Origin of the sequence: Rhodothalassium salexigens DSM 2132 (genome assembly GCF_004341375.1) — a bacterium.
GTDB classification, from domain to species: Bacteria; Pseudomonadota; Alphaproteobacteria; order Sphingomonadales; family Rhodothalassiaceae; genus Rhodothalassium; species Rhodothalassium salexigens.
In genome coordinates this window covers 112,585-170,255 of the sequence record NZ_SLXO01000009.1, presented here as the reverse complement: position 1 = coordinate 170,255, position 57,671 = coordinate 112,585, and the positions used below count along the sequence as shown (strand labels likewise).

Sequence of the window (57,671 nt, the reverse complement as noted above, 5' to 3'; positions counted from 1 at the left end):
CATGGCGGCGCCGGGTCGGCACCGTGCCGTTCGACGCCCGGCACCGCTACATGGCCAGCCGTCATCGGTCGGACGATGGCGCCGCCGACCGGGTCTATGTGAAAGGGGCACCGGAACAGGTGTTGGCCATGAGCCGCTGGCAACATGACGAAGCCGGCAATCCGGTGGCGCTCGATCCGGACTATTGGCAAGACCGGGCGCAGACGCTGGCCCGGCAGGGCCAGCGGGTGCTGGCCATCGCCTCGGCGGCGGCGCCCGAGGCCGAGCACGGCTTGAACGGCGATCATGTGGACGGCGCATTGGTGTTGTTGGGTCTGGTCGGTCTGATCGACCCGCCGCGGGCCGAGGCGGTGACGGCGGTCGCTCAGTGTCGCTCGGCCGGCATCCGGGTCAAGATGATCACCGGCGACCATGCCGGCACCGCCGCCGCCATCGCCCGGCAATTGGGGCTTGAGAACCCCGCCGAGGTGATCCGGGGCGCCGACATCGATGCCATGGACGACGCCACGCTGGGGGCCCGGGTCGCCGCCGTCGATGTGTTCGCGCGCACCAGCCCCGAACACAAGCTGCGCCTGGTCCAGGCGTTGCAGGCAGCCGGTGAGGTCGTGGCCATGACCGGCGACGGCGTTAACGACGCGCCGGCGCTCAAGCGCGCCGATATCGGCATCGCCATGGGCCGCAAGGGCACCGAGGCGGCCAAGGAAGCCGCCGAAATGGTGCTGGCGGACGACAACTTCGCCACCATCGCCGCGGCGGTGAAGGCCGGGCGCACGGTCTACGACAATCTCAAGAAATCGATCGTGTTTCTGTTGCCGGTCAATGGCGGCGAGTCGCTGAGCCTGATCGCTGCGATCCTGCTGGGCCTGACCCTGCCGATCACGCCGGTGCAGATCCTGTGGGTGAACATGGTCTCGTCGGTGGTGCTGGCGATGACCCTGGCGTTCGAGCCGGCCGAGCGTGACATCATGGCCCGGCCGCCGCGCGGCGCGCGCGAGCCGATCCTGTCGCGCTTCGTGCTCTGGCGGGTCAGCTTCGTATCGGTGCTGTTCTCGTTGGGCATCTTCGCCAAGTTCGCCCTGGCCGAGGCCCAGGGGGCGAGCCTGGAGGAGGCCCGCACCGTCGCCGTCAACACCCTGGTGGTGATGGAGATATTCTATCTGTTTTCGGTACGCTATCTGACCAGCCCGTCGATCACCCTGCGCGGCGTGCTCGGCACCGGGCCGGTGTTGATCGCCATCACCGCTGTCACCGCGTTGCAGTTCCTGTTCACCTATGCGCCGTTCATGGAGGCGTTCTTCGACACCCGGCCGCTGAGCATCGGTGAAGGCTTTCAGGTGGTCGCCGTTGGAGTGGTGCTGCTGCTGACCCTGGAGGCCGAGAAGCGCGTCGTTCGAGCTGTCGAGCGTCGGCATTGATCCCGCCGGGCGCCTGCGCCGCCGGCCGCAGCGGGCGCTGCGCTGGCGCGGCTGTGGACCAACGCGCCCGACCCGGACCGCGCGGCCGACGCTTATGTCTTTGATGTCCAGGGCGCCCACGGCCGGGCGCGGCGCCGCCGGTGAGCCGCGTCCGTGGTCCCAGTGCTTTCGGGGTGACACGGCGCTGCCCGACGCGCTCGGACATCTCTGAGGGCAAACCGATGCCCCGGCAGCGGCGATCAGGGGATCGCGGCCCAGACCGCGTCCAGCAAGGCTTGCGTGGCCAGGGTTGGGGCGGCCGCGCGGGCGCGGTCGTCGGCGCTGCCGGTGCGCGCCAGATCGGCGAAGCGGTCGACCATCAGCACCTGCTGCGGCGTGTCGGACGCCACCTCTATGAAGCGGGCGTCGGCGTGGCTGGCCATGCCATGGCGGTGCACATAGCCGGCCTTGAGCCCGGTATTCTTGAACGGGAAGCTGTTGGCCCAATCGAGCACGAAGTCGTCCATGATGACGATGCCCGTGGTGCCGATCAGATGCAGGTCCATGGCCAGGGTGTCGGCGGTGTAGCCCACGTCGAAGGTGGTGCTGGTGCCATCGGCGAAACCGATCAGCCCGGTGGCGCGCACCACGCCGCCGGTGTCCGGGTCGCGCTCGGCCAGCGCCTGGACGGTCTGCGGTGCGCCTTGGGGGGCCAGATACTCGACCGCCGCGCGCAGGGAATACCAAGCCATGTCGCCCACCGCGCCGGTCGGTTCCTGGTCCGGGTTGAGGCGGATATTGGTCTTGTCGGAAAACGGAAAATAGAACGCGGTGTGCAGCGAGCGCGGCGTGGCGATGGTGGTGGCCAGGGCGGCGCGCAGGGCGTGGGTGCGCGGATGGTGGGTGAAGTGGGTGGCGTCCATGAACAAGACGCCGGCGGCGTGCGCCGCGTCGATCATGCGCCGGGCGCTGGCCTCGTTCAGAAACGGCTTGTCGACCAGCACATGGCGCCCGGCGGCGATGGCGGCGAGCGCGATCTCTTCCTTGGCGACGGTCGGCACCGCCACATAGACGGCGGCCACATCGTCGCGCGCCAGCAGCGCCTGGTGGCCCTCGACCGCGGCTGCGTTGCCGCCATGGTGGTCGGCGAAGGCGCGGGCGCGGGCGCCGTCGCGGCTCGACACCGCAGCCAGATGGGCGCCCTGGGCCTGGCTGAGCGCCTCGGCGATGACCCCGGCGATGAAGCCGGTGCCGACGATGCCGAATCCCAGGCTGGTCATGACTTGGTCTCCTTGATGGCGGGCGGATGGGCCGGCACGGCGTGCCGATCCCATGCCTTGGCATATGGTCCGGTGCGGCGCCGATGAAAGGGGCGCGGCGCTCAGCCGCCGCGCGGGGCTCCTGCCCGGTGGGCGGCCGGCACGTCGACCAGCCGGCCGGTCTTGACGTCGTAGATATAGCCGTGGATCGGGATCGCCGGGTTGACCAGCGGGTGGGCGCGGATACGCGCCACATCGTCGACCACGCTTTGCGCCTGGTCGGCGATGGTGTGCCAACGCAGATAGCGCCCCTCGGCCGAGCCGCCGGTCTCGGCAGTATTGCGAAAGCCGGCGTCGGTCAGCTCGGCGGTGTCCAGGCTGCCGGCGAGCAGGTCGGCCATCTGCTGGTCGGTGAAATACTCCATGCCGCAGTCGGTATGGTGGATGACGAACCATTCGCGGGTGCCGAGCAGCTTGTGCGAGATGACCAGCGAGCGGATGGCGTCGTCGGTGGCGCGACCGCCGGCGTTGCGCACCACATGGGCGTCGCCCTCGGCAAGGCCGGCGAAGCGCGCCGGATCGAGCCGGGCGTCCATGCAGGTGAGGATCAGAAAGCCGCGGCCGGGCGGCAGCGGCAGGTCGCCCTTGGCGCCGAAATCGGCGGCATAGGCGGCATTGGCGGCGAGCACGGCGTCGGTGGTGGCGCTCATCGGCGCTACTCCTTTGGCTAGTGGGCACCCGGCGCATATCGGATTGCCGCCCGGTCGTCGCCAACGGGTTTTTCTAAGCCGCCGTTAAGCCAGGCTAAGCTCGGACAGGAGCTTCGGGATCCGCTTCTTGACCTTGAAGAAGCCCGCGGTGGCATGGGGCCAGATCGCCGCATCATAGGGGCGACGGATGCGATAAAGCGCTAGTCCGGCGGTGTCGAGCGTCGGTTGCGCGGTGTCGAGCGCCTCGCGCGCCGGCCCCTGGGGGAGCTCGGCGGTGACGATCCGCGTCACGCCCAGGCGCTGCGCCCACGCAGCCAGTGCGTCGCCCCATTGGACGCCGGCGGGCAAGGTCTCTGCCGTCACGTTCCAATGGGCGGCGGCGCGCGCGGCGGCATCGGCCACCGCGTCGCCGGTGAAGCCGACCACCGCTGCCGATACGGCGAGCGGCGAGCGGTGCTCGGCCGCGCTCAGCGTTGCGACGCCCGCGACGGTGGCGCCATCGAGCCCCAGACTTTCGGCGTGGCCGTCCTCTTCGGTGAGCAACAGGCCCACCGGCGCACCGTCCGAGGGCAGCGGCGCGGGGGCGGCCGGCATGGCGGCCGGCGGCGGGGCCGGCTCGTCGAGCGCCGGGGCGTCGCTGGCCAGGCTGTCGGGGGTGGGCTGAAAGCGGCCGTTGGTGAACCGGGCAATGTTATCGGCGCGCGCCAGATAGGTCTTGCCGCGGGTGTGCAGGCCGGCGACCCAGCGCCAACTGAGCGTGTTCGACGCCGGGTCGCCGTCGAGCAGATGGCGATAGAACCAGTCGGCGCCGAGCGACCATGGCAGCCCCAAGGTGAACAGCCAGATCGACGCCGTCCACATGCGCGCGTGATTGTGCAGATAGCCGGTCGCCGCCAATTCGGTCGCCCAGGCGTCGAAGCAGGCGATCCCGGTGCGGCCCTCGACCGCCGCGCGATAACGTGCGTCCAAGGCGCTGTCGGCGTCGAGCCGGGCCAGATCCGCGCGCACGCGCCGGCGATAGTCGCTCCACACAGACGGGCGCTGTTCCAGCCAGCCTTTGAAATAGCCGCGCCAGACCACCTCCTGGACGAACTTTTCCGCCGCATTGACGCTATGCCGGGACAGGGCGGCGGCGATCGCCTCGGGCTCCAGAACCAGGCGATGGCGCAGATAGGGGCTCAGGTGCGAGACGCTGTCGTCGGCATCGGGACCGTAATCGGTGTTGCGGTCGGCCGCATAGATCCGCCCGGCCCGGGGCGCGAAGGCGTCGAGCCGGGCCAGGCCAGCGGCGCGGGTCGCCGCTGGCGTCTGGGGTGAATCGGCGTGCGCTGGCGCGACCGCTTCGACGCGGGAGGCTTCAATCATGATGGCGGCGGTTCCTTGGCGGCGGTGCGAGCCTGCCGGGCGCTGCGCCGGCAGCGTTCCGAGCAATAGCGCACGCGCTCCCAATCCCGGGCCCACTTCTTGCGCCAGGTGAAGGGGCGGTTGCATTCGGCGCATTGTTTTTGGGGCAGGTCGGCCTTTTTGCGCATGACGGGGTTTCGATGTGACCACATGGTATCCGGTTCGTGCCAACCGGGGCCCCGGATCTGCCCCAGTTGCACTCGCTGGCGCGATGCGACAATGTGGCCGACCGGCAGGCGAGGGAGGCCGACAGCGCTGCAGCACAGGGCGGCGGCGGACGTTGACGGCCCACCGCAGCGACACGACGAACCGTTGACCTCTTGCGCCGGTTCCCCCAAACGAGGCGCCGTGTGCGCACCGGGTTCATTTATCTGTATTGTATAAAGGGCGCCGATATCTATGTCTGGGCGTGGCGATGGAATCGTCCGCCTATCATAACCGTCACGGGAGACTTGCTATGGAAATGATCAAATTCGGCCAGGACGACATCGAGAACGCCATGGCGGATATGGGCGACGCGCAGATCGACGACCTGGCTTTTGGCGCCATTCAACTGGACGAGACCGGCACGATCCTGGCCTATAACGCGGCCGAGGGCGAACTAACCGGCCGCAGTCCCCAAGACGTGATCGGCAAGAACTTCTTCAAGGACATTGCGCCGTGCACCGACACCGAGGAATTCGGCGGCCGGTTCCGCGAGGGGGTGGCCAATGGCGACCTGAACGCGATGTTCGAATATGTCTTCGACTATCAGATGCAGCCGACCAAGGTGAAGGTGCACATGAAGCGCGCTATCACCGGCGACAGCTACTGGATCTTCGTCAAGCGTGTCTGATCCTCTCGACGCCCCAGCACCCTCGGTCCCGGCGCGCGTCGCGTGGTGGCGCCGGCGCGATTTGCTGGTCCGGGTGGTCGCTGACTGTGTGGCGGATGCCGCCGCGCGCACGGTGCTGCCGGCCTTCTGGTCCGACGACACGCCGCTGACCGATGCGGCGGGGTCGGGTGACGGACCTGGGCTCGACTCGCTCGGCCTCGTCAATGCGGCCAGCGACCTGACCCGGCGCCTGCACCTGGACGAGAGTGGCCAGGAGGAACGCTTGCTGCGCCAGCGCACGTTGGGACACTGGGTCGACGTGGCGTCCGCCGCGCTCGACCATTACGACCGGACGGTCACCTTCTACACCTCGGGCAGCACGGGAGCGCCGCGCCCCGTCGACCATCGGCTCGCCGACTTGTTGGGAGAGGTGGCGGCGTTCCAGCCGCATTTGGGCGCGCCGGCCCGCCTGGTCACTGCGGTGCCGGGCCATCATATCTATGGGTTCTTGTGGACCGTGCTGCTGCCGGCCTGCGCCGAAGTGCCCGTTTGGGACGCGCGACGGGTCCCGGCGGCGGGCCTGCCGCGGCGTTTGGAGCCTGGCGACCTGGTGGTGGCGACGCCGTTCATCTGGCAACAACTGGCCGAAGCCGGACAGCCATTGCCCAGGGGCGTCGTCGGGCTAACGTCGACGGCCCCTTGTCCGCCGGCACTGGCCGAGCGCCTGGACGGGTTGGGGCTTGAGCGGCTGATCCAACTGTACGGGGCCACGGAGACCGCCGGGCTGGCTTGGCGGGACGCCCCCGACGCAGCGTTCCGGTTGATGGCGCGGTGGGTCCGGTCGGGTGACGGTGTGACGCCCGCCGACCGGTCCGATTGTCCGCCGGTGGCTTTGCCCGACCGCGTCCGGTGGCACGACGATGCCCGCTTCACCATCGAGGGGCGCCGGGACACCGTGGTCCAGGTGGCCGGGGTCAATGTGGCGCTCGACCATGTGTGCGACCTGCTTGAGGAGCATGCGGGCGTCGCACAGGCGGCGGTTCGCCCGCTCGGGCCCGGCCGCGAAGGGCTGAAGGCGTTCGTGGTCGCGGCTGCCGGCTGGCAGGGCGACGCCGACCGGCTGGTTGCCGCGTTGCACGATCACTTGGCCCGGCACCTGCCGGCACCCGCCCGGCCGCGCACGATCCGCATTGGCGCGGCCCTGCCGCGCACCGCCATGGGCAAGGCGGCCGACTGGGACGCGCCGGCATCCTGACCGGCCCGTCCGGCCTTTGCATCCGTTCTCGGCGGCCGGCGTCTGCTTCCGAGCGGGGCCGCATCCCGCCGTCGTGAGCGCGCTTGGCGCCCGCCCGGGCCGACTTGCCCGATGTTTCGGGTTGCTAAAATGCGGTTGAACGGGCAACGCTTTGTTTAAGTCGGGCGGGCAGCTTAGGGCGGCGTCACCGGTGGCGCCTCAAGGGTGATTTGGTACAGGTGGTGGACGATACGATCGAACGACAGCCCACCAAGTCGGAAGTGGCCGACCTGCTGGGCCAATATCTGACCTCCTCGGCGCTGTCGGTGGATGCACGGCGACGGTTGGAGGATCTTGCCTGGTGGTTCGTGGACGCGCCGGAAGACACCGTGCGCGAGATCATGGCGCGGCATCTGAGCCAAGCCGACAAGCTGACCGACAGGACCATCGACCGGGTGATCAAGGACCCGGCCGAAGCGGTCGCCGGCCCGTTCATCGAAGCCACCACCTTGCTGTCGGAAGAACGCTGGTTGGCGTTGATCGAGGATCTGGAGGCGCACGCCCTGGCCGCCGTGGCGCGGCGTCCCGATATCAGCGAACAGATGGCGCTGGCGGTGGTGGCCAAGGGCGATGAACGGGTGGTGGCGTCGCTGCTTGCCAATGCCAACGCGCCGGTGACCGACCGCATCCATGCCGAGGTGTCGGCCCGGTTCGGCACCTCGGGCCTGGCCTTGTCCGATCCGGCGCCGGCGGGCGAAGGGGCGGCAGCTTCCCACCCGGCGCCCGATCGGGCGGCCGTCGACGGTGCGGCCCGAGACGCCGACGACCAGACCGAGCTGTCCGCCTTGGCGGAGCCGCCGGAGGCCGGACCGGACAAGGTCGCCGACGACCGAGCCAGCGTCCCACCCGCCGCCCAAACACCCTCGACCCAAACGCCTTCCGGCGGCCAGAGCCTCGACGAAAAAGAGAAGCGCTATAACACGGTCTCGGAAGGGCAGTTGGTCGATCGCTTGATCCGCAGCGGTCGCGAGGGCCTGGCGGACAATATCAAGCGGCTGGGTGCCGGCGGCCGGCTCTCCGACGAATTCGTCCTGGCGGCGGCCGAGCGGCGCGATCTGACCATTTGTGCCCTGGCGCTGGCCTATCGCGCGCATCTGTCGCCGGGAAAGGTGCGCACGTCGCTGAAAACCGGCGACCTCAAGGTCTATCGGACCCTGTTCGAGCGAGCTAAGGTGCGCAAGGAGTTGTGGGCTCCGATCGCCAGCGCGCTCACCGCCGCGCCATCCCCGTCCGCCGGATAGCGCGGCCGGTCGACCCGAAACAGAACAGGCGGACGGGGAGAGATCTCATGCGTCCGTCCCGCTTCGCCATCATGGTCCGTTTCACCCCTCGGTCGCGCATCGTCCGCGCCCTATGTTGCGGTCACGCGCCGACGGTCACCCGAGCGCGCCGCTCGGGGTGGCGACGGTGGCGGCGGCCGTCGGTGCTGGGGCTGCTCGGGTCGCTTTATGCCGCCCTGGGGCTGGGCCTGCCGGCCCATGCGCAGGCGACCGAGCCGGCGCCGGTCGAGCCGGGCGAAGAGGCGGTGGCGCGCATGGCGACGCTCGGCGTCACCCGCCCCGACCCGGCGCCCGACCGGCTCGACGGCGAGGGCGCGGGGCCCTATGACCGGCTGGTGATCCGCGGTGCCACGCTGGTCGACGGCACCGGCGCGCCGCCGGTGGGGCCGGTGGATATCGTCGTCGAGGGCGACCGCATCGCCGCCGTCCGGTCGGTGGGCGCGCCGCAGGTGCCCATCGACCCCGCGCGCCGCCCGGCCGCCGGCGACCGGGATATCGACGCCAGCGGCATGACCGTGCTGCCCGGCTTCGTCGACACCCACACCCATATCGGCAACATGCTCCAGGGGCTGGTGGGCCGCATCCCGCCGCCCGAATACATCTTCAAGCTGTGGCTGGCCCACGGCGTGACCACCGCGCGCGAGGTCGGCGCCGGCATGGGGCTCGGCTGGACCATCGCGCACCGCCAGCGCAGCGCCGCGCTCGCCATCACCGCGCCGCGGCTGGTGGTCCATGTGGCGTTTCCCAACCAGTTCGAGCGCCCCGAGGACGCGCGCGCCTGGGTCCGGGCGGTGCACGCCCGCGGCGCCGACGGGCTCAAATTCTTCGGGGCGCCGCCCGAGATCATCTGCGCGGCCATCGACGAAGCGCGCGCGCTCGGCCTCGGCACGGCGTTCCACCACGCCCAGATGAGCGTCACCCGCATGACCGTGCTGGACAGCGCGCGCTGCGGCCTCGACAGCATGGAACATTGGTACGGCCTGCCCGAGGCGCTGTTCACCGACCGCACGGTGCAGGACTACCCTTATGACTATAACTACAACGACGAACAGGACCGCTTCGGCGCGGCCGGCCGGCTGTGGGCGCAGGCGGCCGGGCCCGGCTCGGCCCGGTGGCGCGCGGTGATCGAGGAATTGCGCCGCCTCGACTTTACCCTGTCGCCCACCTTCACCATCTATGAGGCCAATCGCGACGTGATGCGCGCGCGCACCGCCGAGTGGCACGACACCTACACCCTGCCAAGCCTGCGCCGCTTCTTCGAACCCAACCGCGTCCTCCACGGCTCCTATCATTTCGATTGGACGACCGCCGACGAGATCGCCTGGAAGCGCACTTTCCGCCGCTGGATGCGCTTCGTGAACGACTATAAGAACGCCGGCGGCCGGGTCACGGCGGGCTCCGATTCGGGCTTTATCTACAAGCTGTTCGGCTTCGGCTTCGTGCGCGAGTTGGAGCTGCTGCAAGAGGCCGGCTTTCACCCCCTGGAGGTGATCCGCGCGGCGACCTTGCATGGCGCCGAATTGATCGGGCGCGCCGCCGATCTGGGCAGTGTGGAGGTTGGCAAAAAGGCCGATCTGGTGATCGTGCCGGGCAACCCGGTGGCCAATTTCAAGCTGCTTTACGGCACCGGGCACCGGCGGTTGAACGACCGGACCGGGCAGGTGGAGCGGGTCGGCGGCGTGCGCTGGACGATCCGCGACGGCGTGGTCTGGGACGCCGTCGCCTTGCGCGCCGATGTGGCGGCCATGGTCGCTGCGGCGCGCCGGACGCAAAAAGAGGAGACAGGTCGATGAGATGGTCTGCGCCCTTCAAGGGCTTGGCGCTCGTCCTCGCGGTCATGGGGGCGGCGGCCTGCGACGGCGCGGCCGACGGTGCGGCGGCGACCGGCGAGGACCGGGCCGAGACCGTGGCCGCAGACCCCAAGGCGGCGCGTTATGTGGCCTTGTGCGCGCAGGGCGGGCCGAGCAAGGCGGCGTGTCGGTGTCGCTGGCGGCTGCTCGAAGACCGCTTGAGCGCCGCCGAGCGCGACCTGCTGTTGATCCTGCGCGAACGCAGCCAGGCGCTCGACCGTACGCTCGACGAACTCGATGACGAGCCGGCGCGACCGGGGCAGGCGCTTGGTGACCTGTTCGGCGGTCTGGTGGACAATCTGGGCGACCTGGAGGGGCTGGCCGACAGTTTCGGCATGTCCGTGCCCGAATTGATGGTCCGCACCCACGATGTGGCGCGCACCGAAGCACGCGTCGCGCGCGTTTGCGCCGAACGTATTCGCAGCCTTTAGGCGGCACACCGTCCGCAGTTGCGCGGCCGTCTCCGCGACCGCCGGGCTTGGTTGATCCATTGAGCCCGGCAGTTGTTTTAGGCTTGATGAAAAGAGGGTCGCGGCGCCATTGTCGCGACAGAAACCCATGCCCGCCCCGCCCCCCGTCCGCATGAGTAGCCCGATGCCCGATACCGTCCGCCTGTCTCTCGACGCGGCCCATGCCCTGGTTGTCGACGCCCTGACCGCCAACGGGACGGGCGCCGCCCAAGCCGCCGCCACCGCCGCTGCGCTGGTCGCCGCCGAAGCCGACGGCCAGGCCGGTCACGGCCTGAGCCGGGTGCCGAGCTACGCCGCCCAGGCGCGCACCGGCAAGGTGGACGGCCACGCCGTGCCGTGCGTCGACCAGCCGGCCGCCGCCCTGGTGCGCATCGACGCCGGCGGCGGCTTCGCCTATCCCGCCGTCGACGTGGCGATCGACTGTTTGGTGGACATGGTGCCGAGCTTCGGTCTGGGCGCCGCCGCGATCCACCGGTCGCACCATTTCGGCCAGGCCGGGCGCCATGTGGAGCGGCTGGCCGAGGCGGGCTTGGTGGCGCTGGCGCTGTCCAATACACCCCAGGCGATGGCGTTCCACGGCGGGCGTCTGCCGCGGCTGGGCACCAACCCGATCGCCTTTGCCTGTCCGGCCACCGACGGCGCGCCGCTGGTCATCGACATGGCGCTGTCGGTCGCCGGGCGGGGCAAGGTCAATGCCGCCGCGCAAGCGGGGCGACCGATCCCCGAGGGCTGGGCGCTCGACGCCCAAGGGCGGCCGACCACCGACGCCACGGCGGCGCTGGCCGGCTCCATGCTGCCGGTGGGCGGGGCCAAGGGCGCGGCGCTGGCGCTGATGGTCGAGGTGCTGGCGGCGGCGTTGACCGGCGCGCGCTTCGGCTTCGAGGCGTCGTCCCTATTCGAGGCCGAAGGCGCGCCGCCCGGGCTTGGTCACCTGATCCTGGCGTTCGACGCGCCGGCGGTTTCGGGCGACGCGTTCGCCGAGCGCATGGCCGTGCTGGCCGCGACCGTGGCGGCGGAGGACGATGTGCGCCTGCCCGGCACCCGGCGCTTGGCGGCCCGCGCGGCGGCGGCGCGCGACGGACTGCGTCTGCCCGCCGCGCTGCACGCCGAGATCCGGGCACTGGCCCATGGCGGGCGGCCCCAGTCGAGTGCTGCGTCGAGGCTTGGCTAGCGCGAAAGCTCGCACTGGGGGGAGGGCCTTGGATCGGCTGGGGTCCGGGCGCCCGGCTGGGGCGTTTGGCGGGGCGGGGGCGTGTCGCGGCCGGGGTCTCTTGCCAGGCAGGGGGCGGCGCGCCTATCTACTCACTGGACATGCTGTCACGCCAAGTCACGGGAGAGCGGGATGGACGCGCGCATCTATCGCCCTGCGAAGACCGCCATGCAGTCGGGTCGGGCCAAGACCAAGCACTGGGTTCTGGAGTATGAGCGCCAGGATCGCACGCGGCGCGATCCGTTGATGGGTTGGGCCCAATCAGCCGATACGCGCCGGCAGATCCGGCTTGAATTCGACACCAAGGAAGACGCACTCGACTACGCCAAGCGCCATAAGATCGCTGCCCGGGTCTTGCCCGATCACCAGCGGCGCAAGGTGCTCAAAAGCTACGCCGACAATTTCCGCTGAGGCCCGCGCCGTCCCGACCGCCGGCTGCCCGCTGTCGGACAGCAGGTTTGTCGCCCCCGGGTCCGCACAATGTCTTTTCATTGTCGCAGGCTTGGGCTAACGGTCGGGCTCAGGGCGCCCGTAGCTCAACTGGATAGAGCACGTGCCTTCTAAGCATGGGGTTGCAGGTTCAAGTCCTGCCGGGCGCGCCATTCTCTTCTTTCGCCATTTTGGGCGGTGAGCCGTCATGGCGGCCGCCGCCGTCGCAAGGCCCCTGCCTTGCGGGGGCGCCCCTGAGCTTGCGCGGTCGCTCCGGTCTTAAGCCGTCGCCGATGTTGGGCGGCGGCCGGGGAAAAACATTGCGCCCTGTTGGACTGGACACCTACACATAATGTCATCGTGCCCGGTGGGTCTGATCTTTCAGGTCTGCGGGCTGTCGTCCTGTGTCTCGGGGAGTCTTGATGAAAAATATCTTCGGTTTACTCGTTTTTCTTGCTGGAACGACGGCCATTGTGCCGCTCGACGCGCGCGGCGACGACACGCTCGACAGCTTCGAATACCGCAATATCGGCCCGGCGCGCGGCGGCCGGGTGACCGCGGTCGCCGGCACCGTGGCCGCACCCGGCACCTTCTATCTGGGCGCCTCGGGCGGCGGCGTGTGGAAGACCACCGACTATGGCCAGAGCTGGGCGCCGGTGTCGGACGGCTATTTCGCTTCGCCGTCGATCGGCGACATCGCGGTGGCCGAGCGCGACCCCAATATCGTCTATGTGGGCACCGGCTCGGACGGGTTGCGCAGCAATGTGATCGCCGGCAAGGGCGTCTATAAGTCCATCGACGGCGGCCAGAGCTGGACCGCCATCGGGCTTGAGAAAACCGGCCATATCGGCGCGGTGGAGATCGACCCGCGCAACCACAACACGGTCTGGGTGGCGGCGATCGGCAACGCCTTCGGTGCCAGCGAGGAGCGCGGCGTCTACAAGACCACCGACGGCGGGCGCAGTTGGAACAAGGTGCTCTACCGCTCCGACAGCGTCGGCTTCACCGATGTGGAGCTGTTGCCATCGAACCCCGACATCGTGTTCGCCAGCGCCTGGGAAGCCCGGCGCACGCCGTGGACGATCCGCTCGGGCGGGTCGGCGGACAAGGGCGGCATCTGGAAGTCGGTCGACGGCGGCGCCACCTGGACCAAGATCACCAAGGGCCTGCCGCAAGACCTGATCGGCAAGGTCGACTTGGCGCTCAGCCCCGCCGACAGCCGCATCGTCTATGCCCTGGTCGAGGCGCCGGGCGAGCAGGGCGGGCTCTACAAGTCGGTCGACCAGGGCGAAAGCTTCACCCAGGTGTCGAGCCACAAGGGGCTGCGCAACCGGCCCTTCTACTACACCAATGTGGACGTGGACCCGACCGACCCCGACACCGTCTATGTGATGGCGACGCGCTATTGGAAGTCCACCGACGGCGGCGAGACCTGGGCGCGGCTGACCCCGCCGCACGCCGACAGCCACGACATGTGGATCGACCCGTCGAACCCGGACCTGTTCATCCAGGCCAATGACGGCGGCGCCAACATCACCTTCAACGGCGGCAAGACCTGGTCGACCCAGTTCAACCAGCCCACCGTCGAGGTCTATCAGGTGGAAGTGGACGACCAGTATCCCTATTGGCTCTATGGCGGCCAGCAGGACAATGGCACGACCATCTCGGTGCCGTCGATGGCGCCGTGGCCGGTGCAGAACAAGGCCGCCTACATCCAGCACAGCGGCGGCTGCGAGACCGGCCCGGCGGTGCCCAAGCCGGGCGACCCCGACACCGTCTATGTGAACTGCAAGGGCCGCTTCGGCGTCTATGACAAGCGCACCGGCCAGGAAAAGAGCTACTGGGTCGGCGCGGCTTATATGTACGGCCACAATCCCGCCGACCTGCGCCACCGGTTCCAGCGCGTGGCGCCGATCCATGTGTCGCCGCACGATCCGGGCGTGGTCTATCACGCCTCGCAATATGTGCACCGGACCACCGACGAGGGCCGCAGCTGGGAGACCATCTCGCCCGACCTGACCGCGTTCGAGGCCGACAAGCAGGTGATCTCGGGCGAGCCGATCACCCGCGACATCACCGGCGAGGAGAATTACTCGACCATCTATTCGCTGCGCGAGTCGCCGGTGCGCGCCGGGGTGATCTGGGTCGGCGCCAATGACGGCCCGGTGCAGGTGACCCGCGACGGCGGCGAGACCTGGGCCGACGTCACGCCCGGCAAAGTGCCCGGCGGCGGCCGGGTCGACAGCGTCGAGCCGTCGCCGCACGATCCGGCCAAGGCCTATGTGACCGTGCTGCGCTACCAGCTTGACGACTGGAAGCCCTATGTCCTGCGCACCGAGAACTATGGCCGCTCTTGGACCCTGCTCACCGACGGTCGCAACGGCATCCCCGCCGACTACCCCGTGCGCGTGGTGCGCGAAGACCCGCTCAAGCCGGGGCTGCTCTATGCCGGCACCGAATACGGCCTGTTCGTCTCCCATGACGATGGCGACAGCTGGGCGCCGTTCCAGCAGAACCTGCCGGTAACCCCGGTCACCGACATCAAGCGCCATCGCGGCGACCTGGTGGTCTCGACCATGGGCCGGGGCTTCTGGATCCTCGACAATGTGGCGACGCTGGCACAGCGCGCGTTCGAGGGCCGCGACGACGCCGCGCTGTTGTTCCAGCCCAAGACCACCTATCGCTATCGGTCGAGCTATGGCGACGCCTCGGGCGTGCCCGACTATCCGCGCGCCGCTGCGGTGATCGACTATTATCTGCCCGAAGACCTGGCCGGCACGCCGGTGCGGCTCAGCGTGCACGACGCGGCGGGCCGGGTGGTCGCCGCCTATGAAGGTGCTGGCGCGGCGGACGCCGAGGCGCCCGGACCGCAAGGCGAGCGCGACATGGCCACCGAGGCGGTCACCTATCTGGGCACCGAGCGGCTGACCTCCGAGGCGGGCATGAACCGCTTCCGCTGGGACCTCGCCCATGCCGGCGCCTGGGATGGGGAGCCCGAGCGCCGGTATCGCGGTGGCCCGCTGGTGGCGCCGGGCACCTACACGCTGCGCCTGAGCGTCGGTGATGCCACGCTCCACCAGCCGCTGGAGGTCAAGGCCGATCCGCGGGTGCTGGCGCGCGGTACCACGCTCGACCAGATGACGGCGCAGGAGGATCTGCTGCTGCGCATTCGCGACCTGTTGAGCGACGCGCGCCGCTTAGCCCACGACCTGGGCGAAGAGCGCGATGCGCTTGAGACCGCGCGCGCCGCTGGCGACTTGGACGATGCGGGTGCGGCCCGGCTCGCCACGGTGACCGCAGCCCTCGACGCGCTGGTCACCAACGACGAGAATTTCTACCAGCAGCCCATGCTGATCGACCAAACCGGCTATCTCTACTACATGCTGGCCGGGGCCGATCAGGCGCCGGGCGATCAGGCGCCGGCGCGCTATGACGAGCTGGCCGGGCAATTGGCCGACATCCGCGCGGCGGTTGCCGCCGACTGATCCGGCGCGCCTGCGCCGGTTCGCGATCCCCCCGCTCGGCCGACCGCCGGGCGGGGGTTTTCGTTTGGCGCTGGGCGGCAGCGGGCGCCAGCGACCGATTTCAGCGGCCGACTTAGGCGACCGAGGGGAGCGCGCGCCGGGAGTGGGGGACTTGATCGGCGGACGAGTTGACAGGGCGGGCGGCAGCCCGGCGCGCGGCCCAGGCTGCAGCGGGGATCAGGGGCGCGGGCTCAGGCGTCGTCGTCCATGGGCTCGGGATGGGCAGGCGGCACCGCCACCTCGACGCGGCCGTCGACCACGCGCACGGGGTAGGTTTCAAGCCGCTTTTGGGTCAGCCGGCTGCGCACCGCGCCGGTGGTCAGGTCGAAGCGGGCGTCGTGCACCGGGCAGGCGAGCGTCGGCCGGCCGAACGGGCGCTGGCTCAGGCGTCCGCCCGCCAGCGGCCGGCCGGCATGGGGGCAGCGATTGGCGACCGCGAAATGGCGCCGTCCGACCCGGCAGATCAGCACCGCGCGTCCGTGCACCCACACCGCCCGGCTTTCCCGGTCGCCGAGCGCGTCGGCGTCGAGCACGACGACAAAATCATTGGCCGACGCTTGGGGCGGCTCAGGGTCGGGGGCTGGCGAGGGGGATCTGGTCATGGCGCTGTGGGGAGGGGCTTGGCCCCTGGACCCGCGGTCTTGAGCGGAGCACGGCTCAGGCCGTCTGGCGCGGATCGGAGGCGATGGAGGCGCGGACGGGATTCGAACCCGTGTACAAGGATTTGCAGTCCTCTGCGTAACCACTCCGCCACCGCGCCAACAGAGCGCAATGCTTAGGTTTTTTGATCCGCGCCGTCAAGCGCGTTACGGTCATTTTTGGGGCGCGTTACTGATTGGCCGGCGGGCAGGGGTCAATCCTCGCTGTGTTCCGATTCTGCCAATGATTGCCGCAGCACGTCAGGGCCAGCGCGGCCACAGCGCGCCGGTGCGCGCGGCATAGGCGTCGTAGGCGCCGGCGAATTGGCGGCGCAGCATGGCCTCTTCCCTCGGTACCCGGACCGCCCACAAGAGCCCGAACGCCGGGATCGCCAGCGCGCCGGCGATGGCGTTGGGGATCAAGAGCGCCTGGGCCAGACAGGACAGGGCAATGGCCGTGTACATGGGATGGCGGACCCGCGCGTAGACGCCGTCGCTGACCAGGCCGTGATCCTCGCGGACCTCCAGGCTCGGGCTCCAGTTACGGCCCAGATCGGCGTGGGCGCGCCAGAACAGCCACAAAAACGGGATTTGCAGCGCCGCACCGATGCCGCTCGCCCACACCGGCAGCGGATAATCGGCAAAACCGCCGAGCCCGGTGGCCAGATGGCCGAGCGGCAGGATCATCATGGTCGCGAACATGGCCCCCAACACCACATGCTCGCCCAGATCCTTGTGGGCCTGGACGATCCGATTGCCGCGCACCCGCCGCGCATAGGGCCTGCGGATCGCGCACATGGCGACGAACCCGACCAACCACACCAGGCCCGGCCAGCCGATGGTCTGCCACCGCCAGACCACCGCCACCACCAACCCGGCGCTGAGCAGCGCCATGGTCACCGCCTGCAAGGAGGTCATGCTCGATTTTTCCGCCGGTTTCGTTGTCGCTGGTTTCGTTGTCATGGGGGGAGCACTCGCTTGGGGTGGGGCTTCACGCCTGCGGCTCATCTTGATGCGCATGATACGCAGTCGCAAGTAAGGCGCAAGCAGGTCGCAAGGCCGGGGCGGGCAGGGCGGCGACCGTCGCCTCTGCTCGCCCCGGCTTTGAGTGGCGGGTCAGAACCGGCCTTCGAGTTCCAGGCCGACGATGCGCGGGGCTTCGATCGGGGCGTAGAACAGGCCGTCATTGCCGAACGCCAGGTTACGCAGCGCCAGGCCGCTGGCGCGCCGGCGGTTGGTCAGGTTCTCGGCGAACAGGCGCACGCTGCCCCACGCCCGCTCCAGACCCAGTTGGGCGCCGAGCGTCACCACCGCGGGCTGTTCGCCTTCGCCGCGCGCTTCGAGCGGCATGTCGCCGGTGAACACCGCCTCGACGCGGGCGAACACGCCCACCGGCCATTGGTAGCGCGCCGCCAACAGACCGTCATAGGCGGGCACGAACTTGACCGCCTGGCCGCGCAGATTGGTCTCGGGGTCCACCTGCAGGTCGCGATACTCGGCGTCCACATAGCCCAGATGGCCGTTGATGGTCAGCGCCTCGGTGGGCGCCCAATGGCCTTCGATCTCGAAGCCCTGGCTGCGGATCGACGCCGACGAGCCGATATAGTCGCTGGAGATCGGCCGGCCCTGGTCGTCGGTGGCGACCTGCAATTCCTGCCAATTGTCCGAGGTGATGTAGAACAAGGCGCCCGAGAAGCGCAGCGTCCGGTCGGGTGAGCGCCACTTGGCGCCGACCTCGCGGCTCCACAGGCTCTCGGCACCGTAGCGCAGCGCATTGGGGTCGGTGAAACCGTCCTGGACCGCGGCCAGGTTGAAGCCGCCGGGGATATAGCCCTTGGCGCCCGAGGCATACACCGACCAGGCGTCGCCGATGGCATAGCTGATCGAGCCCTTGGGCAGCACCGCGTCGAAGGTCTCGCTCAGCACCGCTTCGGGATAGACGATGACGGTGCCGCCGCCCATGTCCAATTCGCCCGGCGTCTGCACCGTGCCGCGCTTGGCCCGGTCGTAGCGGATGCCGGCGCCGATGGTCAGGTCGGGCAGGAAGCCGGGCCGGTAGCGCCCGGACGCGAACACCGCATAGTCGCGCCCGTCGCCCTTCTGGGTCGGCGCGGCCACATAATCGTCGAGCCCGCCGGGGCCGAGCAGGGTGGCCAGATAGCGGTCCTCATACTCGTCATAAAGCGACACGCCGACGATATAGTCGCCGCGGTCGTGCTCGGGCGAGGTGAAGCGGATTTCGGCGTTCCAATAGCGCTCGTTCTTGGCCTCCGAGCCGGCGACGAAGGCGGCTGCGGTGCTGTCGAAATCGAGCCCGCGATTGTCGGTCTCCAGGTGACGATACGACACCGCCGTGTCGATCTGGCCATAGTCGAGCGCGTAGGTGGCGTTGAGCCCGGCGACGATCTCGCGTTCGGTGCTGCGCTTGGGCGCGTCGTGCAGCATGGTGAAGCGGGACATGTGCTGGCCGCCGTTGAGGCTGTCGGCGTAAAGGGCGTTATAGCGGTCGATGTCGAGTGCCACATATTCCTGGCTGAACAGCCCCGGCGCCTTCAGGTCGATCAGATAGCCGGTGGCGTCCACGGTCAGCCGGTCGGTGGGGGTAAAGCGCACGCGGCCTTGCACGAACGCTTCGCGCAGCAGCCCCTCGCGGCCGATCGACGACGCCTTGTTGCGCATATAGGCGTCCTCGCGGCCGACCTTGAACGACAGCGAGCCGCTCAGTACGTCCTCGACCATCGGCCCGGCGATGAAGCCGTCGCCTTCGATGCCGAAGCCGGCGCTGTAGGCCGTGCCGGTCAGCCGCAGCGTGCCGGTGGTCTCGTCGCCGGGCGCGCGGGTGCGCACGATGACCAGCCCGGACTCGCTGTTGGCGCCATAGAGCGTGCCCTGCGGGCCGCGCAGCACCTCGATGCTGTCGACCTGGTTCAGCACCGCGTTGTTCAACTCGCGAAACGGGATGCCGTCGATATAAACGGCCGCGCGGTTGACCACGAACGGGTTCGATTCGACACCGCGGATCGAGATGAAGATGCTGCTCATCTGACCGGTTTCGTTGAACTTGACGTTCGGCACCAGGTCGTCGAGCCGGCGAAAATCGCGCAGCCGCGCGTCCTGGATCGTCAGCGCGTCGAGCACCGTGACACCCATGGGCGCGTCGTGGACGCTGGTGTCGCGCTTGGTGCCGGTGACGACGATGTTCTCAATCGGGCCGCTGTCGGGCCCGGGCTTTGTGTCCGCCTGTATGCCGGTTTCTGGGCCGGCGGGCGGCGCCGCCTGGGCGGCGTCGGCGGCCAGGGTTGGGGCCAGGGTCAGGGCCGGGCAGAGCAATAGGGCGGGGCCGGTGCGGCGCAAGAAATCAAGCATCATGATCGAACGGCTTACCTGTCATGGGGTGGCCGCCGCCGGGTGGCGGACAGCGGCACCGTTTAATTGCAATCGAGTTTCAATTGCGCCTTGATAGGCCCCGCGATCCGTGTCAACCACTCCAAAACAGGTGTTAATTGAGGTTTCCACTCCGAAACCGGTGCAAATTGCCGGGGCCCCTAGCGGCGGATCGCCCCGGTTGCCCCGGTCGGCCCGGTCGGGTGGCCAGGGGCGGTCGACGGGGCATCCGGTCCGGCGCGCGGGCGCCCTGGCGTGGTCGGTTGCCGGGCAAGGGGGCGTAGATGAACGATGAGCGCGGTGCGGGCGCCAAGGCGGCGGCCGGCGGGGACGCAGGCGGTGGCGGGCGGTGCGAGGGCGCGGCCGGCTCGGGCGATGGCGCCGCTTTGGCGCGGGCGCTTGGCCGGTATGGCGCGGGCACGCGCTTGGTGGCTGCCCCCGATGGGGCGGTGTTGATGGTCGAAAGTCGTTTTGGCGCCTTCGACGGTTTCGTCGACGCCAGCGGCTTGACCAAGCTGGCGCTCAATGTGGGCCGCCCGGCGCGCTATGCCCATTGCGACGGCGACACCCGGCTGTGTCTGCCCTGGGCTGTGGGCGCGCTGGCGGTCAACCCGGCGGGCCAGTCGGGCTGGGCCACCACCTCGCCGGTGACCATGATCGGCCTGGCGGTGGACCTGGCGCGCTTTCGCTGGCCCGACGACCGGCCGGCGCTCGGCCCCGACGATCTGGCGGCGGCCGCCGCACGGCTGACCCAGGACCCGGCGGTGGCGTCGGTGATCACCGCGATGATGCGCACCGCCGACGACCATGGTGCGTCGGGAGCGTTTTTCGACCATGGGCTGGCGTTGGTGCTGGGGCGCCTGGCCGCTCTCGACCCGCCGTCGGGCGGGTGCGCCTGCGGCCGGGTCGGGCGGTTGCGCGGCCAGCGTCTGGCCCGGGTGCTCGACCTGATCGAGGCGCGCCTCGGCGACGGTGTGGCCGTGGCCGAGATGGCGGCAATGGCGCGCATGGACGCCAGCGCGTTCACCAAGGCGTTCGCCCAGGCCACCGGGCGCACGCCGTTCGCCTATCTCACCGACCGGCGCATGGCGCGCGCGCAGGACTTGTTATTGGCCGGCGAGCCGGTGACCGCCACGGCGGCGGCGGTGGGTTATGCCAACCCGGCCAAGTTCGCCGCCGCGTTTCGCCGCCGCTACGGCTGCCCGCCGAGCCATTGGCGCCACGCCCGGCGCGGATAAGCCGGTGTGCGGTGCACGCCCCGCCGCGCCCGGTCAGCGGTTCAGGTGGAAGGCGACGCTCGACACATAGGTGCGCCGGTGCCAGCGGCTGCCCTCGGGGGCTGCGGGATAGGGGGCGGCGCGGTGCACCTGGTCCAGCGCCGCCTTGTCGAGCGTGCGCCGGCCGGACGCCCCGGCCAACTCCGCTGCCAGCACCCTACCGGCGCGGTCGAGGGTGAAGCGCACCGCCACCGTGCCCTCCTGGCCGCGCAGCCGGGCAGCGGCGGGGTAGCGCTTGGCGGCGCTGAACCGGGCCAGCACCCGCGCGTCATGGTCGGCGGCCAGGGTTTGGGCGCCGGCCCGGTCGGTCTCGCCCTCGGTGTCGGGTTGGTCGCTGACGCGCTCGGTGCCGCTCAGCCCGGCATTGCCCCGCACCGACGCCGCGCTGGCCAGCGTCCGGCGCTCGGTCTGGGCGCGCTCGACCGGCTCGTCCGGGGCCTCGGTCTCCTGCCGCTCCGGGGGCGTCTCGGGCGTCGCTTCGGCCGGCTCGGTCTCAGGGGCGGGGTCGGTCTGGGGATCGGGCACCGGCTTGGCCGCCGGCAACGGGCCGTCGGCGGCCGGCAGCGGTTCGGGCCTTGCCTCGGCGGTCCGGCGCGACTCGGTGGGGGTGGGCGTGGGTTGGCTGGCCTTGACCGGCGCGGCGCTCGGCTCGACGGTCGCCGGGCCGCCCGCCGTCGCCCCGGCCGAGCCCAGCGCGATATGCAGATGCGCCGGGGCGACGGTTTTGGGGGGCGGCGCCCATTGCGCGGTGAAGGCGGCGGCCGCAGCCGCGTGGACCAGCGCCGAGGCGCCCAACAGCAGCGGAAAACCGCGCCAGCGGGTCATGGCTGTGCTCCTTGTTGTGCGGACTGTCCGGGCGCTGCTGCCTGGCCAAGGGGCCGGGCCGCCACGTCGACCGACCGGGCGCCGGCCTGGCGCGCCATCTCCAGCGCGTCGATCAGGTCCTGGGCCGAGCTGTCGGCGGCTGCGGCGACCACCAGCACCGCGTCCGGCCGGGCGTCGAGCGCTTGCACCACCGCGCGCCGGGCGGCTTGGGCCGTGGCGTGGGCGGCGCCGTCCACCTGCCAACCCCGGCCGCCATGGGGGGCGGTCAGAACCACCGTCTCGCGGGCTTCGTGGGCTTGGGCGCCGGCGGCTTCGGGCGTGTCCACCTTCAGCGCATAGGACACCGCATTGGCGGTCAGCAGCAAAAACACCACCAGCATGAACACCACGTCGACGAGCGGCATCAGCGCGTTGCCGCCGGTCTCGTCGGCTTCGGCGTCGCTCAGCCCGGCCAGCGGGCCGGGCGCGCGTGAGCCGGTGGCTCCGGGGCCGATCATGGCCGGCCTCCCGGGGCTGCCACCGGCCGGTCGGCCGGCTGGTCGACGCGCAATTCGCGGGCTTCGAGGGCGATCGAGACGCGGGTCAGCAGCGCAGCAGCAGCGGCCCCTTGGGCCCCGGCCCAGGACCGGACCCAGGCGCTGACCAGCAGGCACGGCACCGCGATCGACAGGCCGATGCCGGTGGTGATCAGCGCCTGCCACAGGCCGCCGGCGACCACCGCCGGTTCGACCGGGCCGTCGAGCGCTTCGAGCGCGCGGAACGCCTCCATCATGCCGACCACGGTGCCCAGAAGCCCCAGCATCGGCGCCAGCGCGGCCAGCGTCACCAGGCCGCTGCGCCGCCGGGTGAGCCGGGCCAGGTCTTCGCCCAGCGCCACGCTGGTCGCCTCGTCGCGCAGCGCCTTGGGCGCGGCGGCCATGTGCGCCAGCGTGTGGGCGGACCGGGCGAAGAACGGCCGCTCGGCGGTCAGCGCGTCGAGCGCCCGGCCCGGCGCGCCGTCGTCGAGGGCTCGGTCGATGCGCTGGCGGGTGGCGGCGTCAAGCCGGCCGGTGCGCGCCATGGCGATCAGCCGGTCGGCGATCAACGCCGCGGCGACCACCGAACACAGGGCGAGCGGCAGGGTGCTCCAGAACATCGGGGACGCGAGCAGGGATGCCATGACGAACCTCCTCAAAGCGCGTCGAGGAACGCCGCCAGCGCCTCGACCTCCTGGCGGCTGAGATCGAGTGGGCGCAGGCGGTCGCTGGTGGCGGGAAACAGCGGGTCTTGGGCCTGGTCGGCGCGCGGCGAGGGGTGCGCGCCGCCGGCGTTGTAGAGATTGACGACGCCGACCAGAGTCGGGAACAGGCCGTTGTGCATGTAAGGCGCGGTGTCGCCCACATGGCGCAGGCTTGGCGTGCGGAAGGCGCCCATGTCCGCCGGTCGCCCGGTGACGCCATAGCGGCCATGGTCTTCGTAGGCGCGGCCGTAATAGTGCAGGCCCAGATTGTGGAAGCGGTCGTCGGTCAGCCGCGCGCCCATGTGGCAGTTGGCGCAGCGCGCCTTGGTGCGGAACAGGTGCAGCCCGAAGATCTGCTGGTCGTCGAGCCGGTCGTGTTCGCCGGCCATGAACCGGTCGAAGGCGGTCGGCCGGTGGAGGCTGCGCTGATAGGCGGCGAGCGCTGCGGTCACCCGCTCGAAGCGCACCGGTTGGCGCGCCCCGGCGTCCGTCGGGGCCTCGGCCTCGAAGGCGGTGGCGAAGCGGGCGCGCCAGGCCGGCCGTGCGGCCAGCCGGGCGACTAAGCGGTCGGGCTCGGCGGCCATTTCGACCGGATTGGTGATCGGCCCGGCGGCTTGGGCTTCCAGGCTGGCGGCCGAGCCGTCCCACATGAAATGCGGCTGGCCGGCCTTGTCGAGCACGGTCGGCGTGTTGCGCCGCCCGCGCTGGCGGTCGTGGCCGAAGGCGGTGCGCACCCGGTCGGTGAACGCCAGTTCCGGGTTGTGGCACGACGCGCAACTGATCTGGCCCGACCGGCTGAGGGCCGGTTCGTGGAACAACGCCTCGCCCAGCGCCACCAGGGCGGCGCTGTCGGCTTCGTCGCCGCCGCGTTCGGGGCGAGGCAGGGCGGCCAGTTCGTCATAGGCCACATCGGCGTCGATCTGGGCCGCGGGCCAGGTCTCCGGCGCGCCTTCATAAGCGTCGCGCAAGGCCGCCCCCGGCGCGCAGACCTGGCGTCCGCAGCCCAGAGCGCGCGCACTGGAGTCGGTACCGGCATCGGGAGCGATGGACGCGGAGGCGTCTGGGGCGGGGCGTGGCTCCCCACACGCTGCGACCGCGAAAACCAAAGCCAAGACAAGACGATACAAAACCACGCAGGTCACCTTTCAAGCCCAGTCGATCTGCCGGCACCCTAAGCAACTAGGAGTGAATTGCAAGTGACTTCGGGCATCGCGGATTTAGTAGCGCATCGAGCCCGGCCCGTCTTTCACCAGGGTCTGGCCGGTTGTGCGCTAAAGGGGGAACGCTGTTCGGGGCGGCTTTCGGGTACGTGGTGGCTCAGGGCGGTTGCCCGCTCACAGTTGCCACCCGGCCTGAAAATGCAGCGCCTGCCTGACCGGCTTTGGCTTACTGCGCCTTCAGGGTGAGCCGACGCAAGGCGGTGCGGCAAGCCAGGGGCGCCGGCGGTTGAGGTGCGGGCCGGCTTGGGGAACGCGCCCAAGGACCGGCGGCGATTGAATCGCTTTGTTGTGCTTGGCTTACGACGGACGAAGAGGCGAAAGGCCCCTTGCATCGACACGGGCGATCGGCCCCGAGGGGAGAGGGTGCCGTCTGCGCTTGCGATCCGACCGCATCACCAACGGAAAAGAGGGGCCTTCTTGCCCGGTTTGCCCGATTTTGACCCCGGTGGTCGGCGCTCGCCCCTGCAACTGGCTTTATCATTGCCTGCTTAGCGAGCAACAGCCCCAAACCCTTCTTGCCTCCTTCTGTTGTAAGTGCAAGTGACTCGCACTAACAAGTGCTGTGCTGTGGTAAACAAGGGGGTTTCGATGACCGTGGTTTCTTCTGTTTCTCTTTTGGTGGCGTTGGCGGCCGCGGGGGTGCCGCAACAGCCGGCGAACGCCCAGTCGGGCAGCGCTTCAGCGGCCGAGGCCCAGCAGGGCGGCGAGCAATCGGAGGCTGGGCGGCCGGCGGACGACCAGTCGCCCCAGGCTTCGCAGGCGACCGACGGGGGGGCGGCGGTGGATCTGGGCACGGTGGACGTGGTCGACCACCTGGCGCCGCTGCCGGCCTATGGCAATCCCGACCCGCTGGACAGCGGCGCGGCGGTGATCGGCAAGGACGCCATCGAAGCGTTCGACCCCGGCCTCGGCGACGCCAACCAGCTTTTGCGCTTCCTGCCCAATGTGCGCTTCAACCGCAACGACCGGTCGGCCGATCCGGACAACATCCAGGACTTGCGGCCGTCCGAGATTTCGATTTCGGGCGGTCAGATTTACAACAACAATTTCCGCCTCGACGGGATCGGCGTGAACAATGTGTTCGACATTACGAACACGACTCCCGGCCAAACCGACCAGACCATCGGGGCACGTGGACAGACCGTGTTTCTCAGTCCTGGTCTGCTCGACAGCCTGGAGGTGCGCGACAGCAACGTTTCGGCCCGCTATGGAGAATTTACTGGCGGGGTGGTCGACGCGGGATTGCGCGATCCGTCGGGCGAGTGGGGCGCCAGTGCCACGGCCGAATTCCAGAACGAGACCCTGGTCGACTATCTGATCAACGACGACGTAGACCGCGAGAGCGCTGCCTTGCCGCCGATTTTTACCCGCTGGCGGGTCGAGGGAACGCTGGATATTCCGGTTTCTGAGCGGTTTTCGGTTTTGACGGCGTTTTCCACCAACCGCGCACGGGTCCGATACTACTATGATGAGGACTATTTCGGCGGTGCCGCCGAGACCAACCAGTCGCGTTCGGACCAGTTTTTGGTCAAAGGGCGCTATGAGATCAGTTCCGACATGATCTTGCGGGGCACGGTGATCTATAGCCCCTATGAGCAAGAGAGTACTCGCAACGATATGGCGTTCAGTCGCATCACCACCCAGGGTGGCGGGATCACGTCTAAACTTGAACTGGCGGCGCGAAGCGGTCGCACCGATTGGCGGGTCCAGGCGTCTTATGTGGGTGCCGACATGGGGCGTGAGGCGCCGCTTAACTCGTTTTTATGGGATGCCCGCGCGCCGAGCATCGATTTCTGCGGTAGCGACACCTGTCTGCAAGGCGGCTTCGGCGATATCGACCAGACTCAGCGCGACTGGAACCTGCAGGCGGATATGAGCCGTCCCGCTTTCGGCGGCACCTTCAGCGCGGGCGTCGAGACGCTCTACACTTCGGCGTTCAAGGCGCGCAGGGAGGATTCGTTCAGTTTTCGCGGCGGTGCTTACAATCCTAACACCGTTTGTTTGGACGCGGACGACCCGGCGTGCATCGACGGCGAGATCGGCTTGGATACATACACCATCAATCCGGCTTTCGAGGCGGATGTGGAGGTGTTTCGTCAGGTCGCTTGGGTCGAGCAGCGTCAGGCGTTCGGGCCGGTCGAGGTGCGCGCGGGTTTGCGCTACTCCTATGAGGATTTTCTGGACAACCACAACATTGCACCGCGTTTGAGCGCCGTTTGGTCGATCACCGACGAGGTCAGCCTGACCACCGGTCTCAACCGCTATTATGAAGGCAATTTTATCGGCTATGCGGTGCGTGCTGAGCACCCCGATAGTGGCTTGTTCGGGCGTAGCCCGCGCGTCGACGGCGACAGCCTCGCGTTCAGCCCAGACGATTGGGAATTGACCTTCCCGATCGGCTTTTTAGGGTTCCGCCAAACCGAGGATCTGCGAACCCCCTACAGCGACGAGGTGACCGGCGCCTTCAACTTTCCGTTGCTCGGCGGGGTGGGGCGGCTCAAGGCGGTCAGGCGTTGGTATCAGGACCAGATTACCGGTACCCCCCGAGAGTTCGTCGAGGACACCAATCTCGATGGCTCCACCTTCCTGCGTCAGACGGTTTATGCCACCAATGCCGGGGAGACGCGTTTTCTGGGCCTGTCGGCGGAATGGGCAGGATCGTGGCGCAATCACACCCTGACCATGAACGCCAATTGGTCCCAAACCCGAAACAACGCTGCGGAATTAGGCACGCCGTTCGAGGAGTTGGACCCCGAGGCGTTGCAGCAGACATTGGTCTATTTCGAGGGCGATATCGTCTCTGTGCCGGTACTGAAACAGCGTTTCGGTCGCCAGAACTATGCTGACCCGGTGACCGCGAACATCGGCCTGCAATCCCACTGGTTCGCCGAGCGGTTGGAAAGTGCCTTGTGGCTGTCTTATGTGGGCTCGCAGCAAATTCTCGAACAGACATACGACCGGATCGAGGTGGATGGCACGCGCTATCGCATTTTCGAGGTGGCCCGGCGCGATGCGTCGGTACGGGTCGACCTGAACCTCACCTACACGCTGACCATCGCTGGCGCCCATGATGTGGGGGTCGAGGCGCGCATCGGCAATCTGTTCAACATCAAACCGCAAACCAATGTGCTTCTGAACCGCGCGTATCAAGAGGGCCGCAGCGTCTGGCTCGGTGTTAGCTACGACTTCTGACGCGGGCGGAGCGGCCCATCTTCACGCATTGCCTCGGTTTCGCGATTCATTGCACCGGTGCGCGGCAGGGTTGATTGGAGTACGCCGGGCATGCTCGCCCTGTTTTGTTGTAAGTGCGAGTGACTTTCATTATCAGCGAGAAGAATTTGGTAACCAAGGGGGTTTCGATGACGGTAGTTTCTACCCTGTCCATGATGGTGGTTTTGGCGGCGTCGCCGGCTTATGCGGCAGTACAGGCGGCGGGTGAGCCGGCGGGCAAGCAGTCGGGCGCCGAGGCGATCGGAAAAGACCAAAAGGGGGAGCGGCAAACGCGGCCGAAGGGCGCTAAGGGGGGGGCGGCAGACGCGGCGGTCGATGATCGCTCGGACTCGGTGGATCTGGGCACGGTGGACGTGGTCGACCACCTGGCGCCGCTGCCGGCCTATGGCAATCCCGACCCGCTGGACAGCGGCGCGGCGGTGATCGGCAAGGACGCCATCGAAGCGTTCGACCCCGGCCTCGGCGACGCCAACCAGCTTCTGCGCTTCCTGCCCAATGTGCGCTTCGACGTGGGCGACCGCTCGGCCGACCCCGAGAACATCCAGGACCTGCGCCCGTCCGAGATCTCGATTTCGGGCGGCCTGATCGACAGCAATAATTTCCGCCTCGACGGCGTCGGCGTGAACAACATCTTCGACATCACCGAGAACAACCCCGCCGCCGCCGACAGCACCGCCGGCGCGCGTGGCCAGACGATCTTTCTGAGCCCCGAACTGATCGAGAGCCTGGAGGTGCGCGACAGCAATGTCTCGGCCCGCTATGGCGATTTCTCGGGCGGCGTGGTCGAGGCCAAATTGCGCGATCCGTCGGGCGAGTGGGGCGCCAGCGCCACGGTCGAGTATCAGAACGATAGCTTGGTCAAATACATTCGCAACAAAGACGCCGGCGAGGATGCCTTCGACCCGACGCCCAATTTCAATCGCTGGCGGGTCGAAGGCACGCTCGACATCCCGGTCACCGAGGATTTTGCGCTGCTGACCGCCTTTTCCACCAACCGCTCGGACGTGCGCTATCGCTACGCCGACTTCTACTTCAACGGCGCCAGTCGGCAAAACCAGTCCCGGTCGGACCAGTTTCTGGTCAAGGGCGCCTATGACATCTCGCCCGACCTGAAGCTCGCCGCGACGGTGATCTACAGCCCTTATGAACAGGAGTTCACCCGCGACAACATGGCCGACGACATGGTGGTCACCAAGGGCGGCGGACTGACCTCGAAGCTGGAGCTGGACGGGGTGTCCGGGCGCACCGACTGGCACGTGCAGACCTCGTTCGTGCGCGCCAATATGGGCCGCACCGCGCCGACCAATTCGTTCAGTTGGGATTCGACCGCGCCGAGTATCGACTTTTGCACCTTGTCGAGCTGTTCGACCGGTGGTTTCGGCGACATCGACCAGATCCAGAAGGATTGGAGCCTGCTCGCCGACATGAGCCGGCCGGCGTTCGGCGGCACCTTCACCGCCGGCATCGAAACGCTCTATATCTCGGCCTACAAGGCGCGGCCCGAGACATCGCTCAGCTACAGCCGCGGCGCCTTCAATCCGGCCACGGTGTGCGCCGACCCCAACGACCCGGCGTGCATCGACGGCGAGATCGGCCTGACCCGCTACAATGTCAACGCCGCCTTCGAGGCCGACATTGATGTGTTCCGCCAATCGGCCTGGATCGAACAGCGCCAAGAGTTCGGGCCGGTCGAGGTGCGCGCGGGTCTGCGCTATTCCTACGAGGATTTTCTGGGCAACCACAATATCGCGCCGCGCCTGAGTGCGGCCTGGTCGATCACCGACGAGGTCAGCCTGACCACCGGTCTCAACCGCTACTATGAGGGCAATTTCATCGGCTATGCGGTGCGCGCGGCCAATCCCAACACCGAGATCTACACCCGCGCCGGCCGCGAAGAGAACGGCCAATTGGTGTTCAGCCCCGACGATTGGTCCTTGTATCGGGTGCTCAACACCACCGATTTTCGCGGTGCGGGGCTCGACACCCCCTATAGCGACGAGGTGACCGGCGCGTTCAACTTCCCGCTGTTCGGCGGGCTGGGGCGCCTCAAGGCGGTCCGGCGTTGGTATGACGACCAGATCGTCTCGGCGCCGCGCGATTACGAGATCATCACCGACCCCGACGGCGGCACCAGCTTCGACATGTGGCAGCAGGCCACCAACCGGGGTGAGACGCGGTTTTTGGGGCTGTCGGCGGAATGGGCCGGGTCGTGGCGCAACCACACCCTGACCATGAACGCCAACTGGAGCAAGACGCGCAACAATTCCGCCGAACTGGGCTCGGCCTTCGACACCCTCGACCCCGAGGACTTCCAGACCACGCCGGTGTTCTTCGAGGGCGAGTTGCTGACCCTGGCGCAATTGCAGGACCGCTTCAACCGGGCCAATTATGCCGACCCGGTGACCGCCAATGTGGGCCTGCAATCGCATTGGTTCGGCGAGCGGCTGGAAAGCGCCTTGTGGCTGTCCTATGTGGGCTCGCAGACCATCGCGCGCGACGCCCGGCGCTCCACGGAAGTGGACGGGGTACGCTACCGCGTCTATGAACTCGCCGAGCGCGATGCCTCGGTGCGGGTCGACCTGAACCTGACCTACACGCTGACGCTGGCCGGGCGCCACGATGTGGGCATTCAGGCGCGCATCGGCAATCTGTTCAACATCAAACCGCAGACCTCGTTCGGCTCGTTCACCGGCTATCAGGAAGGCCGCACCGTCTGGTTGGGCCTGCGCTACGACTTCTAGGGAGACCGGTCGCGGGCCGGCTCGTTGCGCTTGGGCCAGGCGGGTCGCACCGCCTGGCCCAAGCGTCGGTTATCGCCGCTGCCAGGCCGCCAGATGGTGGCGCAGATGGTCGTCGATGAAGCTGGCGACGAAATAGTAGGAATGGTCGTAGCCCGGCTGGTGGCGCAGGGTCAGCGACTGGCCCGCCGCCTCGCACGCCGCGGCGAACAGGTCGGGGCGCAATTGCTCGGTCAGGAACGGGTCGTCGCTGCCCTGGTCGATCAGGATCGCCGCGTCGGTGGGCTGGCGGGTCACCAGGGCGGTGGCGTCGTGGTCGGCCCAAACCTCGGGGTCGCGGCCCAGATAGGCGCTGAACGCCTTCTGCCCCCACGGCACCTGCGCCGGCGCCACGATCGGCGCGAACGCCGACACCGATCGGAAGATGTCGGGATACTTCAGGTGCAGGGTCAGCGCGCCGTGGCCGCCCATGGAATGGCCCGACAGCCCGTGGCGTCGGCGGTCTAGGGGGAAGTGGGCGGCCAGCACCATGGGCAGTTCTTCGGCCACATAGCGCTCCATATGATAGTGCGCGGCATAGGGCTGGGCGGTGGCGTTCACATAGAAGCCGGCGCCGAGCCCCAGGTCGTAGGCGCCGTCGGGTGCGTCGGCGACGTTCGGCCCGCGCGGGCTGGTGTCGGGCGCGACCAGGATCACCCCCAACTCGGCCGCCGCGCGTTGCGCGCCGGCCTTGGTGATGAAGTTCTGCTCGGTGCAGGTCAGCCCCGACAGCCAGGTGATCGCCGGGCACGGGCCATGCTCGGCCTGGGGCGGCAGATAGAGCCCGAAGCGCATGGTCACGCCGCAGGCGTCGCTGTCATGCTCACAGACCAATTGCTGGCCGCCGAAGCATTTGGCTGCGGCAATCTGGGTCAGGGCCATCAGAATGTCACCACGCTGCGAATGCCTTCGCCCCGGCGCATCAACTCGAAGCCCTCGTTGATGTCGTCGAGCGCCAGGGTCCGGGTGATCATCTCGTCGATGTGCAGCCGGCCTTCCATATAAAGGTCGACGATCTTGGGCACGTCGGTGCGGCCGCGCGCGCCGCCGAACGCCGAGCCCTTCCAGGTCCGCCCGGTGACCAGTTGGAACGGCCGGGTGGCGATTTCCTCGCCGGCGCCGGCGACGCCGATGATGACGCTTTCGCCCCAGCCCTTGTGCGCGCATTCGAGCGCCTGGCGCATGGTCTCCACCTTGCCGATGCACTCGAACGAATAGTCGGCGCCGCCATGGGTCAATTCGACCAGATGGCCGACCAGGTCGCCCTCGACCTCGGCGGGGTTGACGAAATCGGTCATGCCGAAGCGTTCGGCCATGGCGCGCTTGTTGGGGTTGAGATCGACGCCGACGATCTGGCGTGCGCCCACCATGCGCAGCGCCTGGATCACGTTGAGCCCGATGCCGCCCAGGCCGAACACCACGCAGCGGCTGTTGGGCTCCACCTTGGCGGTGAACATCACCGCGCCGACGCCGGTGGTGACGCCGCAGCCGATGTAGCAGATCTTGTCGAACGGCGCGTCCTTGCGCACCTTGGCGACCGCAATTTCGGGCAGCACGGTGTAATTGGCGAAGGTCGACGTGCCCATATAGTGGTGGATCGGCCGGCCCTTGTAGGAAAATCGCGAGGTGCCGTCGGGCATCAGCCCCTGGCCCTGGGTGGCGCGGATCGACTGGCACAGATTGGTCTTCGGGTTCAGGCAGTAGTCGCATTCCCGGCATTCGGGCGTGTAAAGCGGGATCACATGGTCGCCGGGTTCGACGCTGGTCACCCCGGGCCCGGTGTCGACCACGACGCCCGCGCCCTCATGGCCCAGGATCGCCGGGAACAGGCCCTCGGGGTCGGCGCCCGACAGGGTGTATTGGTCGGTGTGACAGATGCCGGTGGCCTTGATCTCCACCAGCACCTCGCCGGCCTTGGGGCCGTCCAGTTGCACCTGGTCGACCACCAACGGCTGGCCGGCCTCGAACGCGATTGCGGCTTTGACATCCATCGCCTTTTGCCCTTTGTCTTGTTGCGGATCGGGACGGTCGAACCGCTCATGTGGCATGTGTGACCGGCTTTGCCTAGACGGTCGGTCGCGCAGGCAGGCGTTGCACCGCGCGGCTCGCTTGCCTATAAGGGCGCAATCGAGCGCGCACCGCCCCCTGTTGAAGGCGTAATCCGATGACTGCATCCGACGCCCACCGTTTGGCCATGATCGCCGGACAATTGAAGGTCAATCGGGTCAATGACGATCGCACGCTGGACGCGATCAAGGCCATCCCGCGCGAAAAATTCGTCCCCGCCGCCTATCGCGGCGTCGCCTATGTGGACGAAGACCTGCCGATCGCCACCGATCGCTATCTGATGGAGCCGATGGTGTTCGCGCGTCTGGCGCTCGAAGCCGGCATCGGGAGCGGCGACACCGTGCTCGACGTGGGCTGCGGCACCGGCTATTCGACGGCGGTTCTGGCGCGGCTGGCGGAATCGGTGCTGGCGGTGGAAAGCGACCCCGATCTGGCCAAGTCGGCGGAAAGCAAGCTGGCGGCTTTGGGCGTGGACAATGCGGCGGTGATCCAGGCATCTTTGCCCCACGGTGCGCCCGACCAGGCGCCATTCGACGTGATTTTCCTCAACGGTGCGGTGGAGGTCGACCCCGGCGGGCTGATTGCCCAATTGGCCGATGGCGGACGTCTGGTCTGCGTGCGCAAGCATAAAGGGACCAGCCGCGCCCACATCGTGCGCAAGACCGACCGGGTCTGGGGCGGGCGCGACCTGTTCGACGCCTACACGCCGGTTCTGCCTGGGTTCGAGGCGGCGCCGGCGTTCGAATTTTGATTGCAAAAGGGCTTTGGCAGCGCTCGCGCGGCCGGAACGCGCAGGCATTGCCCGTGTTGTTTTGCTTGCTTGATAGAAGCGTATGAGTGTTAGACAGCCGCAGGCCGCGCGTGTCATCTTGGTCTGGCTGTTGAAAACAGTGTTTGTGGGGGTAAGCTGCACCGGCGCGGTGCGGTCGTGTGATTGGTGCATTGTCGATCACCCGGTCTCGTGGCTCCCTCGCAGCAAATAAATATGCGTTACGACAGGGAGCGACCCGAAATGCTATCCACTCGAATGCCGTTCATTCGACAACCCCTGCGCCGTCTGTTGTGGTCAGCAGCGGTTCTGGTGCCCACTGCCGGTCTGATGGCCGGTCCGGCCCAGGCGGTCACGCTGCGCGAGGCGCTGGCGACCGCCTATACCTCCAACCCCACGCTCGAGGCGCAGCGGGCGCAGCTTCGCGCGGTTGACGAAAACGTGGCCCGCGCCAACTCCAACTGGCGCCCCACCATCTCGGGCCAGATGAGCGTCGGTCAGTCACGCATCGAAAGCGTGCAGCCGGGCAGTCCGCAATCGTCGATCATCAACTCCGACGACCGGACCTATTCCGGCCAGATCAACCAGCCGGTGTTCCGCGGCTTTGCCAACTTCAACGCCCGTAGCCGCGCCGAGGCCGAGGTCGAGGCCGGGCGCGCGCAGTTGTTGCAGACCGAACAGCAGGTGCTCCAGGAAGCCGCCACCGTGTTCATGGACGTGGTCCGCGACCAGGCGGTGCTGTCGCTCAACGACAATCAGGTCAAGGTGCTGCGCCGGCAATTGGAAGCCAGCCAGGACCGGTTCCGGGTCGGCGAGATCACCCGCACCGACGTGGCGCAGTCCGAGGCGCGGCTTGCCGGCGCAATCTCGGCGCGCATTCAGGCCCAGGGCACGCTGGAAACCAGCCGCGCCACCTATGAGCGCGTGGTCGGCAACTATCCCGGCACGCTCGACAAGCCGGCCGACCTGCCCGAACTGCCCGCCGACCTGGACACCGCGCGGGAGATGGGCACGGAGATGAACCCGGCGATCCTGGCCGCGCGCGCCAACGAACAGGCCGCCAAATTCCAGGTGGAAGAGAACAAGGGCCAGTTGTTGCCGCAGATAGACCTGCGCGGGTCGGTGTCGCGCAACGTGGGGGCGTTCGGTCCGTTCACCCAGAGTACCGACCGGCTGGCCGCTTCGGCGCAGATCAACATCCCGCTCTATCAGGGCGGCGCGGTGTCGTCGGAAATCCGACGCGCCAAGCAGACCCGCAGCCAGCGGCTGATGCAGATCGCCGAAGCCAACCGGCAGGTTTATGCCGATGTGCGCTCGGCCTGGGAACAGTTCCGCGCCGCGCGGGCGTCCATCGAATCGACCTCCAGCCAGGTCAGCGCCAACGAAATCGCCCTCGAAGGCGTGCGCCAGGAAGCCGCTGTGGGCTCGCGCACCACGCTCGACGTGCTCGACGCCGAGCAGGAATTGCTCAACAGCCGGGTTGAACTGGTGCGGGCCGAGCGCGACCAGTTTGCCGCCGCTTTCGCGCTGTTGCGGGCCGTCGGGCTGTTGAACGCGCGCGAGATGGAACTGAACGTGGAATATTACGATCCGACCTATAATTACCGGCGCGTTAAGTGGAAGCACTATGGCTTCGGCGTGACCGACGGTCGTGCGAACGATTGACCCGAGAGAATGACAAGTGAAGTCTGGCCCTTCATTCAATTTTTACGGGTCGGACTTCACGATCGTTGCCCAGGCGATTGACACCAACGTGGACGTTGGTTAGTGAAAAAATAGTGGAACGCTGCGAGTTCGCTTTACGCGATCGGGACTCGCCACCAAAGGCGCCGGGATGGACGACGTTCAGACAGAAAAAGAACCGACCATGGAGGAAATCCTCGCCTCCATTCGGCGGATCATTTCCGAAGATGAAGAGTCTGAGAAGACCGAGCCGCCGGCGGCTGCGCCGCAGCCGGCGCCAGAACCGGCGCCAGAACCGGCGCCAGAACCGGAACCGGAGCCGGTGGCGGCCGTGGAGCCCGAGCCGGAGGTTTTCGCACCGCCGCCAGAGCCTGAACCAGAGCCTGAACCCGTCGCCGACGTGTTCGACCTGACCCCGGACATGACCGCCGAGCCCGAACCGGCGCCCGCTCCGGAACCGCCGGTCGCGGAACCGCAAGCGCCCGAACCACCGGCGCCCGACCCGGCAGCGGTCGACGACGACGCCCTGGTCTCTTCGGCGACCGCCGAGCGCGCACATACCTTCTTCGACCAACTGGCCGGCGACATGCCCATCCATTCGTCGCAAAGCGATGGCACGCTCGAAGGGGTGGTGCGGTCGATGCTGCGGCCGATGCTCAAGGAATGGCTGGACCAGAACCTGCCGGCCATCGTCGAGGACGTGGTCGAACGCGAGGTGCGCCGCATCCGCAATCGCCGCTGAACAAGCGCCGGCGTCGGTCCGCGCGCGCCCCCCGGGCGACCTTCGCAGGCCGTCCCGCTGGTCTCCCGTTGACCGCGGCTTGTGGCCTCCTCGGGCTGCATCGATCTCGATCCGTTTTGATCTGGGCCGCTCTCGACCGCCGGCCGCCCGTCGGTCCCGGCTTTCGCGTGCCCCGGGGCTTCCCCGTGCGCGCCAGACCTGCTAGACGCCAGGGGTTTCCAGGCCCCGTCAAAGCAGGATGCAATCGGCGCGATGCTGAGTAAAGTCTACGATCCCGGCGAGATTGAAACGAAATGGTTCCGGCACTGGGAGGCCAGCGGCGCGTTCCGCTGCGGCCAGCGCCCCGATGCCGACCCTTATGTGATCGTCATCCCGCCGCCCAATGTGACCGGCTCGCTGCATGTGGGCCACGCGCTCAACAACTCCCTGCAAGACATCCTGATCCGGTTCGAGCGGCTGCGCGGCAAGGACGTGCTGTGGCAGCCGGGCATGGACCATGCCGGCATCGCCACCCAGATGGTGGTCGAACGCCAACTGGACGCCGAGGGCCGCTCGCGCCGCGACATGGGGCGCGACGCCTTCGTCGAGCGGGTCTGGACCTGGAAGGAACAGTCGGGCGGCACCATCGAAGGCCAGCTCAAGCGCCTCGGCGCCTCGGCCGACTGGGACCGCTCGCGCTTCACCATGGACGACGGGCTGAGCCGCGCGGTGCGCCGGGTGTTCGTCCGCCTCTACGAACAGGGCCTGATCTATCGCGACAAGCGGCTGGTCAACTGGGACCCCAAGCTGCAAACCGCGATCTCCGACCTGGAGGTGGAAAACAAGGAGGTGGACGGCCATTTCTGGCACTTCCGCTATCCCCTGGCCGACGACCCCGCGCAGCATCTGGTGGTCGCCACCACCCGGCCCGAGACCATGCTCGGCGACACCGCAGTCGCGGTTCACCCCGAGGACGAGCGCTACCAGCATCTGATCGGCCAGATGATCCGCCTGCCGCTGACCGGGCGGCTGATCCCGATCGTCGCCGACACCCATGCCGACCCCGAACAGGGCTCGGGCGCGGTCAAGATCACCCCGGCGCACGACTTCAACGACTTCGAGGTCGGCAAGCGCCACGATCTGCCGCAGATCAACGTGCTCGACGCGCACGCCTGCATCGACCTTGACGGCACGCCCTATCACGGCCTCGACCGCTATGCGGCGCGCAAGGCGGTGGTGGCGGACATGGAGGCCGCGGGGCGGCTGGTCCAGGTGGAAGCCAAGAAGGTCATGATGCCCTATGGCGACCGGTCGGGCGTGGTGATCGAGCCGTGGCTGACCGACCAGTGGTATGTGGACGCCGAGACGCTCGCCCAACCGGCCATCCGCGCGGTCGAGGAGGGGCGCACCCGGTTCGTGCCCGAGAACTGGACCAAGACCTATTATGAATGGATGCGCAACATCCAGCCCTGGTGCATCTCGCGCCAGTTGTGGTGGGGGCACCGCATTCCGGCCTGGTATGCGCCCGACGGGCAGGTGTTCGTGGGCCATGACGAGGCCGAGGCCTATGCCAAGGCGCGCGCCGCGCTCGGCCCGGACGTGGTGCTGACCCAGGACGACGACGTGCTCGACACCTGGTTCTCGTCCGCCTTGTGGCCGTTCTCGACCCTCGGCTGGCCCGACGAGACGCCCGAACTGGCCAAATACTATCCCACCGCGACGCTGGTCACCGGCTTCGACATCATCTTCTTCTGGGTCGCCCGGATGATGATGATGGGCCTGCATTTCCAGGACGAGGTGCCGTTCAAGACCGTCTATGTGACCTCGCTGGTGCGCGACGCCCAGGGGCAGAAAATGTCCAAGTCCAAGGGCAATGTGGTCGACCCGCTGGACTATGTGGAACGCTTCGGCGCCGACGCGCTGCGCTTCACCATGGCCGCCATGGAAAGCCAGGGCCGCGACATCAAGCTGGCCGAAAGCCGGGTCGAGGGCTATCGCAACTTCTCCACCAAGCTGTGGAACGCCAGCCGGTTCTGTCAGATGAACGGCATCGGCGGGTCGGATACCGTGGCACCGCCGCCGGCCACGCTGACCGTCAACCGCTGGATCGTCTCGGAAGTGGCGGCGACCGTGGCGGCGGTGACCGAGGCGCTCGACGCGTTCCGCTTCGACGCCGCAGCCTCGGCGATCTATCACTTCACCTGGCACACCTTCTGCGACTGGTATGTGGAGTTCATCAAGCCCTTGTTGCAGGGCGACGACGTGGACACGGCGCTTGCCGCCGAGACCCGGGCGGTCGCCGGCTGGGCGCTCGACCAGATCCTGGTGCTGTTGCACCCGTTCATGCCGTTCATCACCGAGGAACTGTGGCACGCGCTCAAGGACGACCGCGCCAGCGATCTGATCGCGGCCCAATGGCCCACGGTCGGCTCGCAGGCCATCGACGCCGCGGCGCGCGACGAAATGGCCTGGATCATCAAGCTGATCGGCGAGATCCGCTCGGCGCGCTCGGAGATGAACGTGCCGGCCGGTGCGCGGGTGCCGGCGCAGATCGCCGATCTCGACGCCACCACCACCGGCTGGCTGGACCGTAACCGCGAGATGGTGCTGCGCCTGGCGCGTCTCGACGGCGTCGAGCCGGTGGCGGGCCTGCCGACCCAAGGGGTGGTGCAGATCGTGGTCGGCGAGGCCACGGTGGCGCTGTTGCTGCAAGACGTGCTCGACTTCGACGCCGAACGCGCCCGGCTCGCCAAGGCGCGCGACAAGGCGGAAAAGGAAATCCGCAGCCTTCAAGGTCGGCTGGCCAACGAGAACTTCATCGCCAAGGCCAAGCCCGAGGTGGTGGAGGATGCGCGCGCCAAACTGGTCGACGAACAGGCCACCGTGGCGCGCATCGACGCCGCGCTTGCGCGCCTCGCCTGAGCCGGCAGCGGGACTGAAAACAAAACCGCCCCGCCGGCGTGGGTCCGGCGGGGCGGTTTGTTTCGTGGGCCAGCAGCCCGATCGTCAGGCGGCTTCGCGCAGCGCGATACGGTCGGCGGCCGCCTCGCGCGGCGGCAGCTCGATCAGCTCGGCGGTCGGCGCGTTTTGGGCGGCGACGAGCTGCCAAAAGGCGCTGTCGCGGTTTGCGGTCAGGGCGGCCAGGCGCTCGCGCAGGGGGGCGTTGGTCATGATGGTGTCCTCTCAGCTATCGTGACATCGGGTATGTCGTTACGACCCTTCGAGCGCTCACGTAGGCAAGTCGGTCGCGCATAAGGAGAGGGTGTTTATGCGTATCAGCTATGCATTGAATGCATGGCTTTAACGGTTCGGCCTGTTCTTTAAGCATGAAAAAAAGATTCCGACGCCCGCCGGTGGCGCCCCCCAAGGCTGGCCCTGGGGTCGGCCGCGTTCCCAGGTCGCCGGCCGGCGGCGAAAGCGGTTAAGGCATGGTTCGAATGCGCGCTTTTTGGCGCCGTTGCCCCCCTGGCAAGCCTGCGACCTGACGTCTCATCCCGGGTGAGCGGGGGCGAGTATCGGGGGTTTTGGGCGTTCGCCCGGGTCCCGGCGCCGCTGCGGCCGGTGTGGGCCACACCCCGCCTTTTGAGACCGCCCACACCGCGAGTCGGTCGGGCCTGGCGCCCGGGCTCAGCCTGCGCCGATGCGCGCCAGCAGGTCGAGCCAGCCGTCTTCGTCGAGCGTGTCGATGCCCAGATCCCGGGCTTTCTTGAGTTTGGAGCCGGCGCCCGGCCCGGCGACCAGCAGATCGGTCTTCGACGACACCGAGCCCGCCACCTTCGCCCCCAAGGCTTCGGCGCGCGCCTTGGCCTCGGAGCGGGTCATCTTTTCCATCGAGCCGGTGAACACCAGGGTCTTGCCGGCCAGCGGGCTGTCGCCTTCGGGGGCGGCCACGTCCTCGACGGTCACTTGCGCTTGCAACTTGTCGACCACGTCGCGGTTATGGGGCTCGTGGAAGAAATCGACGATCGCCTTGGCCATCACCGGGCCGATGCCGTCCAGGTTCTCCAATTCGGCCCGTGCCTCGTCACCGCCCTCGCCGGCGCGTTCCATGGCGGCGCGGAAGCGGGCGAAATTGTTGTAGCTGCGGGCCAGGAGCCGCGCCGTGGTCAGCCCCACATGGCGGATGCCGAGGGCAAAGATGAAGCGGTCCATGGGCACGGTTCGGCGCGCCTCGATGGCGGCGAACAGGTTGCGCGCCGAGGTGGCGCCCCAGCCGTCCCAGCGGTGCAGCTTGATCTCGTCCTTGCGCGCTTCCAGGGTGAAGATATCGGCCGGGCTTTCGATCACGCCCTTCTCGAAGAAGGCGTCCACATGCTTCTTACCCAGCCCTTCGATGTCGAAGGCGTCGCGGCTGACGAAGTGTTTCAGCCGCTCGATCCGCTGCGCCGGGCAGACCAGGCCGCCGGTACAGCGCAGGATCACGTCGCCTTCCTCGCGCCGGGCCTCGCTGCCGCAGCGCGGGCAGGTGTCAGGCACGGCGATGGTTTGGGCGTCGGCGGGGCGATGCTCGGGCAGGGCGCGCAGCACCTGCGGGATCACGTCGCCGGCGCGCTGGATCTCCACCGTGTCGCCGATGCGCACGTCGAGCCGGGCGATCTCGTCGTAGTTGTGCAGCGTGGCGTTGGCGACCATGGCGCCGCCCACATTGACCGGGTCGAGCCGGGCGACCGGGGTCAGCGCGCCGGTGCGGCCCACCTGCACGTCGACGCCGGTCAGCCGGGTCAGCGCCTTTTCGGCGGGAAACTTGCGCGCGATCGCCCAGCGCGGCGCCCGGCTGACGAAGCCCAGGCGCTGTTGCAGGTCCAGCCGGTCGACCTTGTAGACCACGCCGTCGATGTCATAGTCGAGCCCGGCGCGCGCCGCTTCCAAGTCGCGATAATGCTCGATCAGCGCGTCGAGGCTGTCGAGCCGGCGGGTCCACGGGTTGATCGCGAAGCCCCAGGCGTCGAGTGCTTGTAGCACCGCCCACTGGCTGTCGCCGGGCAGCCGGCTGGTCTCGCCCCAGCCATAGGCGAAAAAGGCCAGCGGCCGCGCGCGGGTCACCGCCGGGTCCAACTGCCGCACCGATCCCGCCGCGGCGTTGCGCGGGTTGGCGAAGGGCGCTTCGTGGGCCGCCTGCCGGCGCTCGTTGAGGGCCAGGAACGCGCTCTTGGGCATATAGATCTCGCCGCGCACCTCGAACATGTCGGGCACGCCGCCGGCGATGTGGTCGGGCAAGTGGTCGGGGATCGCCGGGATCGCCAGCACGTTGCGGGTGATCACCTCGCCTTCGGTGCCGTCGCCGCGGGTTGCCGCCACGCTCAGCCGGCCCTGGTCGTAGCGCAGCGCCGCCGACAGCCCGTCGATCTTGGGCTCGGCGGTCAGGGTCAACGCGTCGTCGGGCCCCAGCCCCAGAAAGCGCCGCACGCGGGTGGTGAATTCGGCCACATCGTCGTCTGAGAAAGCGTTGTCCAGGCTCAGCATGGCGACCCGGTGGCGGTGCTTCTCGAACTTGTCGCTCGGCCCGATGCCGACCCGGTCGCTGGGGCTGTCGGCGCGCTTGAGGTGCGGGAAGCGCGCTTCGATGGCGCCGTTGCGCTGGCGCAGCGCGTCATAGTCGGCGTCCGAGACGGTCGGCCGGTCGTCGCGATAATAGCGCCGGTCGTGGGCTTCGATGGTGCGGGCAAGGCGCGCCAGTTCGGCTTCGGCCTCGGCCTCGGTCAGGGCGTCGACGGCCTTGGTCTCGGCCCCGCTCATCGCCGGGCGGCCCGGTGGCGGGCCAGACGATCGGCCAGACGATCGGCCAGGTCAGAAGGGCTGCCGGGGGCGGGCAGGGGCTGCGGTCCGGTGGCGCGGATGGCGGCGCGGACGGGGGCGGCGGTCATGGGCTGCGGGGCTCCCAAGGGCTGGCAGGCGGGGCGGACGGGGCTATCGGGTCATCAGGCTGTCGGCGGCCTGGCGGGCCGCGTCGGTCACCTCGGCGCCCGACAGCATGCGCGCAATTTCTTCGCGCCGGGCCCGGTCGTCAAGCGCCTCGACCGTGGTCGCCGTGCTGTCGGCGTCGGTGCGCTTGGCGATCCGCCAGTGCTGGCGCCCGCGGGCGGCCACTTGCGGGCTGTGGGTGACCACCAGCACCTGGGCGGCCGCCGCCAGCCGGGCCAGCCGCTCGCCCACCGCGTCGGCGGTGGCGCCGCCGATGCCGCGATCGACCTCGTCGAACACCAGCGTGGCGACGGTGTTTTGGCGGGCCAGCGACACCTTGAGCGCCAGGATGAAGCGCGCGAGTTCGCCGCCCGAGGCGATCTTGATCAACGGGCCGAAGTCGGCGCCGGGGTTGGTGGCCACTTCGAAGGCGACGCCGTCGCCGCCGTCGGCCGACCAGTGCGCGGGGTCGAGCGGTGTCAGCGCGACCCGGAAGCGCGCCTTGTCGAGCTTGAGGTCGGGCAGTTCGGCGTTGACCGCCGTGGCCAGCGCGTCGGCTGCGGCGGCGCGCGACCGGCGCAGGTCGCCGACCGCGCGGTCGAGCGTCTGGTCGGCATCGGCCAGGGCGGCGCGGGCGGCAGTCAGGTCGGCGTCGCCCCGGTCGACGGCGGCCAGGCGTTCGGCGAACCGGTCCTTGAGGGCGGCCAGGTCGTCGGGCTGGACCTGGTGCTTGCGGGCCATGGCGCGCAACTCGAACAGGCGTTCCTCGGCGCGTTCGAGGGCGGCGGGGTCGTGGTCCAGATCGTGGCGCAGGCTGTCGAGCGCGGCCATCGCCTCGCCCATCTCGATCGCCGCCCGGTCGAGCGCGGTCATGACCGGATCGAGGCGTGCGCGCGCCGCCTCGTCGAGCCGTTCCATACGCCGCAGCAGGCCGCGCACGGTGGCGTCGACGCCGCCGTCGGCCTCCAACTCGCCGGCATACTCGGCCAGGTCGCTGGCCAGCCGCTCGCCCTGCATCAAGGTCGTGCGGGTCAGGGCCAGTTGCGCCTCCTCGCCCGGTTCGGGGGCCAGGGCCTCCAACTCGTCGAGCGCGTGGCGCAGATAATCCTCGTCGGCGCGCGCGGCGGCCAATTCGGCCTCGATCGCCGCCACCGCGTCGGCGGCGGCGCGTCGGTCGCGGTGCGCCGTCGCCACCCGGTCGAGCAGATCGCCGTGGCCGGCGAACAGGTCGAGCAGGGTGCGGTGGCCCTTGGGGTTGAGCAGGCCGCGTTCGTCGTGCTGGCCGTGGATTTCCACCAGCCGCTCGCCCACTTGGCGCAGCAGCCCGGCGCTCACCGGCTGGTCGTTGATGTGCGCGCGGCTGCGCCCGTCGGCCTGCACGGTGCGGCGCAGCACCAGCGGCTCGCCCGGTTCGACCGACACGGTGTCGGCGAGCAGCGCGAAGGCGGCATGGTCGGCGGCCAGCTCGAACTCGGCGGCGACCACGCCCCGGCTGGCACCGCGGCGCACCAGGGCGCTGTCGGCGCGCGCGCCCAAGGCCAGCGACAGCGCGTCGAGCAGGATCGACTTGCCCGCCCCGGTCTCGCCGGTCAGCACGCTCAAGCCGCGGTCGAAGCCGAGCGTCAGACGGTCGATCAGGACGATGTCATGGATCGACAAGCCGACCAGCATGGCCTTGCGCCCTCCCGTTCGCCCGACCGACCCGTCGGGCCATCAAAACAGCCAGGAAAAGAAGCCGCCGCCTTCGCTGGGCGCGGTGTAGTCGTCCTTCACCACGTCATAGGCATAGCGGTACCACTTGCTGTCCGGGAAATTGTGGCCGAGCACGGCGGCATAGGCCTGGGCTTCCTCGGTGACGCCGAGCGCCCAATAGATCTCCACCATCCGGTGCAGGGCTTCGGCCACATGGTTGGTGTTGGGGTAGCGTTCGACCACGGTCTTGAACCGGCCGAGCGCGGCGATCAGGCGTTCCTGGTTCTGATAGAAGCGCCCGACGGTCATCTCCTTGCCGGCCAACTGGTCGAGGGTGAGGGCGTATTTGGCGCGCGCATCCTTGGCGTATTCGCTGTCGGGGTAGCGCTGCATCACCTCATAGAGGGCATCGCGGGCCTGTTCGGTGACCCGCTGGTCGCGGCCCACATCGACGATCTGTTCGTAGTAGCTGAGCCCGATCAGATAATAGGCATAGGGCGCCTGCTCGCTGCCCGGGTGCAGCGACAGATAGCGCTGGCTGGCCAGGATCGCCTCGTCGAAATCGTTCTTCTTGTAATGGGCATAGGCGCCCATCAATTGTGCCCGGCGCGCCCAGGCGGAATAGGGGTGCTGGCGCTCGACCTCGTTGAAGAAGCGCACCGCCTGGGTCCATTGGCGCTGCTCCAGGTGATCCATGCCCACATTGTAAAGCGTGTTCACATCGGCGGAGATATAGACATCCTTTTCGCTGCCGCCGCAGGCGGCCACGCCCCCGGTGGCGACGATCAGCGCTACGGTGCGCAGGCCCTTGCCCGGCGCCAACCAAGCCCCATTTAAAGGGCGTTCCGGTAAGAAACGCAATGCGCGATCCTGCCGGGCAATAAAAACCCGTATGCCGCGAACAACGTCAATCGGGAAAAAACCCATTTTCTTACCTCTGGTTGTCATATACTCTGAATCGCTATCGCAATGCGGTTGCTTTCGGGGCGTTCCGGACGGCCTCTAGAACCGCTGGCCGAACCGGTCCAGGGGGCAGCAGACCCGAAGGGACGCCCGAAAAGGCGAACAAGACCATGTCCGACCCGACCATACCGCCTTCCCCTGGCACCGCCGACACCGCTCATTTGCGCCGTCGTGCCGAACAGGCGGCCGCCCTGGCGCGTCAGATGGATGCGCATGTGGGCTCGCGCATCCGCGAACGCCGGTTGGAATTGGGGTTGACCCAACAAGACCTGTCCGCTGCCCTGGCCATCTCATATCAGCAGGTCCAGAAATATGAAACCGGGAACAACAGGGTCAGTGCGGGCAAACTGTATGCGATCGCCCGCGCCCTCGACGTGACGCCCGACTATTTCTTCGACTATTTCGTCGGCGCGGCCGAACCGCCGGCCCCGCCGGTGTCGCGCGATGCCCTGGCCCTGGCGCGCGCCTGCGATGCGGTCGCGAACGACCGGGTGCGCGAAAACCTGACCCAATTGATCCGCGCCCTGTCGCAGACCTGGCCCCCCGAGCAGCGGGGCCATACCGACCAAGCGGACCAGACCGACGACCAAGGGGATCAGACCGGGGGGTAAACGCCCGCCCGGCGCGCCGGGCGTCGGGCCTTGGCCGGCAAAACCCTCTGGACATAAGAACGGCCGCCGGGGTCAGCCCGGCGGCCGTGTGCTTTTGTCGCTTACAGCGCCTTATTGGTTGGTCTGGCGCTTCAGGAACGCCGGGATTTCGAATTGCTCGTCCATCTCGGGTTCCGGGGCGGCGCGGTCCTCGGCGGTCACGCCGTGCAGCATACGCGGCATGCGGTCGTTTTGCTGGCCGCCGCGTTGCTTGCGCTGGGCGTCCTCGCGGGCCTGGTTGTTGCGGCCGCCGCCGAAGCCGCGCGACAGTTTCTGGAACAGCGGCATTCCCTTGCCTTCGCGGCGCGGCGCCGGTTCGGCCGGGCGCTCAGCGGCTTCGGGCTGGCGCGGACGCGGTGCCGGGCGCTCGCCATAGCCGGCGGTGCGCGGCGCGTCAGCAGCGGTCGGCGCCGCCGGGGTCATCGGGGCGGTCGAGGCCGCCGGGGCGTCCGGTGCCGCCTTGGGCTTGGGCCGCCGGGTCGGGCCGGGGATGAACACATCGTCCCGGTCGTGGGACAGCGGCGCTTCCATGCTCGGCAGCAGTTCGGCCTCTTCCTCGTCGCTCAGCGCGTCCTCGTCCTCGTCGAAGTCGCCGTCGTCGGCCAGATCGTCGAGGGTCAGGGGCTGGTCGTCGCGGTGCCCGTCCCGGGGCCCTTTGGGCGCGTCGACCGGGTGCGCCTCGGCCTCGCGGCGCGGCATGGTCGGGGCGGCCGTGTCCGCGCTCGGCGCGCTGGGCCGCGGCGCCGGCGCTTCGGCGGCGCTGGGCTCGCCGTCCAGCGGCGGCTGGGCGTAGGAGCGGGCCTGGCGCTGAACCGGCTCGGCCTTGGGCGCGGCCGGGTGCTCGGCTTGGGTGCGCGCGGTGCGGGTGGGCTCGCCCTGGTCCATTTGCGCCCGCTCGGTCTGCGATGGGGCGGTCTGGGCTTGGGCGGGCTCGCTCTGGTTGGGCGCGGCCTGAGGCTGGGTCGAGGCGGCGGGTTCGGCGACGCCATAGTCCAGGCTGCGCGCCAGGCTGGCCGCCGCTGCGCCGGTTTCCGCCGCCCGGCGGGCCGGGCCGAAGCCGCGCTCGGGGCGGGCGCTCAGATTGTTATGGGCCGGCGCGCCGGGGCGTTCGGGCTCGGCCGGCGCTGCCGGGCGCGGCGTGGCGGTGGCCGCAGGCCGGGCACCGGGGCGCGCACCGGGGCCGGTGGCCCAGCCGCCGGGCGTGCGGTGCAGGCTGACCACGCTGGCGCCTTCACCGTTATTGGACGGTTGCGCCTGTTCCTGGGCCTCGGCGTCGATGCCGGTGGCGACCACCGAGACGCGCATCTGGCCGTTGAGCGATTCATTGAACGCCGAGCCGACGATGATGTTGGCTTCCGAGTCCACCAGGTCGCGGATCTGGTTGGCGGCCTGGTCGACCTCGAACAGCGTCAGGTCGAGCCCGCCGGTGATGTTGACCAGCACGCCGCGGGCGCCGCGCAGCGACACCTCGTCGAGCAGCGGGTTGGAGACCGCGGCCTCGGCGGCTTCCTCGGCGCGGTTTTCGCCCTCGGCCTCGCCGGTGCCCATCATCGCCTTGCCCATCTCGCTCATCACCGTCTTGACGTCGGCGAAGTCCAGATTGATCAGGCCGGGCATGACCATCAGGTCGGTGATGCCGCGCACGCCCGAGTGCAGCACCTCGTCGGCGATCGCGAAGGCGTCGGCGAAGGTGGTCTTTTCGGTCGCCACCCGGAACAGGTTCTGGTTCGGGATGATGATCAGCGTGTCGACGGCCTCCTGCAGTTCCTCCAGCCCCTCGTCGGCGGCGCGCATGCGGCGCGAGCCCTCGAACTGGAACGGCTTGGTGACCACGCCGACGGTCAGGATGCTCATGTCGCGCGCCGCCCGGGCGATCACCGGCGCCGCCCCGGTGCCGGTGCCGCCGCCCATGCCGGCGGTGATGAACAGCATGTGCGAGCCTTGCAGGCGCTCCTTGACCAGGTCGAGCGATTCCTCGGCCGCCGCCTGGCCGCTCTTCGGCTTCGAGCCGGCGCCGAGCCCCTGGGTCAGGTCGGCGCCCAACTGGATGCGGTTGTCGGACAGCGAGTGGGCCAGCGCCTGGGCGTCGGTGTTGGCGACGAGGAATTCAACGCCCTGAAGCCCGGATTTGATCATGTTGTTGACCGCGTTACCGCCGGCGCCGCCGACGCCGAGCACGGTAATCCGGGGCTGCAATTCTGTGAGTTCTGGGTTGGTCAATTCGATCGACATGAGTGATCTCCTGATCGGGATTTCCTGGTCTTTGCTCTGCTCTACGCGGTCATTACTCGGGTCTTAGAAATGCTCTTTCACCCAGCGCCACATGGCGCTCATGCCGCCGCCGCCCACCGGCCTGGTGGTCAATTGCTGGGCGAAGGCGGTGTCGGGCAGGTCGTCGGGCGCCTCGATGGCGTGCAGAAGCACGCCCACGGCGGTGGCGAAGGCCGGGTTCTGGGCCGCCGATGGCAAGCCGGCCACCCGCCGGGGCTGGCCGATGCGAACCTGTTTGTCGAGGATGGTGGCGGCCATGTCCTCGATGCCTTGAAGCTGGGCGGTGCCGCCTGTGAGCACCACCTGACGGCCCGCCACGCCGTCGAAGCCGGAGGCCTGGAGCCTCTGGCGCACCTGCTCGAACAACGCTTCGAGCTCGGGGATCAGAATGTTGGCGAGCACCTGGCGCGGCAGCCGTTCGGTGTTGCCGTCCAGGTCGTCGCGGCCCAGGCGGACCACGTCCACATGCTCGCGGTCGCTGCACAGCGCCACCGAGGCGGCGCCATAGAGCGTCTTGAGCCGCTCGGCATGGTCGAGCGGGGTCACCAACTCGCGCGCGATCGCCTCGGTCAGCGTGTCGCCGCCCATGGGGATCACGTCCAGGTGCACCATGGCGCCTTCGGCCCACAGCGAGATGTCGGTGGTGCCGGCGCCGATGTCGACGCAGGCGGTGCCGATGGCGCGTTCTTCTTCGACCAGCGTGGCGAAGCCGGCGGCATAGGGCGCGGCGACGAAGCGGTCGAATTGCAGGTGCGCGCCGCGCACGCAGGTCTCCAGGTTGCGCGCCGGGCCGGCGGGCGCCTTGACCGTGTGCAGGGCGACGCCCAGGTGGCGGCCGTACATGCCCATGGGCGCCTTGACCTGGTAGCGGCCGTCGAGCGCATAGGCGGCGGGGAAGGCGTGGACGGTCACATTGTCGTCGGCGGGCCGGGCGCGCGCGGCCGCACCCAGGACCGCGTCCACATCGTCGCGGTGGATCGGCGCCTCGCGCAGGTTCACCGACTGTTCGGTCACTTGCGAATAGAGTTCGCCGGCGCTGATCGACACCAGCACATCGGTGATGGTCTCGCCGGCCGAGCGCTCGGCCAGGTCGACGGTGGCCGACAGCGCGCGCTGGGTGGCGTCGCGGTCGGCGACCGCGCCGTGCTTGAGCCCGTTGCTCTTGCGATGGCCCATGCCCGACAGGTGCAGCAGGCCGTCATTGCCGACCCGACCGATCAGGCAGCAGACCTTGCTTGAGCCCACGTCGAGGGCAGCCAACAGGCGATCGCGCGGTGGCGTCATGAGTGTCAGGACCTCCGCTTTTCGGCGTGCACCATGGCCTTGCCACGGTTGGTGAGTTGCAGGGTGAGCCGCTCGGGTAGGCGCATGTCGACCACCAGGATCTCCCGGTCGAGCAGGCGATGCGCGCGCGCCAGCGACACGAATTCGTCCCACGCCGCGGCCGGACCGTAGGCGGCGTCGGGCTCCGGCAGGGCCAGGGTGATGCCGCTGTCGAAGCGCACGTCCCAGCGCCGGTCGCCCATGCGGATCAGCGCATGGACCCGGTCGGCCAGGTCGGGCGCCCGGTCGAGCAGGGCGAGCATCGCCGGCGCCGCCTGCGGTGCGCCCGGGCCGCTCAACAGCGGCAGGTCGGTGAACCGGTGCAGCCGCTGGGCGGTGATCTTGTGACCGCTGCGGTCCACTACCCACAGCGCGCCGTCGCTCTGCCAGCGGGCGAACGGCTCGCGCTCCTCCAGCCGGATGTGCCAGGGGCCGAGCGCGTGGCGGCGCACATGGGCGGTCTCGACCCAGGCCATGGCCTCGACGCGGTCGCGCACCGCCTGCGGCGTGGCATCGGGGCCGAGCGCGGTGATCGCTTGCGCCAGGGCGTCGAGGTCGGTGCGCGCCGCGCCGCTCACATAGACCCGCGCGGGGTCGGCCTCGGCCGCCTGGGCACCGATCCAGCCGGCGACGCCGGCGCGCGTGCGCTCGGCCACCGACGGCCAGTCGGGCACCAGCACCACGGCGACCGCCAGGGCCAGCAGGCCGGCGCGTGCCGCCGGCCGCAGCAGCGGCCCCACACGGTCGAAGCGGGACAGGCGGTCGAAGCGGGGCAGGGTCAAACGCAGGCTCATGGTCGGTCTCCCCTTTGGTCGGTGTCAGGGTCGCTGCCAGGGCCGTTGTCCGGGGCGTGCGCGGGCGGAACGGCCGGGGCCGGGCGGCCCAGGCGGCGGATCTCCCAGTCCAGGGTGACGCCGAAGGTTTCGGCGACCCGGCGGCGCACCTCCTCGCCGAGCGCTTCGAGGTCGGCGGCGCTGGCGCGGCTTTCGCGGTTGATCAGGAAGTTGCAGTGCTTTTCCGACACCTGGGCGTGGCCGCGGGTCAGGCCGCGACAGCCGGCGCGGTCGATCAATTCCCAGGCGCGGCGGTCGCCCGGCGGGTTCTTGAACGTCGAGCCGGTGGTGCGGGTGCGCAGCGGCTGGCTGGCCTCGCGCTCGGCGGCGATGCGGTCCATGCGGTCCTGGATCGCGCCGGGATCGTCCGCCCGGCCTTCGAACACGGCGGCGGTGACGATCAGGTCGGCGGCGCCCGGCGCCTGGCGATAGCCGAAGCCGATCTCGGCCTTGGCCCGGCGCACCAGGTGCCCCTCGGGGGTCACGCCCTGAACCTCGACCAGCACGTCGCTGGTGTCCTGGCCATAGGCGCCGGCGTTCATGGCGACCGCACCGCCCACCGTGCCCGGCACGCCGCGCAGGAACTCGAAGCCCGCGAGGCCGGCGGTGCGCGCCGCCGTGGCCACCTGCATGCCCGAGGCCCCGGCGCCGGCTTCGACCCGGCAGCCGTCGACCGCCACCGGGCGGAAGCGCGCGCCAAGCCTCACCACCACGCCGGCGATGCCGCCGTCGCGCACCAGCACGTTGGAGCCGAGGCCGAGCACGGTGACCGGCACGTCCCGGTCCAACTGGCGGATGAACTGGGCCAGGTCGGCGGCGTCGGCGGGCTCGAACAGCACATCGGCGGGGCCGCCGGTGCGAAACCAGCACAGGTCCTGAAGCGGCGCGTCCGGGGTCAACCGGCCGCGCACGGCGGGCAGGCGGGCGATCAGCGCCCGGCCTGGCGTGGTCGCCTGGGCGTTGCGACGGGGGTCGGTCATGACCGCACCTCGCGCGCATGGGGGTCGAGGGCGTCGAGCGCCCGGGGCAGGGCGGCCGCCCAGCGGGTGATGTCGCCGGCGCCCAGGCAGATCACCACGTCGCCGGGGCCGGACGCGCTGAGCACCGCCTCGGCCAGGGCGTCGGGGCCGGACACGGTGGCGACCGAGCGGTGGCCGTAGCGTTTCAGCCCGGCGGCCAGGGTGTCGGCCGACACGCCTGCCATGGCCGTTTCGCCGGCGGCGAACACCGGCGCGACGATCACATGGTCGGCATTGTTGAAGCAGGTGCAGAAGTCATCGAACAGCGCGGCCAGGCGGCTGTAGCGGTGCGGCTGGACCACCGCGACCACGCGGCCCTCATAAGCCTGGCGCGCGGCGGCCAGCACCGCCGAGATTTCCACCGGGTGGTGGCCGTAATCGTCGATGACCACGCGCCCGGCACCGGTGCCCACATGGGTGAAGCGCCGCTTGACGCCCTTGAAGCCCAGAAAGGCGGCGCGCAGCCGCTCGTCGCCGATGCCCATGGCGAGCCCGACGGCGATGGCGGCGAGCGCGTTCTGGACATTGTGGCGCCCGGGCATGGGCAGGCGGAAGCCGGTCAGCGATCGCGCCGTGCCGTCGACCCGGTCGGTGACGTCCACGTCGAAGCTGGCACCGCCGCCCTCGAAGCGCATGTTGACGCCGCGCACATCGGCCTGGGGGTTGAAACCATAGGCGATGGCCCGACGGTCGGCGATGCGGCCGAACAGCGTCTGCACTTCGGGATGGTCGGTGCACAGGATCGCCGCGCCGTAGAACGGCACGCGCTCGGCGAATTCCTGAAACGCCAGGCGCAGGGCGTCGAAGTCGCCGTAGAAGTCCAGATGTTCGGGGTCCATGTTGGTGACCACGGCGAAGGTGGCGGGCAGGCGCAGGAAGCTGCCGTCGGACTCGTCGGCCTCGACGACCATCCAGTCGCCGCCGCCGAGCCGCGCGTTGGTCCCATAGGCATTGATGATGCCGCCATTGATCACCGTGGGGTCGTAGTCGGCGGCCTCCAGCACGCTCGCCACCATGGAGGTGGTGGTGGTCTTGCCATGGGTACCGCCCACCGACACGCACCATTTCAGGCGCATCAACTCGGCCAGCATGTCGGCGCGGCGGACCACCGGCAGCTTGGCCTCGCGCGCGGCGACTACTTCAGGGTTGTCGGGCCGGATCGCCGTCGACACCACCAGCACGCTGGCGCGCGCCACATTCTCGGCGCGCTGGCCGATGAACACCTCGATGCCCAGGCTCTTCAGCCGCTCGATGACGGCGTTTTCCTTGATGTCCGAGCCCTGCACCGCATAGCCCAGATTGTGCATCACCTCGGCGATGCCCGACATGCCGATGCCGCCGATGCCGGTGAAGTGGACCGTGCCGATGTCGAAGGGCAGGGTGCGCTGGGCGTCGACGCCGTTCATTGATCGCTCTCCTTCGCCGCTTCGCGCGCCGGTTTGTCGCCGGCTGTCGTGCCGCGCGCCGCCGTGCCGTCCATGGACGCCAGGCGCAGCGCCAGGTCGGCGACCGCGTCGGTGGCCTGGGGGCACGCCTGCGCGCGCGCCGCAGCCCCGGCGGCGGCCAGCCGTTCGGGCGCTGCGAGCACCGCCTTGAGATGGTCGGCCAACGCCTCGGGCGTGAACGCGCGTTCGGTCATCACCTGTGCCGCACCGGCGTCGGCCAAGGCGCGGGCGTTGGCGCTTTGGTGGTCGTCGGTGGCGATCGCCAGGGGCACCAGCACCGACGCCCGGCCGAGGGCGGCGATCTCGGCCACCGTCGAGGCGCCGGCGCGCGCGATCACCAGGTCGGCCCCGGCCATGCGCCCGGGCAGATCGGTGAAGTAACGCGCCAGATCCGGCGTTTCGGCCAGACCGAGGCCGGCATAGCGCTCGGCCACCCGGTCCAGGTCTTCCGGCCGGCATTGCTGGGTCAGCGCCAGCCGGCCGCGCTCGGCCTCGGTCAGCCGGGCGATGGCGTCGGGCACCACCGTGGACAGGATGCGCGCGCCCTGGCTGCCGCCGACCACCAGCAGGTGCAGGCGCTCGGGCCGGCCGCCGGGGCTCGCTGCGCCGCGGGCGTGGTCGAGCACCGTGCGGCGCAGCGGCAGCCCGGTGGTCACGGTGCGCGCTGCGGCCGTGGCGGGCACCCGCGCGGTGTCGGGGAAGCTGAGCGCGATCGCCGCCGCCCCCCCGGCCATGGTCCGGTTGACCCGGCCGAGCACGGCGTTTTGTTCGTGCATCATATAGGGGATCTTGAGCGTCCGGGCGCTCAACAGCGCGGCCAGGGCGGGATAGCCGCCGAAGCCGATCACCAGCGCCGGGGCAAGCCGCTTGAACAAGGCCCGCGCGCGCGCCGTGTTGCGCAGCAGCTTGACGGTCGCCAGCGCCTTGGTCACCGCGCCGCCGGTCATCCGGCCGCCGTCCAGCACCTCGGTGCCCCAGGCGCGCGCGTCGCCGGGCAGGGCGCTGCCGCGCGCATCGGTGATCAGCCGCACGTCCCAGCCGCGCGCGTGCAGGGCTTCGCCCACCGCCAGCGCGGGCACCACATGGCCGCCGGTGCCGCCGGCCGCCAGCACGATCGGCCCGCGCGGCGTGCCCTGGCCGCCCGAAGCGCTCGGCGCCGTCGGCGAGGCGGCGTTATGATCGCGGCGGTCGGTCATGCGCGGCGCTCCCGCAACGGCGCGGTCAGATAGCGGTTGCGCCGGGTCAGCGCCAGCACCATGCCCATGGTCAATGCCAGCGTCAGCAGCGACGAGCCGCCATAGGAGATGAACGGCAGGGTCATGCCCTTGGGCGGCAGCAGCGCCAGGTTGACCGCGGTGTTGATCAGTGCCTGCAAGCCGAACAGCATGACCAGCCCGGCGCCGGCGATGACGATGAACGGGTCCTCCTCGTCCAACAGGTCCGACAGCGCGCGCACCACGATCACCGCGAAGGCGGCGAGCAGGGCGAGCGCGGCCAGGGTGCCGAACTCCTCGCCCGCGACGGCGAAGATATAGTCGGTGTGGGCGTCGGGCAGGTGGCGCTTGACCTCGCCTTCGCCGGGGCCCTGGCCCAACAGCCCGCCGCGCCGGAACGCTTCGAGCGCCCGGTCCATCTGCAAGGTGTCGCCCGAACTGGGGTCGATGAAGCGGTCGATGCGGCTGGCCACATGGGGCACGGTCAGATAGGCCAGCCCGAGCCCGGCGATCCCCGCCACCGCCAAGGCCGAGATCCACAGGAACGGCAGGCCGGCGAGCGTCAACTGGCCCAGGAACACCAGAGTGACCAGCACCAGCTGGCCGAAATCGGGTTGCAGCACCAGCAGCGCTGCGCCGGCGATATAGACCGCAGCGGCGGCACGCCAACTGGGCAAATTGGGGTTGTCGATCTTGGCCGACAGCATCCAGCCGGCGAACACCACGAAGCTGGGCTTGAACAGTTCCGAGGGTTGCAGGGTGAACGAGCCCAAGGGCAGCCAGCGCTGCGAGCCGTTGATCTCGGGCGCGGCCAGCACCGTCACCAGCATCAACAACAGCGACACCGGCAACAGCACACAGGCCGCCCGGCGGATCTGGCGCGGGCTGACCAGCGACACCGCCAGCATGACCACCGCCGCCAGCACCAGGAACACGCCCTGGCGTTTGACGAAGTGCAAGGGTTCGAGCCCGATGGTGCGCGCCACCCACGGCCCCGCCGCCCAGGTCAGGATCAATCCCGCCCCCATCAGCGCGAACACCATGACCAGCATCCAGCGGTCCACGGTCCACCACCAGCGGGCGAGCACACTGTCGTCGGATCGGCCGAGCGCGCTCATGGGCGATCTCCCTCGGGCTTGGCTGAGCGATGGCTCGGGGCGTCGAGGCCGGCGACGGCGGCGCGGAACGCCTCGCCCCGGGCCTCGAAGTCGGCATAGGCGTCGAACGACGCGCAGGCCGGCGACAACAGCACCACCTCGCCGGGCCGGGCCCGGGCGGCGGCGGCGGCGACCGCTTGGGCCATCCCGGCGTGGCGGCTGTGCTCGACTTGGCTGCCGAGCGCTTGGGCCAGGTCGCCGGCGGCCTCGCCGATCAGATAGGCGTGCACCACATGGCGCAACGCGTCGCGGCCCGCGCCATCGCGCAGCAGCGCGAAGTGCGGGTCCTTGGCCCGGCCGCCGGCGATCCAGTGGACCCGTTCGAAGGCGGTGAGCGCGCGCGTCGCGGCGTCAGGGTTGGTGGCCTTGCTGTCGTTGACGAACAACACCTCGGCCCGGGTCGCCACCGGCTCCATGCGGTGGGCGAGGCCGGTAAAGCCCTCAAGCCCGCGCACGATGGCGTCGGCAGCCAGCCCCAGCGCCCGCCCGGCGGCGTAGACCGCAGCGGCGTTCTGCCAGTTGTGGCGCCCGGCAAGTGCCGCCAGACCGGCAAGCTCGGCGACCGGGCGCGCCGCGCCGTCGACGGCGTCGATCAGGGTGCCGGTCTCGGTCACATAGACGCCGCCGTCGACCGCGCCGGTCACCGACACCGGCACCACCCGTTGCCGGCAGCGCGCGGCAAGGCTTCGGCCCGGCGCGTCGTCGACGCCGATCACCGCCGTGGCGTCGGGCGTCTGCATCTCGAACAGCCGTTCCTTGGCGCCCACATAGCCGGCCATGGAGCCGTGGCGGTCCAGATGGTCGGGGGTGATGTTGAGCAGGATCGCCACATCGGCCCGCAGGCTGTGGGTCAGGTCGATCTGGAACGACGAGGTCTCCAGCACATAGACGCCGCCGGCGTCGAGCGGGTTGAGGCTGAGCACCGGCACGCCGATATTGCCCGCCGCCACCGACGGCCGGCCGGCGGCGGCCGCCACATGGGCCATGAGCGCTGTGGAGGTGGACTTGCCGTTGGTGCCGGTGATCGCCACCAGTTGGTGCGCCGGCAGGTGTGGCCGCGCCGTCTCGAACAGTTCCACATCGCCCAGGATCGGGCAGCCGGCGGCCGCGGCGCGGGTTACCAGCGGGTGCGGCGCGGGGTGGGTCAGCGGCACGCCCGGCGCCAGCAACAAGGCGTCGATGGTGGCGAAGTCGACGCTGTAGAGGCCGCAGGCCAGGTCGGTCACCGGCGCCCGGCGGTCGGCATTGTCGTCCCACGCCAGCACGGTCGCGCCCGACGCTTCGAGCGCACGGCAACTGGCCAGGCCGGTGCGGGCCAGGCCGAAGACCGCGATGCGGCGTCGGTGATATGCGGGGACCGGGATCATCGCCCTAGCGCAGCTTCAACGTGGACAGGCCGACCAGCGCCAGCACCAGCGCGATGATCCAGAACCGGATCACGATGGTCGATTCCGCCCAGCCCAGATGTTCGAAATGGTGGTGCAGGGGCGCCATGCGGAACACCCGCCGGCCGAACAGCTTGAACGACGCCACCTGGACCATCACCGAGATGGTCTCCAGCACGAAGATGCCGCCGATGATCGCCAGCACGATCTCGTGCTTGGTGACCACGGCGACCGCGCCCAAGGCGCCGCCCAGTGCCAGGCTGCCGGTGTCGCCCATGAACACCATGGCCGGCGGCGCATTGAACCACAGGAAGCCGAGCCCGGCGCCGATCAGCGCGCCGCAGAACACCGCCAGCTCGCCCGAGCCGGGCACATAGGGCACCTGAAGATAGTCGGCATAGACCGTGTTGCCGACCAGATAGGCGATCAGCGCGAAGGCGGCGGCGGCGATGATCACCGGCATGATCGCCAGCCCGTCGAGCCCGTCGGTCAGATTGACCGCGTTGCCGGTGCCGACCACCACGACGATGGCGAAGGCGACGAAGAACACCCCCAGGTCGGCGACGATGTCGTTGACGAACGGCACCGCCAGCCCGCCGCCCTGGATCGACAGCACCACATAGCCCGCGACGCCGGCGATCAGGCATTCAAGGGCGAACTTCCACCGGCCCGGCACGCCCTTGGGCGACGCCTTGGTGACCTTGAGATAGTCGTCGAAGAAGCCGATCAGGCCGAAGCTGGCGGTGACGCCCAGGCACACCCAGACGAACGGGTTGGTGAGGTCGGCCCACAACAGGGTCGCCGTCGACAGCCCGGCCAGGATCATGAACCCGCCCATGGTCGGCGTGCCGGCCTTGGCGACGATGTGGCCGGCCGGGCCGTCCTCGCGGATCGGTTGGCCCTTCTTCTGCTTGGCGCGCAGCCAGCGGATCAGGGGCGGGCCAACCAGGAAACACACCAACAAAGCGGTCAGCACCGCGCCGCCGGTACGAAACGTCAAGTACCGGAACAGGTTGAAGACCTGAAACTCGTCGGCCAGCGGCACCAGAAAATTATAAAGCATAGACCCTCACCGTTATGCCGCCCGTTCGTCCACGGCCCAGAAGCCGGCCAGGGACTGCACCCGGCCGGGGCGGGTCAGCGCCTCGACCAGGGCGCCCAAGCCGCCCGCATTCGATCCCTTGACCATCACCACGTCGCCGGGCGCCAGGCGCGCGCGCACCGCCTCGGCGGCGGCCGCCGGCTCGGCCAGTTCCAGAACCGGCAGGCCCGCCGCCCGGCCCATCAGCGCCGACAGCGGCCCGAAGGCGATCACCTCGGCGACCCGGGCGCCCTTGAGCGCGCCGCTCAGCGCCCGGTGGCGCGCCGCGGCCTCGTCGCCCAGTTCGGCCATGTCGCCCAACACCGTCACACGCCGGCCGCCCGCCGCCGGTGCCCGGCGGCCCAGGGTGGCCAGGGCGGCTTCCATGCTCAGCGGGTTGGCGTTGTAGCTTTCGTCGATCAGGGTCGCGGTACCGCCGGCAACCGGGATGGTCACCAGGCGCCCACGCCCGGGGCCCGCGGTCAGCCGGGCGAGCGCCAGCCCGGCCATCGCCGGGTCGAGCCCCAAGGCCTCGGCCGCCGCCAGGACGGCGAGCGCGTTGCCGGCCAGGGCGCGGCCCGGCGTCGCCACCTTGAGCGCCAGATGCCGGCCGCCGATGGCCACCGCCAGCCGGGTGCCGTCGGCGCGCAGGTCGGCCCGCAGCCCATGCACGTCGGCCGTCGGGTCGTCAAGCGACACGGTGACGATGCGCCCGACGCCGGCTTCGCGGGCGATGGCGATCAGCCGGTCGGCGTGGCCGGCGTCCAGATTGACGATGGCGGTGCCGCCGGGCGCCAGGTGCCGGAACAGCGCGCCCTTTTCGTCCGCGATCGCGGCTTCGTTCGGAAACGCGCCCAGATGCGCCGCGCCGACCGAGGTGACGATGCCCACATGGGGGCGCACCTGGTCGGCCAGGGCGGCGATCTCGCCGGGGGCATTCATGCCGATCTCGAACACGCCCACATCGGCCGTCGCGCCCATGCGCGCCAGCGACAGCGGCACGCCCACATGATTGTTGAAGCTGCGCACGCTGGCATGGGGGCGCGCCATGGCGGCGACGGCGGTGGCCAGCGCGCGCACGGTGCCGGTCTTGCCGGCGCTGCCGGTGATCCCGACCCGTCGGGCGGGCGACCGGTCGCGCGCCGCGGCCCCCAGCGCCACCAGGGCGGCGTGGGTGTCGGCGCAGTGCACCAGCCGGCGGTCGTCGATGGCGAGCCCGGGGCAGGGCCGGTGCACCAGGGCGGCGGCGGCCCCGGCGCGCAGCGCCCGGGCGGCGTGGGCGTGGCCG

General features: G+C 69.4%; 44 protein-coding genes and 2 tRNA genes (2 of these 46 only partly in view). 18 read left to right on the top strand and 28 right to left on the bottom strand.

Annotated elements, in window-relative coordinates:
- On the top strand, nt 1-1,415 hold the 3' portion of the coding sequence (locus EV659_RS12010) for an HAD-IC family P-type ATPase (RefSeq protein WP_132709130.1). Its footprint begins 1,312 nt before the window's first position; only the last 1,415 of its 2,727 coding nucleotides appear in the window; its start codon lies off the left edge, out of view; it ends in the stop codon at nt 1,413-1,415.
- A 239-nt stretch (nt 1,416-1,654) separates the two neighbouring features.
- On the opposite strand, the gene EV659_RS12005 is transcribed toward EV659_RS12010, so the two are convergent.
- From EV659_RS12005 to EV659_RS11990, 4 genes are all read right to left on the bottom strand, one after another.
- Complete coding sequence (locus EV659_RS12005; protein WP_132709129.1) at nt 1,655-2,674, bottom strand: Gfo/Idh/MocA family protein; 1,020 nt, start codon at nt 2,672-2,674, stop codon at nt 1,655-1,657.
- Between the two features lie 101 nt (nt 2,675-2,775).
- Complete coding sequence (locus tag EV659_RS12000) at nt 2,776-3,363, bottom strand: beta-class carbonic anhydrase (protein ID WP_132709128.1); 588 nt, start codon at nt 3,361-3,363, stop codon at nt 2,776-2,778.
- An 84-nt stretch (nt 3,364-3,447) separates the two neighbouring features.
- Nucleotides 3,448-4,728, bottom strand: a complete 1,281-nt coding sequence (locus tag EV659_RS11995) for an FAD-binding domain-containing protein (protein WP_132709127.1) — start codon at nt 4,726-4,728, stop codon at nt 3,448-3,450.
- On the bottom strand, nt 4,725-4,895 hold the full coding sequence (locus EV659_RS11990) for a DUF2256 domain-containing protein (protein ID WP_132709126.1): 171 nt from the start codon (nt 4,893-4,895) through the stop codon (nt 4,725-4,727). Before EV659_RS11990 ends, EV659_RS11995 begins: the two co-directional genes overlap by 4 nt.
- Before the next feature lie 329 nt (nt 4,896-5,224).
- On the opposite strand from EV659_RS11990, the gene pyp reads away from it, so the two are divergent.
- From pyp to EV659_RS11940, 9 genes are all read left to right on the top strand, one after another.
- Nucleotides 5,225-5,602, top strand: coding sequence for a photoactive yellow protein (pyp, locus tag EV659_RS11985; protein WP_132709125.1), 378 nt, complete (start codon nt 5,225-5,227; stop codon nt 5,600-5,602).
- Entirely contained in the window at nt 5,595-6,836 is a 1,242-nt protein-coding gene (locus EV659_RS11980) for an AMP-binding protein (RefSeq protein ID WP_132709124.1), read from the top strand. Before pyp ends, EV659_RS11980 begins: the two co-directional genes overlap by 8 nt.
- A gap of 221 nt (nt 6,837-7,057) precedes the next feature.
- On the top strand, nt 7,058-8,116 hold the full coding sequence (locus EV659_RS11975; protein WP_132709123.1) for a DUF2336 domain-containing protein: 1,059 nt from the start codon (nt 7,058-7,060) through the stop codon (nt 8,114-8,116).
- Nucleotides 8,117-8,409: 293 nt separating this feature from the next.
- Entirely contained in the window at nt 8,410-9,948 is a 1,539-nt protein-coding gene (locus tag EV659_RS11965) for an amidohydrolase family protein (RefSeq protein WP_132709148.1), read from the top strand.
- Nucleotides 9,945-10,436 (top strand): hypothetical protein, encoded by a 492-nt coding sequence (locus EV659_RS11960; protein WP_132709122.1) that lies wholly within the window; start codon nt 9,945-9,947, stop codon nt 10,434-10,436. Before EV659_RS11965 ends, EV659_RS11960 begins: the two co-directional genes overlap by 4 nt.
- Before the next feature lie 163 nt (nt 10,437-10,599).
- Entirely contained in the window at nt 10,600-11,646 is a 1,047-nt protein-coding gene (locus tag EV659_RS11955; protein WP_132709121.1) for an Ldh family oxidoreductase, read from the top strand.
- A 171-nt stretch (nt 11,647-11,817) separates the two neighbouring features.
- Nucleotides 11,818-12,096: an ETC complex I subunit gene (locus tag EV659_RS11950; protein WP_132709120.1), complete on the top strand. Its 279-nt coding sequence runs from the start codon at nt 11,818-11,820 to the stop codon at nt 12,094-12,096.
- A 114-nt stretch (nt 12,097-12,210) separates the two neighbouring features.
- Nucleotides 12,211-12,287: transfer RNA gene (locus tag EV659_RS11945), tRNA-Arg, on the top strand.
- 300 nt (nt 12,288-12,587) lie between these two features.
- Nucleotides 12,588-15,599 (top strand): WD40/YVTN/BNR-like repeat-containing protein, encoded by a 3,012-nt coding sequence (locus tag EV659_RS11940; protein ID WP_200287939.1) that lies wholly within the window; start codon nt 12,588-12,590, stop codon nt 15,597-15,599.
- A gap of 230 nt (nt 15,600-15,829) precedes the next feature.
- Here EV659_RS11940 and EV659_RS11935 read toward each other — a convergent pair whose 3' ends face one another.
- From EV659_RS11935 to EV659_RS11920, 4 genes are all read right to left on the bottom strand, one after another.
- Nucleotides 15,830-16,240, bottom strand: coding sequence for a Rieske (2Fe-2S) protein (locus EV659_RS11935; protein WP_132709118.1), 411 nt, complete (start codon nt 16,238-16,240; stop codon nt 15,830-15,832).
- Nucleotides 16,241-16,324: 84 nt separating this feature from the next.
- Nucleotides 16,325-16,398 (bottom strand) — tRNA-Cys (locus EV659_RS11930).
- A 139-nt stretch (nt 16,399-16,537) separates the two neighbouring features.
- Complete coding sequence (locus tag EV659_RS11925; RefSeq protein ID WP_200287887.1) at nt 16,538-17,194, bottom strand: protein-S-isoprenylcysteine O-methyltransferase; 657 nt, start codon at nt 17,192-17,194, stop codon at nt 16,538-16,540.
- Nucleotides 17,195-17,392: 198 nt separating this feature from the next.
- Complete coding sequence (locus EV659_RS11920; RefSeq protein ID WP_200287885.1) at nt 17,393-19,645, bottom strand: TonB-dependent receptor; 2,253 nt, start codon at nt 19,643-19,645, stop codon at nt 17,393-17,395.
- 299 nt (nt 19,646-19,944) lie between these two features.
- Here EV659_RS11920 and EV659_RS11915 point away from each other — a divergent pair, with 299 nt between their 5' ends.
- Nucleotides 19,945-20,898, top strand: coding sequence for a helix-turn-helix domain-containing protein (locus EV659_RS11915; RefSeq protein WP_132709116.1), 954 nt, complete (start codon nt 19,945-19,947; stop codon nt 20,896-20,898).
- A gap of 33 nt (nt 20,899-20,931) precedes the next feature.
- On the opposite strand, the gene EV659_RS11910 is transcribed toward EV659_RS11915, so the two are convergent.
- Genes EV659_RS11910 through EV659_RS11895 form a run of 4 tightly spaced genes read right to left on the bottom strand, consistent with a single transcriptional unit; the run spans nt 20,932 to nt 23,949 of the window.
- Nucleotides 20,932-21,762, bottom strand: coding sequence for an energy transducer TonB (locus EV659_RS11910; RefSeq protein WP_132709115.1), 831 nt, complete (start codon nt 21,760-21,762; stop codon nt 20,932-20,934).
- Nucleotides 21,759-22,259, bottom strand: a complete 501-nt coding sequence (locus EV659_RS11905) for an ExbD/TolR family protein (protein WP_132709114.1) — start codon at nt 22,257-22,259, stop codon at nt 21,759-21,761. The genes EV659_RS11910 and EV659_RS11905 overlap by 4 nt, the downstream gene beginning before the upstream one ends.
- Nucleotides 22,256-22,921: a MotA/TolQ/ExbB proton channel family protein gene (locus EV659_RS11900; protein WP_132709113.1), complete on the bottom strand. Its 666-nt coding sequence runs from the start codon at nt 22,919-22,921 to the stop codon at nt 22,256-22,258. Before EV659_RS11900 ends, EV659_RS11905 begins: the two co-directional genes overlap by 4 nt.
- Before the next feature lie 11 nt (nt 22,922-22,932).
- Nucleotides 22,933-23,949, bottom strand: coding sequence for a cytochrome-c peroxidase (locus EV659_RS11895; RefSeq protein WP_165878874.1), 1,017 nt, complete (start codon nt 23,947-23,949; stop codon nt 22,933-22,935).
- An 840-nt stretch (nt 23,950-24,789) separates the two neighbouring features.
- Between EV659_RS11895 and EV659_RS11890 the strand changes: the two genes are divergently transcribed.
- Together EV659_RS11890 and EV659_RS11885 are read left to right on the top strand one after the other, a co-directional pair.
- Entirely contained in the window at nt 24,790-27,393 is a 2,604-nt protein-coding gene (locus EV659_RS11890) for a TonB-dependent receptor plug domain-containing protein (RefSeq protein ID WP_132709111.1), read from the top strand.
- Between the two features lie 167 nt (nt 27,394-27,560).
- Nucleotides 27,561-30,173 (top strand): TonB-dependent receptor plug domain-containing protein, encoded by a 2,613-nt coding sequence (locus EV659_RS11885; protein WP_132709110.1) that lies wholly within the window; start codon nt 27,561-27,563, stop codon nt 30,171-30,173.
- Nucleotides 30,174-30,242: 69 nt separating this feature from the next.
- On the opposite strand, the gene fghA is transcribed toward EV659_RS11885, so the two are convergent.
- Both fghA and EV659_RS11875 read right to left on the bottom strand, forming a co-directional pair.
- Nucleotides 30,243-31,085: an S-formylglutathione hydrolase gene (gene fghA, locus EV659_RS11880; RefSeq protein ID WP_420877608.1), complete on the bottom strand. Its 843-nt coding sequence runs from the start codon at nt 31,083-31,085 to the stop codon at nt 30,243-30,245.
- Nucleotides 31,086-31,090: 5 nt separating this feature from the next.
- Entirely contained in the window at nt 31,091-32,200 is a 1,110-nt protein-coding gene (locus tag EV659_RS11875) for an S-(hydroxymethyl)glutathione dehydrogenase/class III alcohol dehydrogenase (RefSeq protein WP_132709108.1), read from the bottom strand.
- A 173-nt stretch (nt 32,201-32,373) separates the two neighbouring features.
- Between EV659_RS11875 and EV659_RS11870 the strand changes: the two genes are divergently transcribed.
- The 4 genes from EV659_RS11870 (at nt 32,374) to EV659_RS11855 (ending at nt 38,371) form a co-directional block, all read left to right on the top strand.
- Nucleotides 32,374-33,027, top strand: coding sequence for a protein-L-isoaspartate O-methyltransferase family protein (locus EV659_RS11870; RefSeq protein WP_132709107.1), 654 nt, complete (start codon nt 32,374-32,376; stop codon nt 33,025-33,027).
- 261 nt (nt 33,028-33,288) lie between these two features.
- Nucleotides 33,289-34,710, top strand: coding sequence for a TolC family outer membrane protein (locus tag EV659_RS11865; protein WP_165878873.1), 1,422 nt, complete (start codon nt 33,289-33,291; stop codon nt 34,708-34,710).
- Between the two features lie 169 nt (nt 34,711-34,879).
- The gene (locus EV659_RS11860) at nt 34,880-35,470 is read left to right on the top strand and encodes a DUF2497 domain-containing protein (RefSeq protein ID WP_132709105.1); all 591 of its coding nucleotides are present in this window, start codon (nt 34,880-34,882) and stop codon (nt 35,468-35,470) included.
- A gap of 252 nt (nt 35,471-35,722) precedes the next feature.
- Nucleotides 35,723-38,371 (top strand): valine--tRNA ligase, encoded by a 2,649-nt coding sequence (locus EV659_RS11855; RefSeq protein WP_132709104.1) that lies wholly within the window; start codon nt 35,723-35,725, stop codon nt 38,369-38,371.
- An 84-nt stretch (nt 38,372-38,455) separates the two neighbouring features.
- Here the strand turns inward: EV659_RS11855 and EV659_RS14725 are convergent, their stop codons facing one another.
- The 4 genes from EV659_RS14725 to EV659_RS11840 all read right to left on the bottom strand — a co-directional run bounded on the left by EV659_RS14725 (nt 38,456) and on the right by EV659_RS11840 (nt 43,864).
- The gene (locus tag EV659_RS14725; protein WP_165878872.1) at nt 38,456-38,620 is read right to left on the bottom strand and encodes a hypothetical protein; all 165 of its coding nucleotides are present in this window, start codon (nt 38,618-38,620) and stop codon (nt 38,456-38,458) included.
- Nucleotides 38,621-39,076: 456 nt separating this feature from the next.
- Nucleotides 39,077-41,185, bottom strand: a complete 2,109-nt coding sequence (gene ligA / locus EV659_RS11850; protein WP_132709103.1) for an NAD-dependent DNA ligase LigA — start codon at nt 41,183-41,185, stop codon at nt 39,077-39,079.
- Nucleotides 41,186-41,356: 171 nt separating this feature from the next.
- The gene (recN, locus tag EV659_RS11845) at nt 41,357-43,021 is read right to left on the bottom strand and encodes a DNA repair protein RecN (RefSeq protein ID WP_132709102.1); all 1,665 of its coding nucleotides are present in this window, start codon (nt 43,019-43,021) and stop codon (nt 41,357-41,359) included.
- A 42-nt stretch (nt 43,022-43,063) separates the two neighbouring features.
- A complete protein-coding gene (locus EV659_RS11840; protein WP_184409822.1) occupies nt 43,064-43,864 on the bottom strand; it encodes an outer membrane protein assembly factor BamD in 801 nt (266 codons plus the stop codon).
- 251 nt (nt 43,865-44,115) lie between these two features.
- On the opposite strand from EV659_RS11840, the gene EV659_RS11835 reads away from it, so the two are divergent.
- On the top strand, nt 44,116-44,616 hold the full coding sequence (locus tag EV659_RS11835; RefSeq protein ID WP_132709100.1) for a helix-turn-helix domain-containing protein: 501 nt from the start codon (nt 44,116-44,118) through the stop codon (nt 44,614-44,616).
- A 111-nt stretch (nt 44,617-44,727) separates the two neighbouring features.
- On the opposite strand, the gene ftsZ is transcribed toward EV659_RS11835, so the two are convergent.
- The 10 genes from ftsZ to EV659_RS11785 form a co-directional block, all read right to left on the bottom strand.
- The gene (gene ftsZ, locus EV659_RS11830) at nt 44,728-46,887 is read right to left on the bottom strand and encodes a cell division protein FtsZ (RefSeq protein WP_132709099.1); all 2,160 of its coding nucleotides are present in this window, start codon (nt 46,885-46,887) and stop codon (nt 44,728-44,730) included.
- Nucleotides 46,888-46,950: 63 nt separating this feature from the next.
- The gene (gene ftsA, locus EV659_RS11825) at nt 46,951-48,210 is read right to left on the bottom strand and encodes a cell division protein FtsA (protein ID WP_132709098.1); all 1,260 of its coding nucleotides are present in this window, start codon (nt 48,208-48,210) and stop codon (nt 46,951-46,953) included.
- Nucleotides 48,211-48,215: 5 nt separating this feature from the next.
- Nucleotides 48,216-49,043, bottom strand: coding sequence for a cell division protein FtsQ/DivIB (locus EV659_RS11820; protein ID WP_132709097.1), 828 nt, complete (start codon nt 49,041-49,043; stop codon nt 48,216-48,218).
- A complete protein-coding gene (gene murB, locus EV659_RS11815) occupies nt 49,040-50,062 on the bottom strand; it encodes a UDP-N-acetylmuramate dehydrogenase (RefSeq protein ID WP_132709096.1) in 1,023 nt (340 codons plus the stop codon). Before murB ends, EV659_RS11820 begins: the two co-directional genes overlap by 4 nt.
- Complete coding sequence (gene murC / locus EV659_RS11810; RefSeq protein WP_132709095.1) at nt 50,059-51,507, bottom strand: UDP-N-acetylmuramate--L-alanine ligase; 1,449 nt, start codon at nt 51,505-51,507, stop codon at nt 50,059-50,061. Before murC ends, murB begins: the two co-directional genes overlap by 4 nt.
- Entirely contained in the window at nt 51,504-52,742 is a 1,239-nt protein-coding gene (murG, locus tag EV659_RS11805; RefSeq protein ID WP_132709094.1) for an undecaprenyldiphospho-muramoylpentapeptide beta-N-acetylglucosaminyltransferase, read from the bottom strand. Before murG ends, murC begins: the two co-directional genes overlap by 4 nt.
- Nucleotides 52,739-53,878 carry a peptidoglycan glycosyltransferase FtsW gene (locus EV659_RS11800; RefSeq protein WP_132709093.1) on the bottom strand — a complete coding sequence of 380 codons (1,140 nt, stop codon included), beginning with the start codon at nt 53,876-53,878 and terminating at the stop codon, nt 52,739-52,741. The genes murG and EV659_RS11800 overlap by 4 nt, the downstream gene beginning before the upstream one ends.
- Nucleotides 53,875-55,284: a UDP-N-acetylmuramoyl-L-alanine--D-glutamate ligase gene (gene murD / locus EV659_RS11795; RefSeq protein ID WP_132709092.1), complete on the bottom strand. Its 1,410-nt coding sequence runs from the start codon at nt 55,282-55,284 to the stop codon at nt 53,875-53,877. The genes EV659_RS11800 and murD overlap by 4 nt, the downstream gene beginning before the upstream one ends.
- Nucleotides 55,285-55,288: 4 nt before the next feature.
- Nucleotides 55,289-56,365 (bottom strand): phospho-N-acetylmuramoyl-pentapeptide-transferase, encoded by a 1,077-nt coding sequence (gene mraY, locus EV659_RS11790; RefSeq protein WP_132709091.1) that lies wholly within the window; start codon nt 56,363-56,365, stop codon nt 55,289-55,291.
- 12 nt (nt 56,366-56,377) lie between these two features.
- Nucleotides 56,378-57,671: the 3' portion of a UDP-N-acetylmuramoyl-tripeptide--D-alanyl-D-alanine ligase gene (locus tag EV659_RS11785; protein ID WP_132709090.1), read on the bottom strand. Its footprint extends 164 nt past the window's final position; only the last 1,294 of its 1,458 coding nucleotides appear in the window; its start codon lies off the right edge, out of view — the gene reads right to left on this strand; it ends in the stop codon at nt 56,378-56,380.

Excerpts from the sequence above, each read along its gene's own strand:
- EV659_RS11995 (WP_132709127.1), bottom strand. The coding sequence starts at position 4,728 with ATGATTGAAGCCTCCCGCGTCGAAGCGGTCGCGCCAGCGCACGCCGAT.
- EV659_RS11800 (WP_132709093.1), bottom strand. The coding sequence starts at position 53,878 with ATGAGCGCGCTCGGCCGATCCGACGACAGTGTGCTCGCCCGCTGGTGG.
- EV659_RS11865 (WP_165878873.1), top strand. The coding sequence starts at position 33,289 with ATGCTATCCACTCGAATGCCGTTCATTCGACAACCCCTGCGCCGTCTG.
- EV659_RS11925 (WP_200287887.1), bottom strand. The coding sequence starts at position 17,194 with ATGACCTCCTTGCAGGCGGTGACCATGGCGCTGCTCAGCGCCGGGTTG.
- mraY (WP_132709091.1), bottom strand. The coding sequence starts at position 56,365 with ATGCTTTATAATTTTCTGGTGCCGCTGGCCGACGAGTTTCAGGTCTTC.
- EV659_RS11950 (WP_132709120.1), top strand. The coding sequence starts at position 11,818 with ATGGACGCGCGCATCTATCGCCCTGCGAAGACCGCCATGCAGTCGGGT.
- ftsA (WP_132709098.1), bottom strand. The coding sequence starts at position 48,210 with ATGACGCCACCGCGCGATCGCCTGTTGGCTGCCCTCGACGTGGGCTCA.
- EV659_RS11920 (WP_200287885.1), bottom strand. The coding sequence starts at position 19,645 with ATGATGCTTGATTTCTTGCGCCGCACCGGCCCCGCCCTATTGCTCTGC.
- EV659_RS11835 (WP_132709100.1), top strand. The coding sequence starts at position 44,116 with ATGTCCGACCCGACCATACCGCCTTCCCCTGGCACCGCCGACACCGCT.
- EV659_RS11990 (WP_132709126.1), bottom strand. The coding sequence starts at position 4,895 with ATGCGCAAAAAGGCCGACCTGCCCCAAAAACAATGCGCCGAATGCAAC.
- EV659_RS11870 (WP_132709107.1), top strand. The coding sequence starts at position 32,374 with ATGACTGCATCCGACGCCCACCGTTTGGCCATGATCGCCGGACAATTG.
- ligA (WP_132709103.1), bottom strand. The coding sequence starts at position 41,185 with ATGAGCGGGGCCGAGACCAAGGCCGTCGACGCCCTGACCGAGGCCGAG.
- EV659_RS11915 (WP_132709116.1), top strand. The coding sequence starts at position 19,945 with ATGAACGATGAGCGCGGTGCGGGCGCCAAGGCGGCGGCCGGCGGGGAC.
- EV659_RS11885 (WP_132709110.1), top strand. The coding sequence starts at position 27,561 with ATGACGGTAGTTTCTACCCTGTCCATGATGGTGGTTTTGGCGGCGTCG.
- EV659_RS11935 (WP_132709118.1), bottom strand. The coding sequence starts at position 16,240 with ATGACCAGATCCCCCTCGCCAGCCCCCGACCCTGAGCCGCCCCAAGCG.
- murC (WP_132709095.1), bottom strand. The coding sequence starts at position 51,507 with ATGAACGGCGTCGACGCCCAGCGCACCCTGCCCTTCGACATCGGCACG.
- EV659_RS14725 (WP_165878872.1), bottom strand. The coding sequence starts at position 38,620 with ATGACCAACGCCCCCCTGCGCGAGCGCCTGGCCGCCCTGACCGCAAAC.
- EV659_RS11900 (WP_132709113.1), bottom strand. The coding sequence starts at position 22,921 with ATGGCATCCCTGCTCGCGTCCCCGATGTTCTGGAGCACCCTGCCGCTC.
- EV659_RS12005 (WP_132709129.1), bottom strand. The coding sequence starts at position 2,674 with ATGACCAGCCTGGGATTCGGCATCGTCGGCACCGGCTTCATCGCCGGG.
- EV659_RS11855 (WP_132709104.1), top strand. The coding sequence starts at position 35,723 with ATGCTGAGTAAAGTCTACGATCCCGGCGAGATTGAAACGAAATGGTTC.
- murB (WP_132709096.1), bottom strand. The coding sequence starts at position 50,062 with ATGACCGACCCCCGTCGCAACGCCCAGGCGACCACGCCAGGCCGGGCG.
- EV659_RS11955 (WP_132709121.1), top strand. The coding sequence starts at position 10,600 with ATGCCCGATACCGTCCGCCTGTCTCTCGACGCGGCCCATGCCCTGGTT.
- EV659_RS11820 (WP_132709097.1), bottom strand. The coding sequence starts at position 49,043 with ATGAGCCTGCGTTTGACCCTGCCCCGCTTCGACCGCCTGTCCCGCTTC.
- EV659_RS12000 (WP_132709128.1), bottom strand. The coding sequence starts at position 3,363 with ATGAGCGCCACCACCGACGCCGTGCTCGCCGCCAATGCCGCCTATGCC.
- recN (WP_132709102.1), bottom strand. The coding sequence starts at position 43,021 with ATGCTGGTCGGCTTGTCGATCCATGACATCGTCCTGATCGACCGTCTG.
- EV659_RS11905 (WP_132709114.1), bottom strand. The coding sequence starts at position 22,259 with ATGATCGGCCCCGGAGCCACCGGCTCACGCGCGCCCGGCCCGCTGGCC.
- murG (WP_132709094.1), bottom strand. The coding sequence starts at position 52,742 with ATGACCGACCGCCGCGATCATAACGCCGCCTCGCCGACGGCGCCGAGC.
- pyp (WP_132709125.1), top strand. The coding sequence starts at position 5,225 with ATGGAAATGATCAAATTCGGCCAGGACGACATCGAGAACGCCATGGCG.
- EV659_RS11860 (WP_132709105.1), top strand. The coding sequence starts at position 34,880 with ATGGACGACGTTCAGACAGAAAAAGAACCGACCATGGAGGAAATCCTC.
- EV659_RS11910 (WP_132709115.1), bottom strand. The coding sequence starts at position 21,762 with ATGACCCGCTGGCGCGGTTTTCCGCTGCTGTTGGGCGCCTCGGCGCTG.
- EV659_RS11965 (WP_132709148.1), top strand. The coding sequence starts at position 8,410 with ATGGCGACGCTCGGCGTCACCCGCCCCGACCCGGCGCCCGACCGGCTC.
- EV659_RS11960 (WP_132709122.1), top strand. The coding sequence starts at position 9,945 with ATGAGATGGTCTGCGCCCTTCAAGGGCTTGGCGCTCGTCCTCGCGGTC.
- murD (WP_132709092.1), bottom strand. The coding sequence starts at position 55,284 with ATGATCCCGGTCCCCGCATATCACCGACGCCGCATCGCGGTCTTCGGC.
- EV659_RS11890 (WP_132709111.1), top strand. The coding sequence starts at position 24,790 with ATGACCGTGGTTTCTTCTGTTTCTCTTTTGGTGGCGTTGGCGGCCGCG.
- EV659_RS11875 (WP_132709108.1), bottom strand. The coding sequence starts at position 32,200 with ATGGATGTCAAAGCCGCAATCGCGTTCGAGGCCGGCCAGCCGTTGGTG.
- ftsZ (WP_132709099.1), bottom strand. The coding sequence starts at position 46,887 with ATGTCGATCGAATTGACCAACCCAGAACTCACAGAATTGCAGCCCCGG.